Raw genomic sequence first — 57,671 nt, 5'->3', positions numbered from 1 at the left:
GCCGAGGCTCAGCCACGTGGTGCCGAACCCCTCGCCTTGCAGGGCAAAAATCAGCGTATCGGCAATCGCCGCTTCGTCTTCGACAATCAGGATATGAGGCATGGCGTCCGAGCCCGTGGTTGAGTGCGCGAACGGTGCCCCAAGCCTGGCGTTACGTCAATGAGACCACTTGGCTCAGCAGTCCGGCTTGTCGGCGGTGAAGCGCCGCGCCGGATTCACTGCCGCGCCGAATTCGCGCAAGGCCTTGGCACCGATCAGCAGCGGGTAGTTGAAGTTGCTGCGGTCGGTCAGGTTGACCTCAACGGTACGCTTGACGTTGCCCAGGCACAGCTCCAGATCGACCACCGGGCGTTTGGCGACTTCGGTGCTTTCGCCCTCGTCCTCTTCATCCGAACGGCTCTTGATCTTGCTGATGCGCGCCACCTTGTGTTCGTAGACCTTGTTGCTGGCGTCTTTGGTGCCGAGGCGGAAACGCACCCAATCGTCGCCATCACGAGTGAAGGTTTCGATGTCTTTGGCCGACAGCGAGGCGGTCAGCGCGCCGGTGTCCATTTTGGCCTTGAGCACTTCACCGCCGATTTCCGGCAGCGCGATGTATTCGTAGCGCCCGTACAGGGTCGGCTCGGCGGCCATGACCGGCAGGGCGACGAGGGCAAACAGTGCAAGGAGGGATTTCACGTAAGGGGCTTCCTTGAGAGGTTGGGCAACGGGATTTTAGACCGTTGCGCGCTTGATCGTTCCCACGCTCTGCGTGGGCATGCATCCAGTGACGCTCTGCGTCACAGGGACGCGGAGCGTCCCGGGCGGCGTTACCACGCAGAGCGTGGGAACGATCAGGTTAACGCGACTAAAGTGAAACATTCGTCACCACCGATTTGGCCTGCCGCGCGAAGCTGCTTATCATGACGCGCCCATCCGTTTGCAAAGAGTTGCTTATGCGCCGCCTGCTCACCGGCTGTTTCGTCACCCTGCTGCTGTTGCTCAACACCCTGATCCTGATCGGGCCGTTGCTGGTATTCGCCCTGCTCAAACTGATCGCCCCGGGCCGCTGGCGCGATTACGCCTCGGGGGCGGTGATGTGGATCGCCGAGACCTGGGCTGAAATCGACAAGCTGATTTTCCGCCTGTGCATTCCCACCCAATGGGACATTCGCGGCGGCGAGAATCTGCGCGGTGACACCTCGTATCTGGTGGTCAGCAATCACCAGTCGTGGGTCGACATTCCGGCGCTGATCCAGACCCTCAACCGGCGCACACCGTTCTTCAAATTCTTCCTCAAGAAAGAGCTGATCTGGGTGCCGTTTCTGGGGCTGGCGTGGTGGGCGCTGGATTACCCGTTCATGAAGCGCTACACCAAGGCGTTTCTGGCGAAGAACCCGGAGCTGGCGGGCAAGGATCTGGAAATCACCAAACAGGCCTGCGAGCTGTTCAAGCGCCAGCCGGTGACGGTGGTGAATTATCTGGAAGGCACGCGCTACACGGCGGCGAAAAGCACCGAACAGCAATCACCGTTCAACCACTTGCTCAAACCCAAGGCGGGCGGTGTGGCGTTTGTGTTGGCGGCGATGGGTGAACAGCTGGATGCCATCCTCGACGTGACGGTGGTTTATCCACAGGCACGGATTCCAGGATTCTGGGATTTGATCAGCGGCAACGTGCCGAGAGTCATCATCGACATCAAGACCCGCGAACTCGACCCGGCGCTGTGGCAGGGCGATTACGAAAATGATCCGGCGTTTCGCCACACCGTCCAGAGCTGGGTCAACCAGCTCTGGAACGAGAAGGATCAGCGCATCGCCGAACTGCGCGACGAGCGGCGCTGACTCAGCTACCGGCGCCGACGCCCCAGATGCTGCCCAGGCTGGTCAGCAACGAACCGCCAACGCCTTGGTCACCCAAGTACTTGAGCAGCACCGGCGCAAACTGGCCGACCATGCCGCTGTCCATGCCCAAAGCACCGAACGCGTTGTTCAGGTCATTGGTGTCCTTGACGTTACCCAATGCATTTTCCAGACCGGCGGATTTGCCGGACTGACCCAGCAACCCGCTCAACGCCGCCAGGTTGCCGCTACCACCCGACAGCTTGTCGATGCCCGGCACTTCTTTGGCCAACTGCGAATAATCGGTGCTGCTCAATTGGTTCTTGGCCAGCCCCAGCATCGCGCTGGTGCCACCGACCGCTTGCTGCGGCGTCACACCCAGACCGGTGACGGCTTGCAGCAGACCGGCCGTTTCCGAGGTCGGCGCGGCGGCGGTGGCAGCGTTGCCGCCCTGCATGCTCGAAGCCGCCTTGGTCACGTCGTCCAGGCTGAAACCGGCGAATACCGGGCTGGCCGCAAGGGTCATCAGTGAAGCCATGGCAATACCGCGTGAAATCTTCATTCAGACATCCTCTTGCGCTGTGAAAACCACCCGTTGCACGGGCAGCGAAACTGCCGGTTTGACCGGGTATCCGCCGGCATGTTCCGGCGCGGCGCATCCATTTTCATCCGGCCTGCGTATATAAAACGTGAAATCCCGGACACCCTCGTGATGAATGGCACAACCGCTGTCGCTGAACTAGCCTGTGAACAGTCCGAGCCCTGCCCTCGTCGCTCGACCTTTGCCTGGAGAGTCGTCATTCCCATCGCCGACACCGATCAGCTGCGACAGCTGTTGGCCCAGTGTTCACTGGGCGATCGTCGCGCCTTCGAAACGCTCTATCGCAGCGTCGGCCCGCGCCTGCACGGCGTCGCCCTGCGTTTCATGGGCCGCACCGATCTGGCCGAGGAAGTGCTGCAGGAAGCCTTCGTGCGCATCTGGAACAACGCCTCACGCTACGAAGCCCACCTGTCGGCACCGCTGACCTGGATGATCAACATCACCCGCAATCAAGCCATCGACCAGTTGCGCAAACACCGCGACCGGCCACTGACTGACCTCGAACAGGACGCCCTGCCGGACGAAAGTCCTTCAGCGCATGATCAGTTGAACAGCGCCCGCGAGGCTCAGACGTTGAACCGCTGTCTGGACACCCTTGAAAGCATGCAGCGCCAATCGATCACCGTGGCCTACTTTCAGGGATTGTCGTGCACGGAACTCGCCGAACACCTGGCGACGCCACTGGGAACGGTGAAATCGTGGGTCCGCCGTGGCCTGGAACGTCTGCGCCGGTGCCTTGAATCATGAACTACCAGACCCCTGCCCTGCGCCGCGCCCTCGCCGCCGATTACGCCATCGGCCTGATGTCTGCGCCTGCGCGGCGGCGCTTTGAACAGTTGCTGCTGGATGACGCAGCGTTGCGAACGGAAGTGGCGCAATGGCAGGAAACGCTGGTGAGCCTCACCGAATCGCTGCCGGAACATCCGCTGCCCGACCGCGTCTGGCAAGGCATCACCGCGCGAATCGAGCCGCAAGTGCTGCATGTGCCTGAGAAACGGCCGTTCTGGAACTGGCTGCGCGTTACCGCCGCGCTGTGTTCGCTCGTGGTGCTGGTCTTCCTCGGCTCGCTGTACAACCGCGACGACGCCCGCTACCACGCCACGCTGCTGACCGCCGATGCGCAACCGGCATTGAAGGTCGAGGCGCATGCGGATTACCTGCAGGTCGAGCCGCTGACGCTGGCGGCGGTTGATGCGGATCGCAGCCTGGAACTGTGGGCGATTCCGGCGGATGGCAAGCCGATCTCGCTTGGGGTCATTCCGGCGGGGGGCAAAGGCAAGGTTGAGCTGAGCGAGGCGCAGAAAGCCTTGATCGGTAAACCGATTGCGCTGGCAGTGAGCCTGGAACCGAAAGGTGGTTCGCCGACCGGGCAGCCGACGGGGCCGGTTCTGTATCAAGGGACGTTGGCGGCCTTGTAAAGCCCCTCACCCTAGCCCTCTCCCAGAGGGAGAGGGGACTGACCGTGGTGTTCTCTCGAGTTTCATCGACCTGAAGTACCGAGCCGAACTCGGGCCCGATAACAACGCAAATCTGCTCCCTTTCCCCTCTCCCTTAGGGAGAGGGCTGGGGTGAGGGTAGCTTTTGACCTGGCCTTGCAACAAAAAACGGCGACCCCAAGGTCGCCGTTTTGTATTGCGCTAAACCCTACGCCGCACTAAACAACTTATGCGGATCAATCACAAACTTCTTCGGCACGCCTGCATCGAACTCGCCATACCCTTCCGGCGCCTGATCGAGGCTGATCACCTGTACGCCCACGACTTCAGCAATGTTGATGCGATCCCACATGATCGCCTGCATCAGTTGGCGGTTGTACTTCATCACCGGGGTCTGGCCGGTGTGGAAGCTGTGCGACTTGGCCCAGCCCAGACCGAAGCGAATGCTCAGGCTGCCCATTTTCGCGGCGGCGTCCACGGCACCCGGATCTTCGGTGACGTACAGGCCCGGGATACCGATCTTGCCGGCGACGCGCACCACGCCCATCAGCGAGTTGAGTACGGTGGCCGGAGCTTCCGATTTGGCACCGTCATGGCCGTGACCGCGGGCTTCGAAACCGACGCAATCCACCGCGCAGTCGACTTCCGGTTCGCCGAGCAGCGCGGCGATTTGTTCGTGCAGCGGCGCGTCTTTCGACAGGTCGACGATTTCAAAACCCTGGGCCTTGGCGTGTGCAAGGCGGATGGTGTTGACGTCGCCGATGATCACCACCGCAGCACCCAGCAGACGCGCGGAGGCGGCAGCGGCCAGACCGACCGGGCCGGCGCCGGCGATGTAAACAGTGCTGCCCGGACCAACGCCTGCCGTGACGGCGCCGTGGTAACCGGTCGGGAGAATGTCGGAGAGGCAGGTCAGGTCGCGGATTTTCTCCATGGCCTTGTCGCGATCCGGCAGTTTCAGCAGGTTGAAGTCGGCGTATGGCACCAGCACGTATTCGGCCTGGCCACCGGTCCAGTCGCCCATGTCGACGTAACCGTAAGCGCCGCCGGCACGGGCCGGGTTGACGGTCAGGCAGACGCCGGTGTGTTGCTCTTTGCAGGAACGGCAGCGCCCGCACGCGACGTTGAACGGTACGGAAACCAGGTCACCGATTTTCAGGTTTTCGACGTCGGAGCCTTTTTCGATCACCTCGCCGGTGATCTCGTGGCCCAGCACCAGACCGGTCTGCGCCGTGGTACGGCCGCGAACCATGTGTTGGTCGGAGCCGCAGATGTTGGTGGAAACCACTTTGAGAATGACCCCGTGCTCGATCTTGCGACCGCGCGGGTCCTGCATTTTCGGATAGTCGATTTTCTGTACTTCGACCTTGCCAGCGCCGAGATACACCACACCACGATTGCCAGACATGCTTTCACCTCGCTGTTGTTTTTATGGAACCGCGTTGCCCAGGCAGGCAGCGCGTTAAGTGCTCGGGTTATTGCTTGTTGGTCTTGCGTTGTCAGTTATGGCCCTATCGCTGGCAAGCCAGCTCCCACAAGGTTCGGATTGGATTCAAATCCTGTGTACGACACAAATCCCTGTGGGAGCTGGCTTGCCAGCGAAAGCGATCTAAAGAACGACGGTTCTATTGGCGTTCAAAAACACCCGTCTCTCAATGTGATACCCAACCGCCCGCGCCAACGTCAGGCCTTCAATATCGCGCCCCTTGGCAATCAAATCCTCAGGGTAATGACTGTGATCCACCGCCTCGACGCCTTGGGCAATGATCGGCCCTTCGTCGAGGTCGTTGTTGATGTAATGCGCCGTCGCGCCAACCAGTTTCACGCCCTTGTTGTAGGCCTGGTGATACGGCTTGGCGCCCTTGAAGCCCGGCAGCAGCGAGTGATGAATGTTGATCGCCTTGCCATCGAGCTTGCGGCACAACTCCGGTGACAACACCTGCATATAGCGGGCGAGGATCACCAGTTCGGCGCCGGACTCTTCGATCACCTGCCACACCTGACGCTCCTGCGACGGTTTGTCGTTGGGGTCGAGGGGGAAATGGTAGTAGGGAATCTGGTGCCAGTCGGCCAGCGGTTTCAGATCCGGGTGGTTGGAGACCACCGCCGCCACGTCCATCGACAACTGACCGATGCGCTGGCGATAGAGCAAATCGTTGAGGCAGTGATCGGCCTTGGAAACCATGATCACCACTTTCGGCCGGTAGTTCGGCGCGGTCAGTTCGAAGATCATGCCGAAGGCCTGACCGCGTTCGGCTAAGCCTGCGCGGAAGGATTGTTCGTCGAAACCGTCGGGCTGGCGGAATTCCACGCGAATGAAAAAACGCCCGGAGAGGCGGTCATCGAACGAATGGTGCTCGGTGACGTAGCAGCCCTGCTCGAACAGAAAACGCGTGACCGCGTCCACCGTGCCGAGGACGCTGGGGCAGTCGGCGGTCAGAATCCATGTGTCTGGGGCGCGGCTCATGGTGCGGTGACTCCTGTTGATCGTTCCCACGCTCTGCGTGGGAATGCCGCCATGGACGCTCTGCGTCCGCTTTTGGGACGCGGAGCGTCCCGAGATACATTCCCACGCAGAGCGTGGGAACGATCATCCATCAAGCCTGAACGCTAAGGCCGTACTCGGCGGATGCATCCTGCAACCACAACCACCAATAATCCGAAAAACTGCGGCGAATCAGCAATTCCCAAGTGTCTTCAGCCGTATGCCGAATCATCAGCTGCGACTTGGCGAACACCGTGCCGACGGCTTTACCCACCGGAAAACTGTTCGGGTGCACGTCATAGCTGGTCGACTTCATCAGCACCTGACGCACGTTCGGCCCGCTCAGTTCGAGCACTTGCTGGCCGCCACTGACGTTGACGATCGCGATGTGCAGATCGCCCAGCGCTTCACGCAGTTTCTGTTCGGCGGCGAACTCTTCACCGCTCGGCACGATCAGCAGCCACTCGTCCGGGCCCATCCATTGCAGGCTGGTTTCGCCTTTGACGATAACGCTCAGAGCGCCGGGCAGTTCGATACCCAGGGCCTTGTGCACACCGGCGGCGAACGCAGCATCGTGGCCATCGCCACGAATGGTCAGGTGGCCGAGGAGTTTCTTTTCCCGCACGATCACGCCGGCATTCTTGCGGCCCTTGCCGACCAGGCTGGCGAGGTCGGCATGGTGCAGCGACGACTCGGCCTTGGCGCCGGTGGTTGGGCGTTGTTGGTAAACATTGGCTGTGGTCATAAAGCACCTTCCTGAATTCTTGATCGTTCCCACGCTCTGCGTGGGAATGCCGCCATGGACGCTCTGCGTCCGCTCTTGGGACGCGGAGCGTCCCGGGATGCATTCCCACGCAGAGCGTGGGAACGATCAGTGTCAAATGTTCTGGCGATCACCCTTCGGATCGAAGAACACCGAAGAAACAATCTCCGCCTCGATCACGCTGCCATCGGCCAGCGGTGCAAACACCCGCTCACCCATGCGCTTCAGACCGCCCTTGACCACACCCATGGCAAACGAATAACCGAGGGAGTTGTGCGCGTAGCTGGACGTCACGTGGCCGACCATGGTCATCGGGATCGCCTGCTTGGTGTTGAACACCAACTGCGCGCCTTCCGGCAGCCACACGTTCGGATCGATCGGCTTCAGACCGACCAATTGCTTACGTTGATCCTTCACGCAATCTTCACGGTTCATCCCACGCTGGCCGATCCACGAGAACGGTTTGGTGCGACCCACACACCAGCCCATGTTCAAGTCGTCCGGAGTCATCGAGCCGTCAGTGTCCTGGCCAACGATGATGAAACCCTTCTCGGCACGCAGGACGTGCATGGTTTCAGTGCCGTACGGGGTCAGGTTGTACTGCTTGCCGGCCTCGACGATTTTCTCCAACACGCCCATCGCGTAGTCGGCCTGGACGTTGACTTCGTACGACAGCTCACCGGTGAACGAGATGCGGAACACCCGCGCCGGCACACCGCCGACCAGACCTTCTTTCCAGGTCATGAACGGGAACGCTTCGTTGCTCAAATCAATGTCGGTCACGGCGCTGAGCAGCTTGCGGCTGTTCGGCCCGGACAGGGTCATGGTTGCCCAATGGTCGGTGACGGAGGTGAAGTAGACCTTCATGTCCGGCCATTCGGTCTGGTGGTACAGCTCCAGCCATTGCAGCACGCGCGCCGCGCCGCCGGTGGTGGTGGTCATGACAAAATGATTGTCGGCCAGGCACGCCGTGACACCGTCGTCGAAGACCATGCCGTCTTCTTTGCACATCAAACCGTAGCGGGCCTTGCCCACGTCGAGTTTGGTCCAGGCGTTGGTGTACACGCGGTTGAGAAACTCGCGGGCATCCGGGCCTTGAATGTCGATCTTGCCGAGGGTCGAGGCGTCGAGCAGGCCGACGCTGTCGCGCACGGCTTTGCATTCACGCTTCACGGCGGCATGCAGGTCTTCGCCGTTTTTCGGGAAGTACCATGGGCGTTTCCACTGACCGACGTCTTCAAACTCGGCGCCGTTCTTCACGTGCCAGGCATGCAGGGCGGTGTGACGCACCGGTTCGAAGATGTGCCCACAGTGACGACCGGCCACGGCGCCGAAAGTCACCGGCGTGTAGTTCGGGCGAAACATCGTGGTGCCCATCTGTGGGATGGTCACGTTCAGCGAGCGGGCCGCGATGGCCAGACCGTTGACGTTGCCGAGCTTGCCCTGATCGGTGCCGAAACCCAGCGCGGTATAGCGTTTGACGTGTTCGACCGACTCGAAACCTTCGCGGGTTGCCAGTTCGATCGCGGCAGCGGTCACGTCGTTTTGCAGGTCGACGAATTGCTTCGGCGCCCGTGCGGTGTTCTTTTCATGGGGCACCTGGAACAGCGCCAGCGTCGGCTCTTCTAGACGGCTCAGGGCTTTTGGCAGCACGCCTTCGACGGTCTGGAAACCGGCTTCAGCGGCAGCGCGCACGCCGCCTTCAAAACCATCGGCCAGCGAATCGCCGAGACCGTAAACACCGTTGATGCCACCGACGCAAACGCGCTTCTGCGGTGCTTCGCCCGGCACGAAACCGAGGATGTCTTCACGCCAGGTCGGCTTGCCACCGAGGTGCGAGGCCAAGTGAACGACCGGGCTGTAACCGCCGGAACTGGCGATCACGTCGCAGTCGAGCCATTCGCCCGGGCTGGTCACGGCGTGCGCTTTGACATCGATCGCGGCAACGCGGGCAGCGGTAACACGCTTGCTGCCACGGGCTTCGATCACGGCGCTGCCGGTGAGAATGCGGATGCCTTTGGCGCGCGCTTCTTCCACCATTGCACCGCGCGGATTGCTGCGGGCGTCAGCGATGGCCACTACTTGCAGACTGGCGTCGAGCCAATCCAAAGCCACGCGATAGGCGTGATCGTTGTTGGTCGACAAAACGAGCTTCTTGCCCGGTGCCACGCCGTAGCGACGCACGTAAGTCGACACCGCACCGGCGAGCATGTTGCCCGGCACGTCGTTGTTGCCGTAAACCAGCGGACGCTCGCAAGCACCGGTCGCCAGCACGACACGCTTGGCGCGGACACGGTGAATGCGCTGACGCACCTGACCGATTGGCGCGCGGTCACCGAGGTGATCGGTGAGGCGTTCGTGAATGGTCAGGAAGTTGTGGTCGTGGTAACCGTTGACCGTGGCGCGCGGCAACAGCAGCACGTCCGGGGTGTTCTTCAGTTCCGTGATGACGCTGGCGACCCAGTCCATCGCCGGTTTGCCGTCGAGGCTTTCACGGGAATCGAGCAGGCTGCCGCCGAACTCTTCCTGCTCATCGGCCAGAATCACGCGGGCACCGCTGCGCGCTGCGGCCAGGGCAGCGGCGAGACCGGCCGGGCCGGCGCCGACGATCAGCACGTCGCAGTGCTGGTTCATGTAGTCGTAGGTGTCCGGATCGACTTCGGTCGGCGAACGGCCGAGACCGGCAGCCTTGCGAATGTACTTCTCGTAAGTCATCCAGAACGATTGCGGGTACATGAAGGTTTTGTAGTAGAAACCCGGCGGCATCAGCTTGCCGCCGACCTTGCCGAGAATGCCCATCATGTCGTTGTTGACGCTCGGCCAACCGTTGGTGCTGGTCGCAACCAGACCTTGATACAGCGCCTGTTGCGTGGCGCGCACGTTGGGAATCTGCGTGGCTTCGGTAGCGCCGATCTGCAGCACCGCGTTCGGCTCTTCGGCACCGGCGGCGAAGATGCCGCGAGGACGCGAATACTTGAAGCTGCGGCCAATGATGTCGACGCCGTTGGCGATCAGTGCGGCGGCCAGCGAGTCACCCTCGAAGCCTTTGTAGCTCTGACCGTTGAAGGTGAAGCTCAGCACTTTGTTGCGGTCGATCCGTCCACCGTTGGACAGGCGATTGGTCTGGCTCATACCTTCTCTCCCAGCGCCGTCGTGGCTGTTTTCACCGAATCAGCCTTGTCGGTGAATTGCGGCTTGGTGCCGATCTTGTAGGTTTCGAGAATCTCGTAGGTCACGGTGTCGCGGGTGACGTTGAAGTACTGCCGGCAACCGGCAACGTGATCCCACAGTTCGTGGTGCAGACCGCGCGGGTTGTCGCGGAAGAACATGTAGTCGCCCCACTCCTCGTCGGTGCAGGCGCCAGGGTCGAGCGGACGCGGAATGTGCGCCTGACCGGATGCGTGGAATTCCTCTTCGGAGCGCAGTTCGCCGCAGTGAGGACAGAAGATATGCAACATGGGGATTTCTCCTGTTAGTGGGCAACCGCAGCAGCGCCGTGTTCATCGATCAACGCACCGTTGTGGAAACGGTCGATGGAGAAAGGTGCGGCCAACGGGTGCATTTCACCCTTGGCCAGACTCGCGGCAAACACGTTGCCCGAGCCAGGAGTCGCTTTGAAACCGCCGGTGCCCCAACCGCAGTTGAAGAACATGTTCGGCACCGGGGTTTTCGAAATGATCGGGCAGGCGTCCGGCGTGGTGTCGACGATGCCGCCCCACTGGCGGTTCATGCGTACGCGGGACAGCACCGGGAACATCTCGACGATGGCCTGAATGGTGTGTTCGATTACCGGGTACGAACCACGCTGGCCGTAGCCGTTGTAGCCGTCGATACCGGCGCCGATCACCAGGTCGCCCTTGTCGGACTGGCTGATGTAACCGTGCACGGCGTTGGACATGATCACGCTGTCGATAATCGGTTTGATCGGCTCGGACACCAGCGCTTGCAATGGATGGGATTCGATCGGCAGGCGGAAACCGGCGAGTTTGGCCATGTGCCCGGAGTTACCCGCAGTGACCACGCCGACGCGCTTGGCACCAATGAAACCCTTGTTGGTTTCAACACCGATGCACACGCCGTTTTCCTTACGGAAACCGATCACTTCGGTCTGCTGGATCAAGTCCACGCCCAAGGCGTCGGCGGCACGGGCGAAGCCCCAGGCCACGGCATCGTGACGGGCAACGCCGCCGCGACGCTGAACGGTTGCACCCATCACTGGGTAGCGGGTGTTTTTCGAGCAGTCGAGGTACGGAATCTCGTCAGCAACCTGCTTGGCGTTGAGCAGTTCGCCATCGACGCCGTTGAGGCGGTTGGCGCTGACCCGACGCTCGGAATCACGAATGTCCTGCAAGGTGTGGCACAGGTTGTAGACGCCACGCTGGGAGAACATCACGTTGTAGTTGAGATCCTGCGACAGGCCTTCCCACAACTTCATCGCGTGTTCGTAGAGGTGCGCCGACTCGTCCCACAGGTAGTTGGAGCGAACGATGGTGGTGTTGCGCGCGGTGTTACCGCCGCCCAGCCAGCCCTTCTCGACCACGGCGACGTTGGTGATGCCGTGTTCTTTGGCCAGATAGTAGGCAGTCGCCAGACCGTGCCCGCCGCCGCCGACGATGACCACGTCGTAGACTTTCTTCGGCGTTGGCGTGCGCCACATGCGCTGCCAGTTTTCGTGGTGGCTGAGGGAGTGTTTGAAGAGGCCGAAGCCCGAATAGCGTTGCATAGTCAGTTACTCCAGAACACTCAGCGATAAACCGGGAAGTCTGCGCACAGGGCCGACACTTGCTGGGCAACATTGGCCTCGACATCGGCATCACCGAGGTTGTCGAGGATGTCGCAGATCCAGCCAGCCAACACTTCGCACTGGGTCACCTTGAAACCGCGAGTAGTGACGGCCGGGGTGCCGATGCGCAGGCCCGAGGTCACGAACGGCGATTGCGGGTCGTTGGGCACGGCGTTCTTGTTGACGGTGATGTGCGCGCGGCCAAGGGCGGCGTCGGCGTCTTTGCCGGTCAGGCCCTGACGGATCAGGCTGACCAGGAACAAATGGTTGTCGGTGCCGCCGGACACTACATCGTAGCCACGTTTGATAAACACGCTGGCCATCGCCTGAGCGTTATCGATCACTTGTTGCTGATAGGCCTTGAAGCCTGGCTCCAGCGCTTCCTTGAAGCACACGGCTTTACCGGCGATGACGTGCATCAGCGGGCCGCCCTGAGCGCCGGGGAACACGGCGGCGTTGAGCTTCTTCTCGATCTCTTCGTTGGACTTGGCCAGGATCAAGCCGCCACGTGGACCGCGTAGGGTTTTGTGCGTGGTGGTGGTGACCACGTCGGCGTACGGCAGCGGGTTCGGGTACAGACCGGCAGCGACCAGACCGGCGACGTGGGCCATGTCGACGAACAGCAGCGCGCCGACCTTGTCAGCGATCTGACGGAAACGCGGGAAGTCGAGGGTCTTCGAGTAAGCGGAGAAACCGGCGACGATCATTTTCGGCTTGGATTCGACGGCCAGACGCTCGACTTCGTCGTAATCGATCAGCCCGGTGTCGGTGTTGATGCCGTACTGCACAGCGTTGTAGAGCTTGCCCGAGGACGACACTTTAGCGCCGTGGGTCAGGTGACCACCGTGGGCCAGGCTCATGCCGAGGATGGTGTCGCCCGGCTGGATCAGCGCCAGGTACACGGCGCTGTTGGCCGACGAACCGGAGTGCGGCTGGACGTTGGCGTAATCGGCGCCGAACAGTTGCTTGGCGCGTTCGATGGCCAGCGCTTCGACTTTATCGACGTGCTCGCAGCCACCGTAGTAGCGCTTGCCCGGATAGCCTTCGGCGTATTTGTTGGTCAGGCCGCTGCCTTGCGCTTCCATCACGCGTTTGCTGGTGTAGTTCTCCGACGCGATCAGCTCGATGTGATCTTCCTGACGTTGCTCCTCGGCATTCATCGCCGCCAGCAGTGCATCGTCGTAACCCTGGATCTGGTCTTGCTTGCTGAACATCGCGTCTCTCCCAGCGGCATCTGTGCGCCATTCGTCTCGGTAAGGCACTGGCAATGAAGGCAGTGCCCTTTGATGCCGATGGTATGACCGGCGCAGACAGCTCAAATGCCTGCGCGCGCCACGCAAAGGTGCGTTTACGACATGGCTGGAAATGCCCTGACAGACACAGTCCTTAATATGACGAAGAACCCTGTGGGAGCGAGCTTGCTCGCGAAGAGGCCGTGTCAGTCAACATCAATGCTGGCTGACACACCGCTTTCGCGAGCAAGCTCGCTCCCACAGGGTTATGTAAAGAGTTGGCGGACGGCGAGCAGCAGGAGGAAATGTGCGGGATAGAGCGCGTACGCCCAGCGCCGCATCGGCGGTGGCTGGAGATGTCGCACATGTCGCAACAGGAACATCCCCAGCATGGGCGCAAACAAGCATGTCGCAATACCGAGAAGGGCGACGCTGCTACCGAACCTCGCCGAGTCATACAGCACCTGCCATTGATTCGCTGCGAGACAAATCAAACCCGGCAGCAGGCTGAAGTACCACGGAAGGCGAAACACCAAGAGCATCGCCAACGGCAGCAGAACCCCGAAGAAGCCGAACATCAGTCGTTCCGGAAACATGGCGGCCAACACCAGCGCAGCAACACCGAGCAATCGCGACATGGCCGATGGATCCTGCCACCCGCGCGCCACCAGCAACCCAAGCGCCAGCGTCGGCATCACGTTCAACGTATCGGGATCAGGAATGTACAACCGATAGGGAAATTCGCTCACCGCACTGAACAGCAACAACCAGCCCAGATACCGCCACTCCATCCTCCGCGATCCATCGCGCGAAAGATTCGCCGCCATCGCCAGACAAAACCACGGAAACGCCAGCCGCCCCGGCACATACAACCAATCGGCGGAGAACCCGACATATCGCAGGTGATCGAGCAACATGCTCAGCAGCGCCAGCCACTTGAGCAGATCCAGCGCGCCGTCGCGTTTGCTCAGGTGCATAATCGTCCTACAAACTGGTAATTTCCTGAACGTGACATCCCGTGTGCTCCCCGGAAGATCTTCGGTAAAGTGCGCACCCTCATTGACCACGAGCCTTCACAAGAGTCTCGACCACGGAAGCCGGCCATGACCGACAAGAGCCAACAATTCGCCAGCGACAACTACTCCGGTATCTGCCCTGAAGCCTGGGCTGCAATGGAGCAGGCCAACCACGGCCACCAGCGCGCGTATGGCGACGATGAATGGACCGCACGCGCGTCCGATCATTTCCGCAAACTGTTTGAAACCGACTGCGAAGTGTTCTTCGCCTTCAACGGCACCGCCGCCAACTCGCTGGCCCTGTCGTCGCTGTGCCAGAGTTACCACAGCGTGATCTGCTCGGAAACCGCCCACGTCGAAACCGACGAATGCGGCGCCCCGGAATTTTTCTCCAACGGCTCGAAACTGCTCATCGCCGGCACTGAAAACGGCAAGATCACCCCGCAGTCGATCCGCGAAGTCGCCCTCAAGCGCCAGGATATCCACTACCCGAAACCGCGCGTGGTCACCCTGACTCAAGCCACTGAAGTCGGCAGCGTCTACACCCCGGAAGAAGTCCGCGCCATCAGCGCCACCTGCAAAGAGCTGGGCCTGCACCTGCACATGGACGGCGCGCGCTTCTCCAACGCCTGCGCCTTCCTCGGCTGCTCGCCAGCGGATCTGACCTGGAAGGCCGGGGTTGACGTGCTGTGCTTCGGCGGCACCAAGAACGGCATGGCCGTGGGTGAAGCGATCCTGTTCTTCAACCACAAACTGGCGGAAGACTTCGATTACCGCTGCAAACAGGCCGGGCAACTGGCGTCGAAAATGCGCTTCCTCTCGGCCCCGTGGGTCGGCATCCTCGAAACCGACGCCTGGCTCAAGTACGCCCGCCACGCCAACCACTGCGCGCAATTGCTGGCGGAACTGGTCAGCGACATTCCCGGTGTCGAACTGATGTTCCCGGTGCAGGCCAACGGCGTATTCCTGCAACTGTCGGAACCGGCCATCGCCGCCCTGACCGCGAAGAACTGGCGCTTCTACACCTTCATCGGCAAGGGCGGCGCCCGCTTCATGTGCTCCTGGGACACCGAAGAAGAACGCGTGCGCGAACTGGCCCGCGACATCCGCGAAGTCATGTCCGCCTGACCTGACTCCACACCCTCCTCCTGTCTGATCGTTCCCACGCTCTGCGTGGGAACGCCTCCCGGGACGCTCCGCGTTCCAGCCCCACAAGCTAAGCACCGCTATGACGCAGAGCGTCAGTGGCTGCATTCCCACGCGGAGCGTGGGAACGATCATTGCTCAGAATGACTTTTCCCACCGCAACAACAGACTTCTCTTCTAGCGCGATCATCTCGCCCGCCTCACCCTGATCGTTCCCACGCTCTGCGTGGTAACGCATCCCGGGACGCTCCGCGTTCCATTCCCGTCGCACCGCAAGATTCAAGGAAGAATCCCATGGGCCGCAGCCGCTACACCATTACCGAAACCGACAAACCGCATTTTCTGACCTGTACGATCATGGAATGGTTACCGCTGTTCATCCGCCCCTACATCGTCGACCATCTGCTCAACTGCTGGCGTTATCAACAGACCCACCATGACTTGAAGCTGTACGGCTACGTGATTCTGGAAAACCATCTTCACTTCGTCGCTCAGGCGCCCGACCTGAGTAAATGCCTCAGCCAGTTCAAATCTTTCACCGCGCGACAGATTATTGATGATCTGCAAAGCAAAGGTGCTGACAAAGCTCTGCAACGCCTGCGCTTTAGCAAACGCGCGCATAAGCAGGATCGGGTGTACCAGTTGTGGCAGGAAGGCTCCCACGCAGAGATGGTTTACAGCGAATCGGTCATGCGACAGAAACTTGAATACATTCACAACAACCCGGTCAAACGCGGGTATGTGGATTTGCCGGAACATTGGCGTTATTCGAGTGCCAGGAACTATGTGGGAATGCCGGGACTGATTGAGGTTCAATGCTGGTACTGATATGGGACGCAGAGCGTCCCGGGCTGCATTCCCACGCGGAGCATGGGAACGATCAACTGCTCGAGCCGTCCTGCCACTTCGCCCGCGAAGACTTGGTCTACATTGTCTGTCGAGCCCTCCGCTCATATAACAATAAGCAGGAGCATCGGCATGTCGTTACAAGGCAAAACCCTGTTCATCACCGGCGCCAGCCGTGGCATTGGCCGTGAGATAGCGCTGCGTGCCGCCAAGGACGGAGCCAACATCGTGATCGCCGCCAAGAGCGCCGAACCCCACGCCAGACTGCCCGGCACCATCCACAGCGTCGCCGCCGAAGTCGAGGCTGCGGGCGGCAAGGCTCTGGCGTTGCAGGTGGATGTGCGTGATGAAGACGCCGTACGCCAGGCACTAGCGCAGGCCAACGAGCACTTCGGCGGCATCGATGCGCTGGTGAACAACGCCGGGGCAATCAAGCTCACCGGTGTGCAGCACGTAGAACTCAAGCGCTTCGACCTGATGCACCAGATCAACACCCGCGCGGTGCTGCTGTGCAGCCAGGCCGCCCTGCCCTATCTGAAAAAAACCTCGGGTCACATTCTCAACCTGTCGCCCCCATTGAATCTGGCGAGCAAATGGTTTGCCCAGTTCAGCCCGTACACCGTGACCAAGTACGGCATGAGCATGCTGACGCTGGGGATGAGCGAGGAATTTGCCAGTTACGGGATCAGCGTCAATTCATTGTGGCCGCAGACGATGATTGCCACGGCGGCGATTGAATTTCAGTTAGGTAACCGGGAGTCGTTCAAGCAGGCGCGTCTGCCTTCGATCATGGCGGATGCGGCGCATGTGATTCTGGATAGCAGCGGACGGCAGATTACCGGGCGGTTGTTGATTGATGAGGAGGTTTTGCGTGAGAGCGGCGTTAGCGCGTTTGAGCATTACCGGTTTGAACCGGGGAGTGATGCGGCGCTGATGCCGGATTTGTTTATCGACTGAAAAGCCCCTCACCCTAGCCCTCTCCCGGAGGGAGAGGGGACTGATTGGGGGATGCTCAAGGAATACGCCAACCTGAATCTGCTTTGCCGAATCCATAATCGATAAGGTCGTTCAGGTCGATACAGAACGCCAGACACCTCGGTCGGCCCTCTCCCGGTGGGAGAGGGGACTGATTGGGGGATATTCGAGAATTACGCCGACGTGCAACTGCTTTGCCGAATCCATAGTCGACTCGATATCTCAAGTCGGTGTACCTCGTGAGAACAACTCGGTCAGTCCCCTCTCCCTCTGGGAGAGGGTTAGGGTGAGGGGCAGCTTGAGTCTGGCGCGACTTCAGAAATCGATTCGCACATCCCCCTTCGGCACACTGCAGCACGACAAGATAAACCCTTCCGCCTCATCGTCCTCGGTAATCCCGCCGTTGTGCTCCATCTCCACCTCGCCGCCCAGCTTCAACACCTTGCACGTCCCACAAATCCCCATGCCGCACGCCTTCGGAATCATCAACCCCAGCTTGGCCGCCGCCGCATGCACGGTCTCACCCGGGGCCACACGAATGCTCTTGCCGGACGAAGTGAATTCGACCTGATGCAGATCCGCCGCATCGATTTCCGGCGCGTCGGCGGCCTGTTCGGCCTGCTCGACCGCATCGGCACGGGCTTCCGGTGGCGTCGCACCGAACGACTCCTCGTGATAACGCGACATGTCGTAACCGGCCACTTCGAGCAGACGCTTGACCGCGTTCATGTATGGCGTTGGGCCGCAGCAGAACACTTCGCGCTCAAGGAAGTCCGGCACCATCAGTTCCAGCATCTTGTGGTTCAGGTAACCGCGATAACCGGCCCACGGTTCACCCAAGCCATGCTTCTCACAAATCAGGTGCAGGCTGAAGTTGTCGATCCGCGACGCCATGTGTTCCAGCTCGCGGTGATAAATGATGTCTTTCGGCGAGCGCGCGCTGTGGATAAAAGTCATGTCGACGTTGGCGTTGGTGTCGTAGAACCAGCGCGCCATCGACATGCACGGCGTGATCCCCACGCCGCCGCTGAGGTACAGCACTTTCGGGCTCGGGAAGTCGATGGCGTTGAACAACCCGACCGGCCCGTGCACCGCCAACTCTTGCCCTTCATGCAGCGTGTCGTGCAGCCAGTTGGAAACCTTGCCACCCGGCACCCGCTTGATCGTCACCGAAAAGCTGTACGGCACCGACGGCGAACTGGAGATCGTGTACGAGCGCATGATCGGCTGCCCGTCGATTTCCAGCTCCAGGGTCACGAATTGCCCAGGCTTGAAGAAGAACAGGATCGGCTGGTCGGCCATGAAACAGAAGGTGCGCACGTCCCAGGTTTCCTGGATGACTTTGACGCAACGGACAATGTGTCGGCCATTGGCCCAGGTCTGGGTGGTGACCGGATTCAGGAAGCTGTTGGACATGCTGTTCTCCACGGCCGACTGTCGGCCTCATGTCGGCGATTCTGCGTATAGCGCGAACCGCCCGTTTACCTATCCGCGACATCGGCATACTTATCGCGACCAGCCCCCAACCACCGGGGGTTGCGCGTCGGGAACAGATTGCACCATGTCGCCCATGGATAAGGTTCGCGGCAGCGCCGGCCCCACACTCGCCCCAACACCAAGACAGATTCTTTACACCTTGCGTAGCAACCCTTAGCAGCACACCTGATCAGCCACTTTTCGCCGGCCACGCAGATGGCCATGAGGATCACATCGATGGACGTCACCGCAAAAATCAGCCTGGGCGATCCGCTGGAACCCGCACGCAAGGCCACCGCACAAATGCTGCAAGAGCGCGAGCGGACGTTTTCGCTGCCACAACCGTTTTACAGCGATGAACGACTCTTCGATATCGACATGCAGGAGATCTTTCAGAAAGAGTGGTTGATCGCCGGCATGACCTGCGAGATCCCGGCCAAGGGCAACTACCTGACCCTGCAGATCGGCAAGAACCCGATCATCGTCATTCGTGGCGCCGAGGGCGTGGTCCATGCCTTCCACAACGTCTGCCGTCACCGTGGCTCGCGTCTGTGCACCAGTGAAAAAGGCAAGGTCGCCAAACTGGTCTGCCACTACCACCAGTGGACCTATGAGCTGGACGGTCGCCTGCTGTTCGCTGGCACCGAGATGGGCGCCGACTTCGACATGAAGCAATACGGCCTGAAACCGGTGAACGTGAAGACTGCCGGCGGTTACATCTTCATCAGCCTGGCCGAGAACCCGCCGGCCATTGATGACTTCCTGTCGACGCTGAACCATTACATGGAACCGTACGACATGGAGAACACCAAGGTGGCGATTCAAACCACCTTGTTCGAAAAGGCCAACTGGAAACTGGTGCTGGAAAACAACCGCGAGTGCTACCACTGCAACGCGTCGCACCCGGAACTGCTGAAAACCCTGCTGGAATGGGACGACGTCACCGACCCCCGCGCCGATCAGGCGTTCAAGGATCACGTCGCCGCCTCCGCCGCTGCCTGGGAAGCCGAGAAGATTCCTTACGCCCACGCCAGCTTCGGTCTGCGCAACCGCATCGTGCGTATGCCGCTGCTCAAGGGCACCGTGTCGATGACCCTCGACGGCAAACAGGGCTGCGCGAAACTGATGGGCCGCATCAAAAACCCGGATCTGGGTTCGATGCGCATCCTGCACCTGCCGCACTCGTGGAACCACTGCATGGGCGATCACATCATCGTCTTCACCGTGTGGCCGATCAGTGCGCAGGAAACCATGGTCACCACCAAGTGGATCGTGCACAAGGATGCAGTTGAAGGCGTGGATTACGACGTCGAACGCATGCGTCAGGTGTGGGACGCGACCAACGATCAGGACCGGCGCCTGGCTGAGGAAAACCAGCGCGGGATCAACTCAACGGCGTATCAACCTGGGCCTTACTCGAAGACTTATGAGTTTGGTGTGGTCAACTTCGTGGATTGGTACAGCGAGCGCTTGCTGAACAACCTTGGGGCCGAACCGGCGCCGTACCTCAAAGGCGTGCCTGTCCAAGGCTAAAAGCAAAAGCTTTGATCGTTCCCACGCTCTGCGTGGGAATGCCTCAACGGACGCTCCGCGTTCGGCCTTTGGGACGCAGAGCGTCCCGGGCTGCATTCCCACGCGGAGCGTGGGAACGATCAGTCAGTACGATGACCACCTCACCGATCCATCCTCCCCAATAAACTCCTCAAAAATCTCCTCCCCCACCAACCGGATCTTCGCGTACCCGTTCAACACCCGCAGCGGATACGCCGGGTCGTTGGCATCCTGGGTCTCCGACCACAACACCCGTGAATGCCCGTTCAGCTCACTGGAATTGCCATACGGAATCGCCCCGTGCCCGGCGCAACGCGCATGCAATCCGCCCTGCTGCGCATAAACAATGCCGTTGTGCAGATGCCCCCAATACCAATAATCCGGCTCACGCCCCAGCGCATCGCACACCGGTTGATACAGCGCGGTCTTGTTGTGCCCGGAAATATCGAAGCCCTGATGATGGCTGAGCACCATGAGCTTTTTGCGTTTTGGCAGGCCTTTCATCCACGCGATCTGCGGCTCGTTCAAAGTGCCGTCCATGTACAAATTCATCGCATCAGACGCGTACGCAGAATCCAGCCCGACCACCAGCCAGTCATCGTTGATCAACGCAAAGTAACTGGTGCCCTGCTGCCCCGGAAAACGCTTGGCCAGCTCCTTGAAATAACCGTGAGCGCCGCTGTACATCTCGTGGTTGGAATTGAGGGTGAACGAGCCATGCGTACCCATCGGCCAACCGGCCATGTCGACGTCTTCCTGAGAATGACTGCCGGCGTAATACACATCGCCCAGGTGAATGGTGAAATCGGCCTGGGCCAGTTGCATCTGATTGGCCACCGACACCGCCGGCGCATGGCTGTCGAACGGCCCGGTGCCCCAGTCGCCGGCAATCGCCAGGGTCACGTCGCGATCCATTTGCACCACGGCCGGATCAGTGCCAAACGTGGCGTGATGGCGCAGGTTTTCGATCCACTTCAGCAGCGCCTCGCTCCAGAGCAAATCGAGCAGTTCCCACTTGCGACACCCGAGCAGGGTGCCGTCCTTCAGCACCCGGGTCGCCAGTTGATCGGGCGATTGCGGTAGCGGCGTGGCGTTGCCGATGCGCAGGATCGACAGACCGTGGGACAGCTCCCAGGGTACGCTCGGTTCGTCGTCCGGCAACTCGCCGTTTTTCAGCACGTACTGCGCCTGATCATGCCCGCGCTGGAGCAACTTGATGATCGCCTGAAACTCCTGCGGCTCCAGCTCGCTGATGAGTTTCATCCAGGCCATTTCCATGCGCGTGAACAAGCCGTGAATGCGCACTTTGACCTTGTCGTACTCGTGTTCCCAATGACTGACCAGTGACATGGCGTAATCCTCTCTCCGTAAGGTTCACAGGGTTTTCATGAATTCGATCAGCGCGCGTTTGTCGTCGTCCGACAAGGTCGTGCCGTAAAGGTGTCCCGTGTTGTGGTTGCCCTCCAGCCGCGTGTCGTAGATGAAGTCGGCCGAGGCTTTGGCCTGGGCGCCGCGGGTGACGAAGCCGACGTTGACCGGGTCGTAAATGTCCGAGCCGGTGATGAAGGTCTGCGGACGTTTTTCCGCTGGTTGCAGCAAGTCCCACAGGGTCGGCACCGAGCCGTTGTGCAGGTACGGCGCACGCAGCCAGACACCGTCGGTGGGCGTGTTGCTGTAGCTCTGGGTCTTGCGGTAGGCACCGAAATCGAACGGCGGTTTTTTGAAGATGTGGAACGCGGCGACCAGCCCCGTGGTGAACGAATCGAGCCGGTGCGGATCGGTGCCGAGCTGGTCGATGTTGGTCGTGACCTGCCCGGTATCGGCGCGGCCGAAGTCATGACAAGCGGCGCAGTTGGCCTCCCAGATCGGTTTGCCCTGCGCGACTTTCGCCTGATCCAGCGCCCACGGCCACGCCGGCGCCTTGTGCCCGAGCAGCCAGTTGGTCACACGATTGAAGCTCGGCGGCAACACCGATTCCGGCGTCGCACCCACCGCCATGGCGGCGGCGTAGTTGCGTTCGTGAATCTTGTTGTTATTGCCATCCCAGTGAAGGTACATCGATTCCCGGGGCTTCTGGTTCCACACCTGCGGCAGGTCGACGGTGCCGATGGTCGAGTCATCCGGGAAGCCGAACACGACCATTTTCGTCGGGTTGAAGGTGTCGGTGCGGCCCGGGCCCTGTTGCGGACGCAGCTTCTGCCAGGCGTAAGCCTGCTTCTGCTTGAGCAGGGCGTTTTTCGCCATCGGCATGATCAGGTAGCGGTTGTAGAGCTTCTCGAAGAAGCCCAACTGGAACTTGCTGTTGATCGCCGTCATCACCGCATCGGTGGTGAATTTCGGGTCGCTGGCACAATCGTAGGCGAACCACTGGAAGGCTTGCAGTTGCAGGGTGTTGGCCGGCGCGCTCGGGACATTGACGGCGACGTCGCTGGCATTGGCTCGGTAAGAACCGGTGTGACACAAAGCGCAATTCGGCTCGACCGTCGGGTAGCCGATCTGCCGCTTGGCCATGCCGATCGGCAGGTCCTTGCCGTTTTCAAAAAGGAAACCGAAAACCTCCCAGCCGCCGGGTTTGGGCATTTTCTCCGGACACATTTGCGGCAGTACGGCGAACAGGTAATACGGGATCCGCGCTTCGATGCCGAGCCCGATGGCGGCGTACTTGTAGTGGTCTTCGTCGGAGGCGTATTGCTGCTCCGGCACCACCCGCAGCATCTGATACCAGGTTTCGTAACCGATAAAACCGAGCACCGCGACCACCACCAGCGTGCCGACCTTGAAGGCGTGACTCTGCCATTGCCGCTGCCACGCCGCGCGCCACTCGCGCCAGCCATCGCAGAGCAGCGCCCACGGCCGATTTTCCGGCGTGGTGCCGAGGTAGAGCAGAATGCCGAGGATCAGAAAGAAACTCAGATCACCCATCAACATCGGCACGAACACCGAGCCCTGGATGCTGGTGTTGATCAGGTAGATCCAGAAGATCACCGCGATCAGCCGCGTCAGCACACAGAGCCAGGAATGCACCACGTAACGCGGCGCGTTGAAGCCCGACGGCATGTAAAACACGCTGATGCCGACCAGCAGCATGCCGGCGTTTTCCAGCCATGGGTCGGAGAGTTGCGGCGGCAGCCCGACCACCGATGTCAGCAACCCCGGCGCAAACAGCGCGGGGATGGCGAACACCATGTTCATCGCAATGCCGATCCAGATGAAGCGTTGAAACCAGCGGATGTAGCTGTCCATATCAGTTCCCCAGATCGTTCCCACGCTCCGCGTGGGAATGCCGCCATGGACGCTCTGCGTCCGCTCTTGGGACGCAGAGCGTCCCGGGATGCGTTCCCACGCGGAGCGTGGGAACGATCAACGATCGGCGGTTACCCGAGGGCCGTTTTCTCCAGGTGTTCAAGGATGATCGGATAGACATCGACCACTGCGTTCTTGCCGAACATGCAGTCGATGTGGCCATAGCCCGGCACCACCTGGCGGCTGTAACGCTCTGGCCCGTGCATGTCGCACAAACGCTGGTAGGTCTTGAGGGTGCTTTCCGGCAGGTAACACTGGTTGTCGGCACCGCTGATAAAACAGATCGGCATGGTCAGCCGGTCAAAGTGCGGCATGTACACATCGTTGCCTTTGAAATCCACCAGATGCCCTTTGCGCACGATCAGCGCCAGGTGCTCAAACGTCTCGATGTTCGACTCGCCGAACAACTCGTGCAGGTTGTCGTGCAGGGTTTCGTTGAGGGTGTCGTGGCGATACAGCGACGCGTACATGAAGGTAATGCGGTGGCACACCGGGTTGGTGCAATAGCCCTGCGCCTCGATCCGCGCGTAGCCGTTGAGGGCCTTGTCGTAGAGTTTGTTGAACCAGTTCTCCTTGCTGTCGGCATAAGCGGTCATCGACTTGATGCCGATCGCATCGAGCATCCCCGGCAAATGCAGACCGGCCTTCAATCCGGTGGCGGTAGCAACCACTGTGTCCGCAGCAATCTGCGAGCAGACCACCGAACGCACGCCCTGCAAACCGGCGAGCAGCGACATGAAGAATGTCGTCGCACCGTAGCAATGCACTACGCATTGCACGTCTTTGGCGTTGGTCTCCTGCTGAATCTGCGCGATGGCAGCCTTGAAGTCGTACTGGGCGATCTGGTCGCCGTTCCATTCCTTCTTGCTCGCCGGCAGCAGAATGCTCACGCGGAAATCCAGCAGCCAGACGTCGTAATCGTGCTTGCACAGGTATTCCAGCAGGTTGGTCTGGATGGTGTCGGTGGAAAAGATATTCGAACCCACGCCCAAGCCATGCACCAGCATCACCGGGCCTTTGCTGCCGGCCTGATAACGCGTCAGGCGCAACTCGACACCGTCCTCGGTGGGGAAGAAATGCACCGCTGGCGTCGGCGCATCCAGCGGCCGTTTCAGGCGTGGCGGTGCATCCGGGTTGAAGTAAATATCCCCGGCAAACACCCCGCCGTAACTTTCCCAGAGGATCCCGGCGAAGAACTTGCCGAACCGCACCAGCCCTTCGATGCGCTCACGCTCATTGCGCGCATTGAGCACTTTCATAGTGGTCATCTGCTTGGCGAAATCGGTCGGATGGATGTGCAACACCCCGGAACCGATCACTTCGCCGGTCTTGTCCGCCCCGCGATACAGCGTCACGTACAGCGTGCTGGTGTCGTGCCAGATATTCAGCACGCCGTTGTCTTCCGGTACGGTTTTGAAGGCGCTGAAGAAATAGTCGTTGCCGTCCTCGGCGGTCAGCTTCATGTCGTACTTCATGTGACGTGTATCGACCTGTTGCTCGAATTGCTCGAACAGGTTGAACACGCCGTTGCTCGCGGTCAGCGGCTGCGGTGACAGCGCTGGGGCGATGACAGTGCCGACAATCGTGGCCGCGTGCTCGGGTTCCTTGATCATGCGGTTGAGGTCGTTGGCGGTAATGGTCAGGGTGAAGTCGATCGGTGAGTTATCCGCTTCGCCGCGCTTGGCCGCCGCTTCGTAGACTTTCAGATCAGTGCTTTGCGCAGCAGTGAAGGCGCGAGAGAAATAACCTTTCATGGTTTCGGTGAACTGCACGCCAAGGGTTGGCGGCGCCACCGCTTTGCGCGGCGCCGAAGGCAGCGTGTAATCGATCTGCCAGCCACGGTCGGCGGCGAGCAGGCCCATGTTGCGTTCACTCACGGCGGAAATGGTCAGCAGCGGATTGACCGCCAGCGACGTCGGAATCACCGCGCCGTCCGTCACGTATAGATTGGCGTAAACATCGCTGCCGCTGGCGCCGCTAAACACCTGGCCCTTGTGATTGACCACGCCTTGCGCCGCATCTTCGCCCATCACGCAACCGCCCAACGGGTGCACCGAAACGATGCTGTGCTTGAGCAGCTTGGTCCAGATCGGATTCTCCACCCAGACCCCGCCGAGCGCTTTGGTGCTCTGCTGTAAACGCTGGTTGCCGAGTTTGAAGTTCTCCTGCTCGCCAACGCCCGGCCAGTCGATGCGCAACTGATCCTTGCTGTCGAGGACCATCCGCCCCTGACCGCTGTCGTGGCTCATGATCAGGTAGGTCTGCATGTTGTGCAGCGCGCCGTAATACGGGCCGCGCAGGAAGCTTTCCGCTTCACGCTCCTTGTATTTCACCTTGGCGCTGAAGCTTTCATCGGTGGCCACGCCGATCATCTCGGCGAAACCGGCCATGCTCGGCACCATCGGCCGACCGAGCGCGCCGGGGATCGAGCCTTCCTCGATGACCATGCGGCTGCGCCAGTCGCCTTCGGTACGCATGTCGATGACCGAGGTGATGCACGGGCCGACCGGGTGCAGTTCCTTGGCCGGGTGCGCGCCGAAACCGATGCCGTTGATAACCTGTTCGCAGTTGTGGCCGAAGCCGAGGATGTCGCCGTTGCCGCTCATGTTCTCGCCGAGCTGGCCGGACATCACCACGCCTTTGTCACGCGTGCGCAGGAGGATTTCCGTGGAGCCGAGGGTGCCGGCGGAAACCACGACGATATCGGCCTTCACGAACAACGTCGGTGCGCTGAACATCTCACGCCCGCTGTCGAGGTACTGGAAATGCACGATCCAGCCATCACCGTCGCGCTCCAGATGCCGCACTTCGGCCTGACAGAAAATCTCCGCGCCATGGTTCCAGGCGTCCGGCAGATAGTTCATCAGCGTGGTGTTCTTGGCCTTGTTATTACAGCCCGACACGCAGTCGCCGCACTGGTTGCACGGCAGTTGCTCGACACCGACGTGGTTGAGGTTGTTCGGCAGTTTGTCGAAGGTCACGTTGATCGGCGGTTTGTAGAAGTGCGCGCCTTGCTGGAGGTAATCCGCCGATTTCTTGTTGGCGTCGAGTTTCGGCAGATTCGGCGAAGTGCTCGGATAAGGATTGGGTTTGAGCATCTCGCGAGCGCGGGCATAACCGTCCTTGAGCAGCGTGTCGCGGTGTTCACGCACCGCTTGCGGCCAGCGCGGGTCGTCGAACACGCCCGGCTCCGGCTCAAGGGCCACGTTGGCATTGATCAGCGACGTGCCGCCGAGGCCGCAACCGACCACGACGTTCTGCTGGGCATTGACGTGCAAGTCGAACAAACCCGTGCGCGAGCCGATATGGCCATCCGGGTCATGCACCTGCAGCTCTTCGGTGGCGGCGATCATGGTGTTGGGGTATTCGCCGGGCTGGATTTCCCGACCGCGTTCGAGCAGGCACACACGCTTGCCGGCACGGGACAGGCGCGACGCAGCAATGCCGCCGCCGTAGCCTGAACCGATAACGATCACATCGTAGTGTTCCTTGATCTCGCTGATGGGCGTTGCGATCCGTGTCATGAGGTGCATCCTCTAATCAGGCAGATGGGGGCAACTCTGCGGTTGCCTGCAATCAATGGGCGAACGGGCACCTGGCCACCGGATCAAGTCCGGCGACAGCACAGCGGTCTGGCAGGTTGGGCGCGCTACAGGCGAGCGTGCTGATTGGCGGCGCGACGCAGGGTGCGCTTGCGTGGAACGGGCGGGGGGCGGTGCGACGGGCTATCCATCATGCGTTCTCCCAGAACCTGATGTGGATAAGTGACGGCTGTCCTTGTGCCATTGCAGTGAAGACAGCGCTGGAATCGAAGTCAAGGCAACGTCTTAGAACTGTATGAAATGTGATCAATTGCCGTTTGGACTATGCGAGCCGGGGCTTGCAGGGTTTGGCAAACAAGTTATCCACATAGCCACCCACAGCAAATGGGGGTAACTGTGGATGACCCGGAAAATAACTGGCTGATTTGTGAAGAAAAAGCGTGACTTATCCAGAAGGGCGATCTGGGTGACGCATTGGTTGTTTTTTGATCACATCCTTTAAAGCCACGGTTTTAATGGCCTGCAGCGGATGGCGAACACGTTATCCACAGAAGCGCCAACAGAGTTCGGGGGTAACTTTGGCCTTGCTGTGGAAAAGCATTGGAGGCTGTGTGAAATCGGAGTTTGTGCGGGAATTTCGTCTGCAAACTCTTGAATTGACTGCTTTTTGATCAAACCTTTGAAAGCCACGGTTTGTATGGGCTTCAGCGGATAGCGAACATCTTATCCACAGAAGCGCCAACAGAGATTGGGGGCAACTTGCTGAGTTATCCTGCCGAAAAAGCCCTGAAAATCCGTGACTTAGGCTGGTTGTTTTTTGATCGGATGGCTGTAGGGCTTGATTGGCGTGGGGTGCAGGGATGGGCGAACACGTTATCCACAGATCCGCCAACAGGGATTGTGGGTAAACCGCCCCCCTCATCGGAACGCCGCCCGCCCAGCCCTCTCCCTCCGGGAGAGGGAGCCGACCGAGGCATATTGGAAAAGTGCAGCGACCTGCGACTTATGCGGTGTCCTTAGCTTGACCAAACCTGAGTTCGCGCAGATCTTTCCGGTCGATGAAACGCTTGAGCGCGCCACCGTAGGTCCCCTCTCCCTCCGGGAGAGGGAGCCGACCGAGGCGTATTGGAAAAGTGCAGCGACCTGCGACTTATGCGGTGTCCTTAGCTTGACCAAACCTGAGTTCGCGCAGATCTTTCAGGTCGATGGAACGCTTGAGCGCGCCACCTTAGGTCCCCTCTCCCTCCGGGAGAGGGCTAGGGTGAGGGGCTTTTCAGCGGACAACGCCTTCTTCAATCAGCAACTTGAGGATCGCTTCAGCACCAGCCTGTGCGGTAACACCCTTAAGCACCTGCCCCCCGCCGCCACTGGCCTTGGCCGTTGCGGCCTTCATCCGATCCGCCCCACTCTTGGCCTTGATCACCTTCAAGCGTTTCGGCCGAGGCTTGGCCGCTTGCAAAGTGGCAACCGCGAGCAACTCATCGTCCACCACTTCAACATCGTCAGCTTGCAAAACACCCCGCCGCGCCGGCCCATAAGCACTCTGCCGAGGCTTCGGCGCAGCGTTATCCACAGTCGCCAGAAACGGCAGCTTCACCTTCAACCGCCGACGCTGACCACGCGGCAACGCTTGCAGCACCAACGCCGAGCCGTCATTGATCGACTCGACCTGCGCCAGCCCCACCACCAGCGGCCAGCCCAGACCTTCCGCCAACAAGAACGGCAGCATCCCCGAACCTTCACCGGTTTCTGCCTGGCTGCCGGTCAACACCACCTGGGCACCGGCATCACGCAGATACAGGGTCAGCGCCGGCAGCGCATCGGCACCAGCCGGTTGCTCCAGTACGTGCATCTGCTCAAGACCCATGCCCAGATAGGCGCGCAACGCCGGTTCCGCAACGTCGCCGGCATGCAACACTTGCAGGTTACCCCCAGCCAGTTGCAGACCCAGTTCCACGGCGCGCGCGTCCTGATCAGCGCGGCGCGGTCGCCCGGAAGTCGGGTGAGCGCCGATTGAAACCAGACTGATAACTTTCGTGTTCATAGCGTTTCCTTAAGCCGCATCGCGCTTGGCTTCGTTGCGGTAAGCCGCGACTGCTTCGATCAACGCTTGCAGAATCTCTGCGCTCTCGCCGATCACCGACAAATCGGCGCGCTTGATCATGTCGCATCCCGGATCGAGATTGATCGCCACCACCTTGTCACAAGCGCCGATGCCTTGCAGATGCTGGATTGCGCCAGAGATACCCACAGCCACATAGACCCGCGCGGTGACCCAGGTGCCGGACGCGCCGACCTGGCGATCACGGGCCATGAAGCCATCGTCCACCGCCACCCGCGATGCACCTTCGGTAGCGCCGAGTGCCGCCGCCGTTTCGTGGAACAGTGCCCAGTCCTTGACGCCGTTGCCGCCGGAGAAAATGAACTCCGCTTCGGCCATCGGAATCGCTGCCGGGTCGACTGCCACAGCGCCGAGATCTTCGATCCGCGACAGGCTGCGCGCGACACTTGTGGATAACTCCACCGGCAACGCTTCATGACGCGTTTCGCTGACCGGCTCGGCACACTCGGCCGCTGCCAGAATCAACCGTGCGACGGGACGGGCAAGGTCTTGCAGCCCAGCGCCAGCGCGGCCGATGCACTCCTGATCCTTGACCTGCCAGACCCGCGTGGCCGGGCGCTCGCCCAGTGCAGCGGCAAAGCGCCGACCGAGTTCACCGCCACCGCTGCGGCTGTCTGGCAGCAGCCAGTGGCGCGGATTGAACTGGTTATCCACAGCGCGCAAACCCTGCACCCGCTGTTCCGGTGCATAACCGCTGAACTGTTCACCTTCGAGTACCAGCAAGCGATCGACGCCTGCGGTGGCGAAAGCGTTTTCCTTGTGCTCGCCAAAGACCACCGCCAACACCGCGCCGTCCTGGCCGGCGAGTTGATGGGCAAGGCCGAGCAAGTCGCGGTCGTGGCTGCTCAAGCGGCCACCGACCATGTCCGGGACCACGCTGATATAGAACGCCGGAGCCGGCACTTGATGCAGCGGCAGTTGCACTTCAACCGCGGCCGAACGTTTGACCGCCCCGCCCTGTTGCGCGCCACTGCGATCGATCCGTTTGATGCCGTTGGGACCGATAAAACCGATCCCGTGCAGATTCTTGCGAATGACGCCGTTGGGGCCCATCCAGCTGTGCTGCGCCGGTTGCATCGCCGCGTGCAGCGGGTGCAGGCGGTTACGCGCAATCCATTCGGCGCGCGGGTCGCGGCGGATAATGTCGCTCATCAGTGGGCCTCCGCTTGTTCACGTTTGGCCGGGGTCGCAGGTTTGCTTGGCGCGGCGTCTTCGAGCAGCGCGTCGGCGACCAGTTCGGCGATGTCCTTGATCATTGGGCGCGGTTCGACCACGCCTTCGAGCATCGCCGTGCACTGTGGACAACCCACCGCCACCAGTTCGGCGCCGGTTTCGCGGATGTCTTCCATGCGCATGTCGGGAATCCGCTGCTTACCCGGAATGTCGGTAATTGGCGCGCCACCACCGCCGCCGCAGCAGCGCGAACGGAAGCCGGAACGTTGCATCTCTTTGACCTCGATGCCGAGGGCGCGCAGCACTTCGCGCGGCGCTTCGTACTCGCCGTTGTAGCGGCCGAGGTAGCACGGATCGTGATAAGTCACGCTGTTGCCTTTGTGCTGACCGAGGTTCAGCGCGCCGGCCTGAATGATTTCTGCCATGTAGGTGCTGTGGTGCTGCACCAGGTAGTTGCCGTCGAACGCGCCGTACTCGTTTTTCAGCACATGGAAACTGTGCGGATCGCAGGTGACGATGCGGTTGAAGCTGTATTTGCCCAGGGTCTGAATGTTGCGTTTGGCGAGCAACTGGAAGGTTGCTTCGTCGCCCAAGCGGCGCGCCACGTCACCGCTGTCACGCTCTTCAAGACCGAGTACGGCGAAGTCGATTTTCGCCGCTTTCAGCACTTTGACGAAGGCGCGCAGGGTGCGTTGGTTGCGCATGTCGAAGGCGCCGTCGCCGACCCAAAACAGCACGTCGGTGGATTTCTTTTCGCTGAGCAGATTGAGGTTCAGATCCGCTGCCCAGTTCATCCGCCCGCCCGGGGCGAAACCGCCAGGGTTGTCGGTGGCAATGAGGTTTTCGAGGACTTCGGCGCCCTTGTTCGGGGTTGCGCCTTTTTCCAGGGTGAGGTGGCGACGCATGTCGACGATGGCATCGACGTGCTCGATCATCATCGGGCATTCCTCGACGCAGGCGCGGCAGGTGGTGCACGACCACAGGGTTTCGGCGTCGACCAAGCCGTTGACGATCGGTTGATGTGGATTGCCGCTGTGCTCGCCAATTGGTTTGCCGGGATACGGACTGCCTGCGAACTTGGCATCGGTGCCGCCAGCGAGGCCAACGACCATGTCCTGAATCAGTTTTTTCGGGTTCAGCGGCTGGCCGGCGGCAAAGGCCGGGCACGCGGCTTCGCACTTGCCGCACTGCACGCAGGCGTCGAAACCGAGCAACTGGTTCCAAGTGAAATCCTTGGGTTTTTCCACACCCAGTGGCGCGCTCGGATCGTTCAAATCGAGCGGTTTCAAACCGGTGGAACGGCCGCCGCCAAAACGCTCGGCGCGACGGTGCCAGGCCAGGTGCAAGGCACCGGCAAAGGCGTGTTTCATCGGCCCGCCCCAGGTCATGCCGAAGAACAGTTCCGACACGCCCCACAGCACACCCATCCCGAGGATGGCCGCGAGCACCCAGCCGCCGAAGTTCTCCGGCAGAATCCCGGCCACCGGTAAGGTCAGCAGGAAGAACGACGCCGAGAACGCCAGCAGGCTTTTCGGCAGGCGCATCCACGGGCCTTTCGACAACCTCGCCGGCGGGTTGCGCCGACGCAGGTAAACGAAGATCGCGCCGACGAACATCACCGCCGTCATCAGCAGCAAGGCGTAACCGAGGATGCGGTTATGCAGGCCGAAACCATGTACCAGCAGCGCCAGCACAATCGACGCCACCGCACCGCCGGCCGTGGCCACGTGGGTGTTGGCGATGTATTTGTCCCGCGCCACGACATGGTGCAAGTCGACCATGTAGCGCTTGGGCATGGCGAACAGGCCGCCGATCAGATCGACCTTCGAGGCCCGGCCCCGACGCCACATGGCCACCCGCCGCAACGCGCCGAGGACACCAAGGCCAAGGGCTGCGAACAACAGGATTGGAAGAAGGGTGTTCAACATGGTGAAGCTCCCACCAGTACAACCTAGAGAAACACGGCGTTCAATGATCGTTCCCACGCTCTGCGTGGGAATGCATCCCGGGACGCTCCGCGTCCCAAAGCGGACGCGGAGCGTCCATTGCGGCATTCCCACGCGGAGCGTGGGAACGATCGTTCGCGAGGCTTAGAAGTCTTTACACAGTCTGAGCGCGTCATAGATCGCGGCGTGGGTATTGCGCTGCGCCACACAGTCGCCGATGCGGAACAGCAAGTAGCCGTCGCCCGCCTCGCTCAGCGAAGGTTGCGGCTGGATCGCGAACAACGCTTCGACGTCGATCTGGCCCTTGTTGCGCGAACCCTCTTTGAGCGCGTAGTAGATTTCCTCATCCGGGCGCACGCCGTTTTCGACCACCACCTGATCGACCACCCGCTCCTCTTTGGCGCCGGTGTATTCGTTCTCCAGCACCGCGACCAGTTTGTCGCCTTCGCGGTAGACCTTCTCGAGCATCATGTCGCCGGTCATGATCACTTCTTTCGGGTACATGCTGCGGTAATAGGTCGGGAACGACGTACCGCCGATGGCCACGCCCGGTTTGATGTCGTCGGTGACGATCTCGACCTGACTGCCCTTGTCGGCGAGGAAGTCGGCCACCGACATCCCGGTGAACTCGCAAATGGTGTCGTAGACCAGCACGTTCTTGCCCGGCGCTACCTTGCCGTCGAGCACGTCCCAGCTGCTGACCACCAGCCCTTCGGCGGCGCCCCAGTGTTCGTTCTGTTCCAGATACGGATGCCCGCCGACCGCCAGCACCACTACATCCGGACGCAAGTCCATGATGGTGTCGGCATCGGCCGCCGTGCCCAGGCGCAGATCGACTTTCAGCCGCGCCAGTTCCAGCTGGAACCAGCGGGTGATGCCGGCGATCTGGTCACGCTGCGGCGCTTTCGAGGCGGTGGTGATCTGCCCGCCGATGAATTCTTTCTTCTCGAACAGGGTCACATCGTGGCCACGCTCGGCGGCCACGCGGGCCGCTTCCATGCCGGCAGGGCCGGCACCAACGATCACCACCTTGCGTTTCGGCCCGGTGGATTTCTCGATGATGTGCGGCACGCCCATGTATTCACGGGATGTCGCGGCGTTCTGGATGCACAACACGTCGAGGCCTTGATACTGGCGGTCGATGCAGTAGTTGGCGCCGACGCACTGCTTGATCTGGTCGATCTGGCCCATCTTGATCTTGGCGATCAGGTGCGGGTCAGCGATATGCGCACGGGTCATGCCGACCATGTCGACGTAACCGCCCTCAAGAATCCGTGTGGCCTGGTTCGGGTCCTTGATGTTCTGTGCGTGCAGCACCGGCACCTTGACCACTTCCTTGATCCCGGCGGCCAAATGCAGGAACGGCTCCGGTGGATAACTCATGTTCGGAATCACGTTGGCCAGGGTGTTGTGGGTGTCACAACCCGAGCCGACGACGCCGATGAAATCGAGCATGCCGGTGTCGTCGTAGTACTTGGCGATCTGCTTCATGTCTTCGTGGGACAAGCCGTCCGGGTGGAACTCGTCACCGCACAGACGCATGCCAACGCAGAAGTCATCACCGACCTCGGCGCGCACGGCTTTGAGCACTTCCAGACCGAACTTCATCCGGCCTTCGAAAGTGCCGCCCCATTCGTCGGTACGCTTGTTGACGCGCGGGCTCCAGAACTGGTCGATCATGTGCTGGTGCACCGCCGACAGTTCAACGCCGTCGAGCCCACCGGCCTTGGCCCGGCGCGCGGCCTGGGCGTAGTTGCCGATCACCCGCCAGATTTCTTCCGGCTCGATGGTTTTGCACGTGGCGCGGTGTACCGGTTCACGGATGCCCGACGGCGACATCAGGGTCGGCCAGTTGAAGCCGTCCCAGCGCGAGCGCCGGCCCATGTGGGTAATCTGAATCATGATCTTGGCGCCATGCTTGTGCATGGCGTCGGCCAGGTTCTGGAAGTGCGGAATGATCCGGTCGGTCGACAGGTTCACCGAGCTCCACCATTCCTGCGGGCTGTCGATGGCGACCACAGAGGAGCCGCCGCAAATCGCCAGGCCGATACCGCCCTTGGCTTTCTCTTCGTAGTATTTGACGTAGCGGTCGGTGGTCATGCCGCCGTCCGTCGCGTAGACCTCGGCGTGCGCGGTGCTGAGCACGCGGTTGCGGATGGTCAGTTTGCCGATCTGGATCGGCTGGAACATTGCTTCGAAAGCCATGGCGGGTTCCTCGACTTACAACGGCTTGACGGTGAACAGGCCGTCGTCGTGGCCTTCTTCGGAGCCACCGTAGACTTGCTCGGCAACCGTGCGAATCTTGCTGCCGCGCGCCTCAAGAATCTGATCCATGGCCCCGGCAAACCAACCGGTGAACATGTAGTCGACCTTGCGTCCGACCTTGCCGTAGACGTAGACGAACGCCGAGTGTTCGAGCTTGACGCTGGCGGTGCCTTTGTCGAGATCGATGTCCTGGATCTTGAACAGGCCCCAGCCGCGCTGCGACAGGCGCTTCATGTAATGCTCGAATACCGCGACGCCTTCCAGGCCGTGGCATTCAGCTTCTTTTTCGCACCAGTGCCAGGCGGATTTGTAGCCGGCCTTGTAGAGGATCTCGGCGTAGGCGTCAGCGCCCAAAACCTCTTCGATACCCATGTGGTTGTTGACGAAGAAGTGACGCGGCACGTAGAGCATCGGCAGGGCGTCGGAGGTCCAGACACCGGTCTCGCTGTCGACTTCGATTGGCAATTGCGGGGCGATCTTGGTCATGGAAACTTAACTCCAGAAAATTTTAGATTCAGTGTTGGCCGCGGCCCTCACCCCAGCCCTCTCCCAGAGGGAGAGGGAGCAGATCGGCGGCGGTCTTGAGAAAGCGTTACTCGCCCCAGACGTCTTTCAAGACGTTGACCCAGTTCTCGCCCATGATCTTGCGTACAACGCGCTCGGAATGGCCGCGCTTGAGCAGGGTTTCGGTCAGGTTCGGGAACTCGCCGACGGTGCGGATGCCCAGCGGGTTGATGATCTTGCCGAAGCTGGTCAGACGGCGGGCGTAGCCCTTGTCGTGGGTCAGGTATTCGAAGAAGTCCTGACCGTGCCCCTGGGTGAAGTCGGTGCCGATACCGATGGCATCTTCGCCGACGATGTTCATGGTGTATTCGATCGCTTCGGCGTAGTCGTCGATGGTCGAATCGATGCCCTTGGCGAGGAACGGCGCGAACATGGTCACACCGACAAAACCGCCGTGGTCGGCGATGAACTTCAGCTCTTCATCGGATTTGTTGCGCGGGTGCTCTTTGAGACCCGACGGCAGGCAGTGGGAATAGCAGACCGGTTTTTTCGATTCGAGGATGACTTCTTCGGAAGTCTTGGAACCGACGTGGGACAGGTCGCACATGACGCCAACACGGTTCATCTCGGCGACGATTTCGCGACCGAAACCCGACAGGCCGCCGTCGCGTTCGTAGCAACCGGTGCCGACCAGATTCTGGGTGTTGTAGCACATCTGCACGATGCCGACGCCGAGTTGCTTGAACACCTCGACATAGCCGATCTGGTCTTCAAAGGCGTGAGCATTCTGGAAGCCGAAGAGGATGCCGGTCTTGCCCTGCTCCTTGGCGCGACGGATGTCGGCGGTGGTGCGTACCGGCATCACCAGGTCGCTGTTTTCGCGGATCAGCTTCTGGCTGGCAGCGATGTTGTTCACGGTCGCCTGAAAGCCTTCCCACACCGACACAGTGCAGTTGGCTGCCGTCAGACCGCCCTTGCGCATGTCTTCGAACAGCTCGCGGTTCCATTTGGCAATGATCAGACCGTCGATAACGATGCTGTCGGCGTGTAATTCGGCTGGGCTCATCAGGCGTCCCCTTATTGGCGATTCATGCGCCGAATCGTCTGCCGGCGCTTTGGGGCCAGCATATGCCTCGGTGCCGGGGCGACCGGGTGCAAAAACGACAGGGGAATTGCCGAAAGCGTCAATCCGCGACAAAGGGTCGCCAAGCGCCCCGATCAGCTACCTGTTCAAGCCCGCAAGCTTGAGCCAGAATCTCCGGCATCTTGGTACACCACTGGATTAGAGCGGCGACAACAATGAAATCGATCTTCCTGGCTTTGGCTTTGCTTGCGACCGGCGTACACGCCGCCGAAGAATCCGACAACAACCCCTGCGACGCCGTCGAAAACGACGTCCAGACCCTGGAATGCTCGACCTACAGCCGCACCACCGCCGAAGACCTGCTCAAGGACAACTACGCCAGCCTCAACGAACGCATGCAGACCGCGTATGGCAAGAACCCGACGCAACTGGCGGACATCACCGCCAAGATCAAGACGGCTCAGCAGCAGTGGTTGAAGACGCGGGACGCGGATTGCGCTGTCGAAGCGTTCCCGGCGCCTGAAGGGAGCAAGGCGTTCAAGATTGCGCAGAATGATTGCGTGGCGCGGATGAGTGATGAACGGTCGGAATTTTTGGAGTCGATTGGGCAGGAGTGATCCTGACCACTCGTAACATGCCGTCAATTCTTGTTGATTGGCATTGGGAGAAATATAAGCAAAGATTCTAAAATCTTATAAAAGACTTATATTTCTCCTAATATGAAGTTACCCACAGATATCCAAATCATCAACGACGCCGAGGGCAACCCCGCCTTCGTCGTCATTCCCTACGCGCAGTACGTTGCGCAAAAAATGCAGCCCGACCTGATTCCCCATGAGGTCGTCAGCCGGATGGTCGATGGGGCAACACCGATCCGTGCCTGGCGCGAACACCTCAACCTGACTCAGGAGGAAGTCGCCAAACGCATGGGCATTTCGCAACCGGCGTTTGCCCAGCAGGAAACAGTCGCCAAGCCACGCAAGGCCACTCGCGAGAAAATTGCGTCGGCGTTCGGCATCACCGCCAATCAGCTTGAGCTGTAAGCTGCCCTCTTCACTTCAAGGAATTCCCCATGAACATCTGCGGCATCGAAATCAAAGGCAGCGAAGCGATCATCGCCGTGGCCGCTCTCGACGGTTCGAACCTGAGCCACGTTCCCCTCGCCACCAAGAAGATTGCCCTCGAAGACGATGACGAAGCGGCAAACGTTAAGCTCTTTGCGGCGCAGGTGGCGTCGTTTGTGCGGGAGAATTCGGTTGACCGTATCGCGATCAAGAAGCGCAGCAAGAAGGGTGAGTTTGCCGGTGGGCCGACGACGTTCAAGATTGAAGGGATTTTGCAGTTGCTCGATGGCTGTGAGGTGACGTTGTTGTCGCCGCAAACGATCAATGCGCAGGCGAAGAAGCATAATTTCGAGCTGCCGGGGACGTTGAACAAGTATCAGCATGAGGCTTATAAGGCGGCGTGTTCGGCGCTGGTGAAGAAGTAACCTGTTCGCGCAAGCACAGTAAATCCATGTGGGAGCGAGCTTGCTCGCGAAGAGGGGGTGTCAGTCGACAGTTTTGTTGAATGATCTACCGCGTTCGCGAGCAAGCTCGCTCCCACAGGTTTATTTGCTGGTCTCAAGATAAGGCCTGGGCGGTACGCCGGTCTTCGCGGGGGCAGCGGGCGAAGCGGGCGCGGTAGCTGCGGGTGAAGTAGGACGGTGATTCAAAGCCGCAGGCGATGCTGACTTCGAGCACGCTCATGTCGGTCTGACGCAGCAGCTGTCGGGCCTTTTCCAGCCTTAGCCGCAGATAGAAATTGCTCGGCGTGTCGTTCAGGTGCAGCCGGAACAAGCGCTCCAATTGCCGTCGCGTGACTTTGATCGATTCTGCCAATTGCAAAGTGGTCAGCGGCGGTTCGCTGTGCTGCTCCATCTCGCCAATCACCTGCACCAGCTTCTTGTTATTGATGCCGTAGCGCGTGGCGACTTCCATGCGCTGGTGGTCTTTGCGCGGACGAATGCGCCCCAGCACAAACTGCTCGCTGACCTGAATCGCCAGTTGCGGGCCGTGGGCCTGGGCGATCAGATCGAGCATTAAATCGATGGACGCGGTGCCGCCCGCCGAGGTGATCCGTCGACGGTCGATCTCGAACAGTTCCTGGGTCACGCTGAGCTGTGGATAAGATTCCTTGAAGGCGTCGATGGCTTCCCAGTGCAAGGTCAGGCGATGACCGTCGAGCAGGCCCGCTTCAGCGAGGACGAAGCTGCCGGTGTCGATGGCGCCCAGTGTGACGCCTTCGTTATCCAGTCGGCGCAGCCAATGCTCCAGCGTTGGCGTGGCGAATTTCAGCGGCTCAAACCCGGCCACCACCAACAACGTCGCGCCTTTCTTCAACGGCTCCAGCGCCGCATCAGCGTTGACCGACATGCCATTGCTCGCCAGCACCGCCCCGCCATCAGCGCTCAACACATGCCAGCGGTACAACTCACCACGAAAGCGGTTGGCCACGCGCAGCGGTTCGATCGCGGAGATAAAGCCGATGGCGGAGAACCCCGGCATCAGCAGAAAGTAGAAATCCTGGGACATGGGCGCACTCGATTCGCGGGTAACGAGAGGGAGGGGAGCGTGGCTCGTTGATACGCCGATTGTCGTCGGTGTTCAAGCGCACAGGTCGCTACAGTGCAAATGCCAGTCGCCGCAGTGCGCTTTCATGGGCGCACAGCTGCGTAACTTTGCATCACCGGCACGACAGATGTCGGAACTCACAATAACGACCTGCCGAGGAACCCGACATGAAACGACTGATCAGCAGCTGTGTTCTTGCACTCAGCGGTACCGCTTTCTTGAGCGCCGGCGTCATGGCGGCCGACCCGGCAGCGTGCCAGAACGTGCGCATGGGCGTGGTCAACTGGACCGACGTGATCGCCACCAGTGCCATGACCCAGGTCCTGCTCGACGGCCTCGGCTACAACACCAAACAAACCAGCGCCTCCCAGCAAATCATCTTCGCCGGGATCCGCGATCAGCGCCTGGACTTGTTCCTCGGTTACTGGAACCCGCTGATGACCCAGACCATCACCCCGTTCGTCGACGCCAATCAGGTCAAGGTTCTCGAAGCACCAAGCTTGAAAGACGCCCGTGCGACCCTCGCGGTGCCGACTTATCTGGCCGACAAGGGCCTGAAAACCTTCGCCGACATCGCCAAGTTCGAAAAAGAGCTGGGCGGCAAGATTTACGGCATCGAGCCTGGCTCGGGCGCCAACACGCAGATCAAGGCAATGATCGCCAAGAACCAGTTTGGCCTCGGCAAGTTCCAGTTGGTCGAGTCCAGTGAAGCCGGCATGCTCGCCGCCGTCGACCGCGCCGTGCGCCGCAAAGAGGCCGTGGTGTTCTTCGGCTGGGCGCCGCACCCGATGAACGTCAACGTCAAGATGACCTATCTGACCGGCAGCGACGACGCCCTCGGCCCGAACGAAGGCATGGCCACCGTGTGGACCGTCACCGCGCCGAAATACGCCGAGCAGTGCCCGAACGTTGGCCGTCTGCTGAGCAACCTGACGTTCACCGCCGAAGACGAGAGCCGGATGATGCAGCCGCTGCTCGATCACAAAGACGCTTTCGAATCGGCCAAGCAATGGCTCAAGGATCACCCAGAAGACAAGCAGCGCTGGCTCGAAGGTGTGACCACGTTCGATGGCAAACCGGCGGCTGAAAACCTCCAGCTGACCAGCAAATAACCCTCTCATTTAAAAGCCCCTCACCCTAGCCCTCTCCCAAGGGGAGAGGGAACCGGACGAAGCTCGCAGCCCCGAAAAGGGCTGCGGACAGAGCCATCACGCCTGAAGGAAACCGCACCATGAACCACGACGTCATCATCACCTGCGCACTCACCGGTGCTGGCGACACGACCGCCAAGAGCCCGCACGTGCCGGTCACCCCGAAACAGATCGCTGCTGCCGCCGTAGAAGCGGCCAAGGCCGGCGCCACCGTCGTGCACTGCCATGTACGCGATCCGCAGACCGGCAAGTTCAGCCGTGACGTGGCGCTGTACCGCGAAGTGATGGAGCGCATCCGCGAGGCCGACGTCGACATCATCGTCAACCTCACCGCCGGCATGGGCGGCGACCTCGAAATCGGCGCTGGCGAGAACCCGATGGAGTTTGGCCCGAATACCGATCTGGTCGGCCCGTTGACTCGTCTGGCTCACGTTGAAGCACTGCTGCCGGAAATCTGCACCCTCGATTGCGGCACGCTGAACTTCGGTGATGGCGACACTATTTACGTCTCGACGCCTGCGCAACTGCGTGCGGGTGCCAAGCGCATCACCGAACTGGGCGTGAAGGCCGAGCTGGAGATTTTTGATACCGGGCACCTGTGGTTCGCCAAGCAGATAATCAAGGAAGGCTTGCTGGATAACCCGTTGTTCCAGTTGTGCCTGGGCATCCCGTGGGGCGCGCCGGCAGATACCACCACCATGAAAGCCATGGTCGATAACTTGCCCGCCGACGCGGTGTGGGCCGGGTTTGGCATCGGCCGGATGCAAATGCCGATGGCCGCGCAAGCGGTGCTGCTCGGCGGCAACGTGCGGGTCGGGCTGGAAGACAACCTGTGGCTGGACAAAGGCGTGCTGGCGACCAACGGCCAACTGGTCGAACGCGCCAGCGAAATCCTCAGCCGCCTCGGCGCGCGGGTGCTGACTCCGGCTGAGGGCCGCAAGAAAATGGGCCTGACCCAGCGCGGTTAACGAACTCACCTCAAAACCCTGTGGGAGCGAGCTTGCTCGCGAATGCGATGGCTCTGCTGATGAAGAGGCTGCGGATGTACCGCCCCCTTCGCGAGCAAGCTCGCTCCCACAGTTGATCGCCGAACTATTCAGGAAATCACCATGAGCTTTATTACCGAAATCAAAACCTTCGCCGCGCTGGGCAGCGGTGTCATCGGCAGTGGCTGGGTCGCACGCGCCCTCGCCCACGGCCTGGATGTGATCGCCTGGGACCCGGCACCGGGCGCGGAAGCGGCACTGCGCAAACGCGTCGCTAATGCCTGGGGTGCGCTGGAGAAAAGCGGCCTGGCGCCCGGCGCTTCGCAAGATCGTCTGCGCTTTGTCGCGACCATCGAAGAATGCGTACGCGATGCCGACTTCATTCAGGAAAGCGCCCCGGAACGTCTCGAGTTGAAGCTCGATCTACACAGCAAAATCAGCGCCGCGGCCAAGCCCAATGCGTTGATCGGTTCGAGTACCTCGGGCCTGCTGCCAAGTGAGTTCTACGAGAGCTCAACGCACCCTGAACGCTGCGTGGTCGGCCACCCGTTCAACCCGGTTTATCTGCTGCCGCTGGTCGAAGTCGTGGGTGGCAAGAACACCGCGCCCGAAGCCGTTCAGGCGGCGATGAAAGTCTACGAATCCCTCGGCATGCGTCCGCTGCACGTGCGCAAAGAAGTGCCCGGTTTCATCGCCGACCGCTTGCTTGAAGCGCTGTGGCGTGAGGCGCTGCACCTGGTCAACGATGGTGTCGCGACCACTGGCGAGATCGACGATGCGATCCGCTTTGGCGCCGGCCTGCGCTGGTCGTTCATGGGTACGTTCCTGACTTATACCTTGGCCGGGGGTGATGCCGGCATGCGCCACTTCATGTCGCAATTCGGCCCGGCGTTGCAGTTGCCGTGGACGTATCTGCCAGCGCCGGAGCTGACTGACAAGTTGATTGATGATGTGGTTGATGGCACCAGTGATCAGCTCGGCCGGCACAGCATTTCGGCGCTGGAGCGCTATCGTGATGATTGCTTGCTGGCGGTGCTTGAGGCGGTGAAGACCACCAAGGAAAAGCATGGGATGGCGTTCAGCGATTGATCGGGTTGGCATGACATCGCGGCCCTCACCCTAGCCCTCTCCCAGAGGTAGAGGGGACTGATCGAGTTGATTGTTCGAGTTACGCCGACTTGCACCACCGAGCCGAATTCAAGTTTTGAAAGGCCCCCGATCGGCTCCCTTTCCCTCTCTGCCCCCTGAGGGAGAGGGGACTGACCGTGTTGACTGTTCGAGTTACGCCGACTTGCATCACCCAGCCGAACCAAGTTTTGGATAGCGTAAAGATCGGCTCCCTTTCCCCCTCTCCCCCCTGGGGGAGAGGGCTGAGGTGAGGGGGTAGCTCTTGATCTTAACGACCCGCCCACTGCCGGAACCCAATCATGCCCACTCTCACCACCTACCAAACCCGAATCATCCCCGACTGGGTCGATTACAACGGCCACCTGCGCGACGCCTTCTACCTGCTGATCTTCAGCTACGCCACCGACGCCCTGATGGACCGCCTCGGCATGGACAGCAACAACCGCGAAGCCAGCGGCCACTCGCTGTTCACCCTCGAACTGCACCTCAACTATCTGCACGAAGTGAAGCTCGACACCGAAGTCGAAGTGCACACACAAATCATCGGCCACGACAGCAAACGCCTGCACCTCTATCACAGCCTGCACAAGGTCGGTGATGAGCAGGAACTGGCCGGCAACGAACAGATGCTGCTGCACGTCGACCTCGCCGGCCCGCGTTCGGCACCGTTCAGCGCGAACACCTTGAGCCGTCTGCAAAGCATCGTCGCCGAACAACAAGATCTGCCCGCCCCCGCTTACGTCGGCCGCGTGATCGCGCTGCCACCGGCAAGGTAAATCCATCGATCGCAAGGAGCCGCCATGAACACCGCTGCCACTGTTGCCGATTTCCGTACTTATCCGTTGATCAGCGCGCTAAGTGGCGTGCAGAGCCTGGCGGATCGCGTTGCCATTGAATGGGCTGACGGTCGCATCAGCCCGTTTCACGCTGTCTGGTTGCGGGATAACTGCCCGTGTCAGCAGTGCGTCTACAACGTCACCCGCGAGCAGGTGTTCGAGATTGTCGATGCGGCTGATGATCTGAAACCCGCGGCCGCGCATATCGACACCGATGGCTGCCTGCGCATCGATTGGCAGGACGGCCACTTCAGCCGCTTCGATCCGGGCTGGTTGCGCGCGCATGCCTACGATGATGAATCCCGCGCCGAACGTCTGGCCGCCAAGCCCAAGCCCTTTCTTTGGCGTAGCGATCTGCAACTCCCGGTGTTCGAATACGCGGCGCTGATGAACGACAACGCCGCGTTACTGCAATGGCTGCTCGCCGTGCGCGACATCGGCCTGACGCAAGTGCGCGGCGTACCCACTGAGCCCGGTTCGCTGAAGCTCATCGCGCAACGTATTTCCTTCATTCGTGAAAGCAACTTCGGCGTGCTGTTCAACGTGCAGTCCAAGGCCGATGCCGACAGCAATGCCTACACCGCTTTCAACTTGCCGTTGCACACCGATCTGCCGACCCGCGAGCTGCAACCGGGGCTGCAGTTTCTGCATTGTCTGGTGAATGACGCTGAAGGTGGCGAGAGCATTTTTGTCGATGGTTTTGCGACTGCCGATGCGTTGCGCAGCGAAGATCCGGCGGCGTTTCAGGCGTTGTGTGAAATCCCCGTGGAGTTTCGCAACAAGGATCGTCACAGCGACTATCGCTGCCTGGCGCCGATCATTGCTTTGGATGCTTTGGGCAGGGTCGCCGAGATTCGCATGGCGAACTTTTTGCGCGGGGCGTTTGAGACGTCGGTGGAACAGATGCCGGTGTTGTATCGGGCGTATCGGCGGTTTATCGCGATGACGCGCGAGCCACGATTCCGGCTGATACAGCGGCTCAATCCGGGAGAGCTGTGGTGCTTTGATAACCGCCGCACGTTGCATGCGCGCAATGCGTTTGATCCGGCGACCGGAGCGCGACATTTTCAGGGCTGCTACATCGATCGGGATGAGTTGTTGTCGCGGATTCTGGTGTTGCAGCGCTAGACCGCGTCATCGTTCTTCGCGAGCAAGCTCGCTCCCACATTGGAATGCATTTCAACTGTGGGAGCGAGCTTGCTCGCGAAAGCGTCAGTCCAAACAACGCGCTACTCACTGATTCACAGCCCAAAAAAAGCCCCGATGCAAGCCGTGACAGGATCGGGGCAGAGGGTACTGTTGAGGAGCTGCCAAGCGAGGGTGACCAAACCTTCGTGTTGCAAGCTGAGTTCAGTGTGCCCACTCCCTTGAGCGGCAAGTTAGCCGAAAACGACCTGTTCATAGTCGTCGCGGCCACTGCGACAAATCGCCCTTGCCGTGCCCCGGCATGGCTACCAGAATCGAGCCACGACCTCCGTTACCGAAGAAGGATGCGCGTCATGATGTATGCCGATTTGATCGATCAGGAAGATTTGTTGGGCCAGCTCAAGGCGTTGGGTTTCGAAGTGCCGTCGGGCGCTACCGCAGAGCAAGCCTGCGAATACGCCGTACGGGGTCTGGACGATGTTCGGGCGAACACGTTGCGTACGATGGTCAAGCAGATGTACACCAGCAGCGCGACTATTTTGCCGGCAGTGCGTGAGGCTTTTGATAAACAGTTATTGCCGGCACTGGCGCAGTATCAGCAGACCCGCAGCGCCTGACAGGCCGCCATCGCTGGCAAGCCAGCTCCCACAGATTTTCGGTGTGATCAGGATATCTGTATCACCACAGAACCTGTGGGAGCTGGCTTGCCAGCGATAGGGGCGACTCGGTCTACAGCCTTACGCTGGCAAACGTCGACTCATTGCGCGCCTGACTCAGCGCCGACATCGGCCCCGACAGCGGCGACATTACGATTGCCTGCGGCAGCGGCAGCATCGCCACCTGCTGGGTGGTGTTGGAGCCTACGCGCTCGTCACGCGGCGGAATGCCGAAGTATTCGCGGTAGCACTTGGAGAAGTGCGGCGTGGAGACGAAACCACACACCGACGCCACTTCGATGATCGACATCGGCGTTTGCTTGAGCAACTGCCGGGCGCGGATCAGGCGCAGCTTCAAGTAATAACGCGACGGCGAGCAGTGCAGGTATTTCTGGAACAACCGCTCCAGTTGTCGGCGCGACACGGCGACGTACACCGCCAGTTCGTCGAGGTCGATCGGCTCTTCGAGGTTGGCTTCCATCAGCGCAACGATTTCCTGCAATTTCGGCTGGTTGGTGCCGAGCATGTGCTTGAGCGGCACGCGCTGGTGATCCTGTTCGTTGCGGATGCGTTCGTAGACGAACATTTCAGAGATCGCGGCGGACAGTTCACGGCCGTGATCGCGGCTGATCAGGTGCAGCATCATGTCCAGTGGCGCGGTGCCGCCGGAGCTGGTGAAACGGTTACGGTCGAGGGTGAACAGACGAGTGCTCATGGCCACGCGCGGGAAAGCTTCCTGCATCGCCGCCAGACATTCCCAGTGCACGCTGCAATCGAAGCCGTCGAGCAACCCGGCGCAAGCCAGTGCCCAACTGCCGGTGCACACGGCGCCGAGGCGCTTGGACTGACGCGCCTGGCTTTGCAGCCAGGAGACGTGTTCACGGGTCACGGTGCGTTGAATGCCGATACCGCCGCAGACGATCACGGTGTCCAGTGGCGGGGCTTTGTGCATGGAGGCGTCTGGAGTGATTTGCAGACCGTCACTGGCCCACACCTGGCCGCCATCGACGGTGAGGGTGCTCCAGCGATACAGCTCGCGACCGGACAATTGGTTGGCCATGCGTAGAGGTTCTACTGCGGAGGCCAGAGAAATCAGCGTGAAATTGTCCAGCAGCAGAAAGCCGATGGATTGAGGCGCACGGTTCTGGGGTTGGGCCCCGGAGTTGAACGACGTCATCGCGGTATCTCCTCACACAAAGCGGGTGATGGCCTCAGGCGGAGGCTCTTGTTATTGCCAGCGTTCTCGCGTGGGAGACGGGCTTTGTTATGACAGAGCAATTGCCATGCCTAAAATTGGATGGCCGTTCAATAACTCCTGAAAACGACGTCGCGACGTGTCTATACGAGACGTCCGACGAAAGGTATTTCGAAGTGCCATTAGCGTTGGTGAGCGCCCTGCTCCGAACCCTTTGAGCAAATCGGTAGCACTTGTGGGAACTGGCCTGCGCGCAGTTTGTGAGGAGTGTCACCGCAAGCACGGGTGACGGACGGTAGAAGGGCTGAGCGCGTGTAACAGGTGGGAAAGACTCTTATCTGTTTGCGACGCGCTAAAAGGTGGCGTGATTGATCGTGCGTGTTCACTTGATGAGCAATTTTGACTGGTCTGGCCTCATCGCTGGCAAGTCGAATCGTCGCACCGCAGCTCCCCCAGGGATTTTCAGTGTGATCAAGATATCGGTATCACCAAAAAACCTGTGGGAGCTGGCTTGCCAGCGATTGAGACGACTCGGTCTCAGCACTCAACCGCGCTGACCGCCAAGCCGCCGCGCGAGGTCTCTTTATATTTGTCATGCATATCGGCACCGGTGTCGCGCATGGTGCGGATCACCCGATCCAGCGAGATAAAGTGCTGACCATCGCCGCGCAACGCCATCTGCGCCGCGTTGATTGCCTTCACCGCCGCAATCGCATTGCGCTCGATGCACGGCACTTGCACCAGACCACCGACCGGATCGCAGGTCAGCCCGAGGTTATGTTCCAGGCCAATCTCCGCCGCGTTGCACAACTGCTCCGGCGTAGCGCCGAGAATCTCCGCCAGCCCCGCCGCCGCCATCGCGCACGCTGAACCGACCTCACCCTGACAGCCGACTTCAGCGCCAGAGATCGAAGCATTCTTCTTGCACAGAATCCCCACCGCCGCCGCACCGAGGAAGTAGTCGACCACGTTGGCGTCCGTCACCGCTTCGCTGAACTTCATAAAGTAGTGCAACACCGCCGGAATGATCCCCGCCGCACCATTGGTCGGTGCCGTGACCATACGCCCGCCCGCCGCGTTCTCTTCATTCACCGCCAGGGCAAACAGGTTGACCCACTCCATGGCGCTGAGCGTCGAGCCGATCACATTGGGCTTGCCCAACTCCTGCAGGCTGCGATGCAACTTCGCCGCACGTCGACGTACATTCAAACCGCCGGGCAGGATGCCTTCGTGCTTGAGGCCCTGCTCAACGCAATCCTGCATTGCTCGCCACAGCTTCATCAGCCCGGCGCGAATCTCTTCTTCACTGCGCCAGACCTTTTCGTTGGCCAGCATCAGTTCGGCGACGCGCAGGTTGTTCTTTTTACAAAGCTCCAGCAGCTCGACCGCGCTGGAAAAATCGTACGGCAGCTCCGTGCGATCCAGATCGACCACGCCACTGGAGGCCTGCTTTTGATCGACGACAAAACCGCCACCCACCGAATAGTAGGTGTCGCGATGCAGTTCGCCGTGATCGCCGTCGGCAACAATCGTCATCGCATTGGGATGGAACGGCAGGTTTTCATCGATCAGGCGCATGTCCCGTGCCCAGACAAACGGCACCGACAAACGACCATCCAATAGCAGGGTGTGGGTTTCACGCAGGGCTTGAATGCGCGGGCCGATCTGCGAGGGGTCGATTGCGTCCGGCCACTCGCCCATCAAACCCATGATCACCGCGTTGTCGCTGCCGTGACCGATACCCGTGGCCGACAGCGATCCGAACAATTGCACTTCTATACGACGCACCTGCTCCAACTGGTGCTTGTCCCGCAGCGACTCGACAAACAACGCCGCCGCGCGCATCGGCCCGACGGTGTGGGAACTGGAGGGGCCGATGCCGATTTTGAACAGGTCGAAAACGCTGATAGCCATTGCTGCAGAGCTCCTGAGGATGCCGGTCCGGGACACAAAAGCGCCCGCTGGCGGAGCTGCTACGCTCAAGCTGCGATCCGCCGGAATGCCCGCATCATCAGGCTTTTGTCGGAACGCACGGCGTCTGACACCGACGCACTCATGTCCACCAGCGCCGCGCCGTTTTTGCCCCGGTTTTTCGCCGTTTTTATGCGGTTCAGATGGCCATGGGGGGCTGAAAAAAGCTGTAAACGACGTCACCGACACTAGATACGACCATCCCTGTACTGGATACGACCCCCCCTGTAGGCGTCAGATTTTCACTGGTACATGATCGTTGTGACTCGATTGCAAGGCGCCGTGGTAGAGCTGTCTCCAGAACGCCATCCAACCGCAACCTATAAGTGCGGTGGTCCACAGTCGGAACACTGCCAAAAAAAACACCAAGGAGTCCATCCATGAAAGGTTCCCCGTCGTTGTTGTTGGCCGCCATGCTGAGTCTGCCGTTACTGGCGCAAGCTGCAGAACCGGCACAGTGCAGTACCGTTAATTTCTCCGATGTCGGCTGGACCGACATCACCGCCACCACCGCGACCACCTCCGTCGTCCTCAACGCCCTCGGCTACAAGACCAAGACCACCATGATCTCCGTACCCGTGACCTACAAGTCGCTGGCCGACGGCAAGAACATGGACGTGTTCCTCGGCAACTGGATGCCGACCATGGAAAACGACATCAAGGCCTACCGCGATGCCGGCACCGTGGAAACCGTGCGCACCAACCTCAAGGGCGCCAAGTACACCCTCGCCGTGCCGCAAGCCCTGTATGACAAAGGTCTGCATGACTTCGCCGACATCGCCAAATTCAAGAAAGAACTCGACGGCAAGATCTACGGCATCGAGCCTGGCAACGACGGCAACCGTCTGATCCAGAGCATGATCGACAAGGACGCCTTCGGCCTGAAAACCGCCGGTTTCAAAGTCGTCGAATCATCGGAAGCGGGCATGCTCTCGCAGGTCGACCGCGCGCAGAAGCGCGACACCGCCGTGGTCTTCCTCGGCTGGGCGCCGCACCCGATGAACAAGCGCTTCAAGATTCAATACCTGACCGGTGGCGATGATTTCTTCGGCCCCGACTTCGGTGCGGCGACCGTGGCGACCAACACCCGCAAGGGTTACGCCGAGGAATGCAGCAACGTCGGTCAGTTGCTGAAGAACCTGGAGTTCAACGTCGACATGGAAAGCGAACTGATGGGCAACATCCTCGACGACAAGATGAAGCCTGACGCGGCCGCCAAGGCCTGGCTGAAAAAGAATCCACAAGTGCTCGATACCTGGCTCGCTGGCGTGACCACCATTGACGGTAAACCTGGCCTGGAGGCCGTGAAAGCCAAGCTCGCGCAGTAATCGCTTATGCCGGGTGGGCTCGCCCACCCGGGCTGTTTATTTCCTCGCATGCGGACGTTCACTACCATGCTGATTGATCAGAAAATACCTCTAGGCCAGTACATCGCGGGCTTCGTTGAATGGTTGACGCAACACGGCGCCAACACTTTCGACGCAATCGCCGTGACACTGGAAACGATGATCCACGGCGTGACGTTTGCGCTCACCTGGTTCAACCCTTTTGTCTTGATCGGCCTCATCGCCCTGCTCGCGCATTTCATTCAGCGCAAATGGGGATTGACCGTTTTCGTCATCGCTTCCTTTCTGCTGATCCTCAATCTGGGGTACTGGCAGGAAACCATGGAAACCCTCGCCCAGGTCATGTTCGCGACCCTGGTCTGCGTGGTCATCGGCGTGCCGTTGGGCATCGTCGCCGCGCACAAGCCGATGTTCTACACGTTAATGCGTCCGGTACTCGATCTGATGCAGACCGTACCGACCTTCGTTTACCTCATTCCTACCCTGACCCTCTTCGGGCTGGGTGTGGTGCCGGGCCTGATCTCCACGGTGGTGTTCGCCATCGCTGCGCCGATCCGCCTGACCTACCTGGGCATCCGCGATGTCCCGCAAGAACTGATGGACGCCGGCAAGGCCTTCGGCTGCTCGCGTCGCCAATTACTCTCACGGATCGAACTGCCTCACGCCATGCCGAGCATCGCGGCCGGCATCACCCAGTGCATCATGCTGTCGCTGTCGATGGTGGTGATCGCGGCACTGGTAGGCGCCGACGGACTCGGCAAACCGGTGGTCAACGCACTGAACACTGCTGATATCGCCCTGGGCTTCGAAGCGGGCCTGGCGATCGTACTGCTGGCGATCATGCTCGACCGTATCTGCAAACAACCCGACGCCAAAGTAGGGGGTGACGCATGAGCATAATTCGCTTCGAAGACGTCGACGTAATCTTCTCCAAGGATCCGCGCGAGGCGCTCAAGCTGCTGGATCAGGGCATGACTCGCAACGAGATCCTGAAGAAGACCGGACAGATCGTCGGCGTGGAAAAAGCCACGCTGGACATCAACAAAGGCGAGATCTGCGTGCTGATGGGCCTGTCCGGTTCCGGCAAGTCGAGCCTGCTGCGCTGCATCAACGGCCTCAACACAGTAAGTCGCGGCAAACTGTTCGTCGAGCATGAAAACCGTCAGATCGACATCGCCTCCTGCACCCCGGCCGAGCTGAAAATGATGCGCACCAAACGCATCGCCATGGTCTTTCAGAAGTTCGCCCTGATGCCGTGGCTGACGGTGCGCGAGAACATCAGTTTCGGTCTGGAAATGCAGGGTCGCCCGGAGAAGGAACGCAAGAAGCTCGTCGACGAGAAACTGGAACTGGTCGGCCTGACCCAATGGCGCAACAAGAAGCCTGATGAACTCTCCGGCGGCATGCAGCAGCGTGTCGGTCTGGCGCGGGCGCTGGCGATGGATGCCGACATTCTATTGATGGACGAACCGTTCTCGGCGCTCGACCCGCTGATCCGTCAAGGCCTGCAGGATGAACTGCTGGAACTGCAACGCAAGCTGAACAAGACCATCGTGTTCGTGAGCCATGACCTCGACGAGGCGCTCAAATTGGGTAGCCGCATCGCGATCATGAAGGACGGCCGGATCATCCAGTACAGCGTGCCGGAAGAGATCGTGCTGAACCCGGCGGACGACTATGTGCGCACCTTCGTCGCACACACCAATCCGCTCAACGTGCTCTGCGGTCGCAGCCTGATGCGCACATTGGACAAGTGCAAACGCATCAATGGTTCGGTGTGTCTGGATCCGGGCGGCGATTCGTGGCTGGACCTGGCCGAGGGCAACACCATCAAGGGTGCACGGCAGAATGGTTCGGTGCTGAACCTGCAAAACTGGGCACCGGGGCAAGCGGTGGAGAGCCTGGAGCGCAAGCCGACGCTGGTGGACTCGAACATCGGTATGCGTGATGCGCTGCAGATTCGTTATCAGACCGGCAACAAGCTGGTACTGCACGATGACAATCATGTGGTGGGGATTCTTGGGGACAGCGAGCTGTATCACGCGCTGCTCGGAAAGAACCTGGGATAAAGAGAGCAGACACAAAAACGCCGCGAGAGGATCGCGGCGTTTTTGTTTGCGTGGTGATCGTTCCCACGCTCTGCGTGGGAATGCCGCCCGGGACGCTCTGCGTCCCATCGGTGCCAAGCTTGAAATCGGCAGCGTGGCTGGAACGCGGAGCGTCCCTTGAGGCATTCCCACGCAGAGCGTGGGAACGATCCCGAATCACAACTCAGCTATAGACCCGGCCAAGGAGCTGCCGATGGCTTTCAAACTGATCGAGCACATCCCGCGTGATCTGATCCTGCGTGAAGCCCATCAGGTCGTAATCCTGGCTGCCGTTGTGCAAATACACTTCAGCGCGGTAGTAACGCTGGCGCGCTTCATCGGACTGCGCCGATTCGGTCGGGGTCGCCAGATAGCCGTCCAGGCTCACTTCGTAAACGAAAGGGTTGCCCTCTTCCATCTCGACGCGCACGCCCATGCAGCGCTTGGATTTACCCAGCAGCGTCTGCACTTCCAGACCCTGCGCACGCATTTGCGCGGTGGCATCTTCCAGCGCCGGGCTGACCTGCTTGTCCATGAAACGCTGCACCACCGATTGGCTCGGCTGCAGATCCAGTTGCGTCAGACGCTCACTGAAACCACGACGACCGCGCTCCGCCAGTTGCGCTTGCTCCTGTTCGATCTGCACGTCCTGGCGCATCGCCTTGTGCAAGCCGAACATGAAGAACACCAGCACCACCGAGAACGGCAGACCGGCCAGCACCACCATGGTTTGCATGGCTTCGAAGTTACCGGCAAACAGCAGACCGATGGTCACCAGGGTGATCACCACCGACCAGAAGATCCGCAACCAGTGCGGCGCATCTTCATCGACGTTACCGCCCTTGCAGGACAGATTCGCCATCATCACCGCACCGGAGTCTGCGGGGGTCAGAAACAGCACGAAGCCGACAAAGATCGACACGCCGATGACGACTTTCGACGCCGGGTAGTGCTCGAGCAATTGATAGATCGCCATCGACGGCTGTTCCAGCGCCGTCTTGCCGAGTTCCACCGCGCCATGGTTCATCACCAGGTCCAGTGCCGAGTTACCGAAGATCGACAGCCAGGCCAAGGTGAAGCCCAGTGGAATCAGCAGCACGCCAGCCACCAGTTCACGCACGGTACGACCACGGGAAATACGCGCGATGAACATACCTACGAATGGCGCCCAGGAAATCCACCATGCCCAGTAGAACAGGGTCCACAGGCCCATCCAGCGCTCAGACTTGGCGTTGTCGCCTTCGTACACATAAAGGTCGAAGGTTTTCAGCACGATGCCATTGAGGTAGTCACCGATGTTCTGCACGAAGCCGTTGAGCAAGTGCAACGTCGGGCCGAACAGCAGCACGAAAATCAGCAGACCACTGAACAGCACAATGTTCAGGTTGGACAGACGACGGATGCCGTTTTCCACACCGGACACGGCGGCGATGGTCGCCACGGTGCTCATCACGATGATCACGATCAGCAGGTTGGTGTTGCTGTGTTCCATGCCGAACAGGTTTTCCAGGCCCGACGACACTTGCAGCGAACCGATCCCCAGGTTCGTCACCAGCCCCAGCAGCGTCACGAACATGCCGAAGCCGTCCACCGCGTGACCGGCCGCGCCCTTGACCCAACGCTCACCCACCAGCGGATACAGCGCCGAACGCAGCGCCAGCGGCTGGTTATGACGGTAGGCAAAGTACGCCACGGCCAGACCGACCAGTGCGTAGATCGCCCAGCCGTGCAGGCCCCAGTGCAGGAACGTCAGCTGTACTGCCTGACGCGCGGCCATGTTGCTGGCCGATACGCCTTCCGGCGGATTGAAGTAGTGATCCAGTGGCTCGGACGCGCCGAAGTACAGCAGCGAAATACCGATACCCGACGAGAACAGCATCCCCGCCCAGGCGCCGTAACTGAAATCCGGGGTGTCGTCCTTGCTGCCCAGTTTGAGTTTGCCGTACGAGGAAAACGCCAGGCCCACGACAAATACCAGGTAGGCGGCGATCACCACCATGTAGTACCAGCCGAAGCTGCGCGACAACCAGGCCTGAGCGATACCCAACAGTCTGCCGGCCTCTTGCGGGGCGATAATCAGAATGGCGGTCAACAACAGAATCAGCGCGGTAGAGGTGTAAAACACCCAACCGTTGACCGTCACCTTCTCGGGCGGGGTCTTTATAAGCGAGGCAGAACTCATGGCACAAATGCTCCAGGCAGTGCGAGAGAAGAACACAAGGCAACACGGAACCCGACCAATCGGTTAGTTGGCAGCCGACCGGCGGGTGATATAAAGACATCCCGAAAAAAGCCCGAACCTGCCGAAATGGCGCTGCGAATCGCTTTCGTGGCCGAAGGTGGACGGACGGTCATCCGAAACCTGGCCCTGAGCGTCTTGCCCTTTCAACACGTCCATCGAATCGCGAACCGCGCCATGCCCCACACAGGTTTCGAGCATTTTTGGATGTCGGTTTTATCGCCACTTACACGTAGGAAAAATCTGTAGGCAGCGACGATTTGTCGCAGATCTTATTCTTTGTTGATTGAACGTTCAATCAAAACAAAATAGACTGGCCCTCAATCCGATAGGCGTGATTCGCCGCTCGGAAGGCCTAAGGAGATGTGCAAGATGCCCAAGGTCGGTATGCAACCCATCCGCCGCCAACAACTGATCGAAGCCACTTTGCAGGCGGTCGATCAGGTCGGAATGGGGGACGCCAGCATTGCGCTGATCGCCCGTTTGGCCGGTGTCTCGAATGGCATCATCAGTCATTACTTTCAGGACAAGAACGGCCTGATTGCCGCCACGATGCGGTATCTGATGACCGCCCTCAGCGAGAGCGTCACCGCGCGCCGTCAGGCGCTGGCAGATGACAGCCCACGGGCGCATCTGCAGGTGATCATCGAAGGCAACTTCGACGCCAGCCAGGTCAATGGCCCGGCAATGAAAACCTGGCTGGCCTTCTGGGCCACCAGCATGCACCAGCCGTCTTTGCACAGGTTGCAGCGGATCAACGATCACCGTCTGTATTCCAACCTGTGCTGCGAGTTCCGCCGTGTGTTGCCGCTCGAAGATGCGCGCAGCGCAGCGCGGGGGCTGGCAGCGTTGATTGACGGCTTGTGGTTGCGCGGCGCGTTGTCGGGAGACGCTTTCGACACGGCGCAGGCGCAACAGATCGCTTACGAATACATGGATTTCCAATTGGCCAAGAAGGTGAGCTAGAGCACACAGAAAACGCTCGGCCCCTGAACGCCACCGCAGCCTCACCGCGGTGGTCAACGCCAACCACCAATGCACTTGCGAGGACACTATGGCCCGTTTCGAACTGCAAAAACTTTACATCGATGGCGCGTACTCTGACGCTGGCAGCGATGCCACCTTCGAAGCCATCAACCCGGCGAACGGTGAAGTCCTCGCCCAAGTGCAACGTGCGACCAAGGAAGACGTCGAGCGCGCCGTGGTCAGCGCTGAAAAGGGCCAGAAAATCTGGGCCGCGATGACCGCCATGGAGCGTTCGCGCATCCTGCGTCGCGCCGTCGACATCCTGCGCGAGCGCAACGATGAACTGGCCGCGCTGGAAACCCTGGACACCGGCAAATCCTTCTCCGAAACCAAGTACGTCGACATCGTCACCGGCGCTGACGTGCTGGAATACTACGCAGGCCTGGTGCCAGCGATCGAAGGCGAGCAGATCCCGCTGCGTGACACTTCGTTCGTCTACACCCGTCGCGAGCCACTGGGCGTGGTTGCCGGTATCGGCGCGTGGAACTACCCGATCCAGATCGCCCTGTGGAAATCCGCACCAGCCCTGGCGGCCGGTAACGCGATGATCTTCAAGCCAAGCGAAGTGACCTCGCTGACCACCCTGAAACTGGCCGAAATCTACACCGAAGCCGGCGTTCCAAACGGTGTGTTCAACGTACTGACCGGCAGCGGCCGTGAAGTCGGCACGTGGCTGACCGAGCACCCGCGCATCGAAAAAATCTCCTTCACCGGCGGCACCGACACCGGCAAGAAGGTCATGGCCAGCGCTTCGGCTTCGTCGCTGAAAGACGTGACCATGGAACTGGGCGGCAAATCCCCGCTGATCATCTTTGATGACGCCGACCTCGATCGCGCTGCCGACACCGCGATGATGGCCAACTTCTACAGCTCCGGCCAGGTCTGCACCAACGGCACTCGCGTGTTCGTACCGGCGCACCTGAAAGCCGCTTTCGAAGCCAAGATCGTTGAGCGCGTTGCACGCATCCGCGTCGGCAACCCGGAAGACGAAAACACCAACTTCGGCCCACTGGTCAGCTTCGCGCACATGGAAAGCGTGCTGGGCTACATCGCCAAAGGCAAAGAAGAAGGTGCCCGCGTCCTGTGCGGCGGCGACCGTCTGACCGACGGCGAATTCGCCAAAGGCGCCTTCGTGGCACCAACCGTGTTCACCGATTGCACCGACGACATGACCATCGTCCGCGAAGAAATCTTTGGCCCGGTGATGGCGATCCTCTCCTACGAAACCGAAGAAGAAGTGATCCGCCGCGCCAACGACACCGACTTCGGCCTGGCCGCCGGTATCGTCACCAAAGACCTGAACCGCGCGCACCGCGTGATTCATCAACTGGAAGCCGGTATCTGCTGGATCAACGCCTGGGGCGAGTCCGACGCAAAAATGCCGGTTGGCGGTTACAAGCAGTCGGGTGTCGGCCGTGAGAACGGCATCAGCTCGCTGAACAACTTCACCCGCATCAAATCGGTACAGGTCGAGCTGGGCGATTACGTCTCGGTGTTCTAACCCGAGATTTGCATTGCCCGCGAAGGCCTCTTCGCTGGCAAGCCAGCTCCCACAGGTTTGGGGTCGTCCATCAAATCTGTGGCAGCCCCCAGTCCTTGTGGGAGCTGCGGTTCGACGGCTCGACTTGCCAGCGATTCGAGTGCAAAGCACTCGCCAAGGTCCGACCTGACCACTATTAAAGAGGGTGCATTCAATGTCCCAAGAATTCGATTACATCATCATCGGTGCCGGCTCGGCCGGTAACACCCTGGCGACCCGTCTGACTGAAGACGCCGTTGTCACCGTTCTGCTGCTCGAAGCAGGCGGCCCGGACTACCGTTTCGACTTCCGCACGCAAATGCCGGCAGCACTGGCATTCCCGCTGCAAGGTCGTCGCTACAACTGGGCTTACGAAACCGACGCCGAGCCACACATGGACGGTCGCCGGATGGAATGCGGTCGCGGCAAAGGCCTCGGCGGTTCTTCGCTGATCAACGGCATGTGCTACATCCGCGGCAACGCAATGGACTATGACGGCTGGGCGAAACTGCCAGGCCTGGAAAACTGGTCGTACCTCGACTGCCTGCCGTACTTCCGCAAAGCCGAAACCCGCGACATCGGCCCAAACGATTACCACGGTGGCGAAGGCCCGGTCAGCGTGACCACGCCGAAGGCTGGCAACAACCCGCTGTTCCACGCCATGGTTGAAGCTGGCGTACAGGCCGGTTACCCGCGCACCGAAGACCTGAACGGTTACCAACAGGAAGGCTTCGGCCCGATGGACCGCACCGTCACGCCAAACGGCCGTCGTGCTTCCACCGCCCGTGGCTACCTCGACGTCGCCAAGAAGCGCTCGACCTTGACCATCGTCACCCACGCCCTGACCGACAAGATCCTGTTTGAAGGCAAGCGTGCGGTCGGCGTGCGTTACCTGGTCGGCGACGCCGAAGAGCGCGTTGAAGTCAAAGCGCGCAAAGAAGTGTTGCTGTGCTCCGGCGCCATCGCTTCGCCGCAGATTCTGCAGCGCTCCGGTGTCGGCCCTGCCGAACTGCTGAAGTCGCTCGACATCCCGGTCGTTCACGACCTGCCGGGCGTCGGTGAAAACCTGCAGGATCACCTTGAGCTGTACCTGCAATACGCCTGCACTCAGCCAGTTTCGCTGTACCCGTCGCTGCTCTGGTACAACCAGCCAGCCATCGGTGCCGAGTGGCTGTTCAACGGCACCGGCATCGGCGCCAGCAACCAGTTCGAAGCCGGCGGTTTCATCCGTTCGCGTCCGGAATTCGAATGGCCGAACATTCAGTACCACTTCCTGCCGGTGGCGATTAACTACAACGGCAGCAACGGTGTGAAAGAGCACGGTTTCCAGGCGCACATGGGTTCCATGCGCTCGCCAAGCCGTGGTCGCATCCAGGCCAAGTCGAAAGACCCGCGCCAGCACCCGAGCATCCTGTTCAATTACATGGCCACCGAGCAAGACTGGCAGGAATTCCGCGACGGCATCCGCCTGACCCGTGAAATCATGCAGCAGCCTGCGTTGGACGCTTTCCGTGGCCGCGAAATCAGCCCGGGCATCGAAGTGCAAACCGATGAGCAACTGGACAAGTTCATCCGCGAGCACGCCGAAACCGCGTTCCACCCGTCCTGCTCGTGCAAGATGGGCACCGACGAAATGGCTGTGGTGGATGGCGAAGGTCGCGTGCACGGCATGCAGAGCCTGCGTGTGGTCGATGCCTCGATCAT

Annotated in this window: 47 protein-coding genes (2 of these 47 only partly in view); 22 read left to right on the top strand and 25 right to left on the bottom strand. The window is 60.4% G+C overall.

Annotated elements, in window-relative coordinates; all coding sequences use genetic code 11:
- Positions 1–102: the start of a two-component system response regulator CreB gene (gene creB / locus WA225_RS27045; protein WP_064119220.1), read on the bottom strand. The gene continues 579 nt to the left of window position 1, outside the view; the window shows 102 of its 681 coding nt (coding positions 1–102); the start codon lies at positions 100–102; the stop codon falls past the left edge of the window.
- A 72-nt stretch (positions 103–174) separates the two neighbouring features.
- Positions 175–678, bottom strand: coding sequence for an ATP-dependent zinc protease (locus WA225_RS27040; protein WP_008078089.1), 504 nt, complete (start codon positions 676–678; stop codon positions 175–177).
- Positions 679–935: 257 nt separating this feature from the next.
- Here WA225_RS27040 and WA225_RS27035 point away from each other — a divergent pair, with 257 nt between their 5' ends.
- Positions 936–1,823: an acyltransferase gene (locus WA225_RS27035; protein WP_422610311.1), complete on the top strand. Its 888-nt coding sequence runs from the start codon at positions 936–938 to the stop codon at positions 1,821–1,823.
- A gap of 1 nt (position 1,824) precedes the next feature.
- On the opposite strand, the gene WA225_RS27030 is transcribed toward WA225_RS27035, so the two are convergent.
- Complete coding sequence (locus WA225_RS27030; RefSeq protein ID WP_422610310.1) at positions 1,825–2,382, bottom strand: DUF2780 domain-containing protein; 558 nt, start codon at positions 2,380–2,382, stop codon at positions 1,825–1,827.
- Between the two features lie 150 nt (positions 2,383–2,532).
- On the opposite strand from WA225_RS27030, the gene WA225_RS27025 reads away from it, so the two are divergent.
- A complete protein-coding gene (locus WA225_RS27025; RefSeq protein ID WP_422610309.1) occupies positions 2,533–3,168 on the top strand; it encodes an RNA polymerase sigma factor in 636 nt (211 codons plus the stop codon).
- The gene (locus WA225_RS27020) at positions 3,165–3,839 is read left to right on the top strand and encodes an anti-sigma factor (RefSeq protein WP_422610308.1); all 675 of its coding nucleotides are present in this window, start codon (positions 3,165–3,167) and stop codon (positions 3,837–3,839) included. Before WA225_RS27025 ends, WA225_RS27020 begins: the two co-directional genes overlap by 4 nt.
- A gap of 226 nt (positions 3,840–4,065) precedes the next feature.
- Here the strand turns inward: WA225_RS27020 and fdhA are convergent, their stop codons facing one another.
- The 8 genes from fdhA to WA225_RS26980 form a co-directional block, all read right to left on the bottom strand.
- On the bottom strand, positions 4,066–5,265 hold the full coding sequence (gene fdhA, locus WA225_RS27015; RefSeq protein ID WP_008086916.1) for a formaldehyde dehydrogenase, glutathione-independent: 1,200 nt from the start codon (positions 5,263–5,265) through the stop codon (positions 4,066–4,068).
- A 201-nt stretch (positions 5,266–5,466) separates the two neighbouring features.
- On the bottom strand, positions 5,467–6,324 hold the full coding sequence (purU, locus tag WA225_RS27010; protein ID WP_008086918.1) for a formyltetrahydrofolate deformylase: 858 nt from the start codon (positions 6,322–6,324) through the stop codon (positions 5,467–5,469).
- A 130-nt stretch (positions 6,325–6,454) separates the two neighbouring features.
- Positions 6,455–7,087: a sarcosine oxidase subunit gamma gene (locus tag WA225_RS27005; RefSeq protein ID WP_064388160.1), complete on the bottom strand. Its 633-nt coding sequence runs from the start codon at positions 7,085–7,087 to the stop codon at positions 6,455–6,457.
- 132 nt (positions 7,088–7,219) lie between these two features.
- Positions 7,220–10,237 carry a sarcosine oxidase subunit alpha gene (locus tag WA225_RS27000; RefSeq protein WP_422610307.1) on the bottom strand — a complete coding sequence of 1,006 codons (3,018 nt, stop codon included), beginning with the start codon at positions 10,235–10,237 and terminating at the stop codon, positions 7,220–7,222.
- Positions 10,234–10,563 (bottom strand): sarcosine oxidase subunit delta, encoded by a 330-nt coding sequence (locus WA225_RS26995; protein WP_422610306.1) that lies wholly within the window; start codon positions 10,561–10,563, stop codon positions 10,234–10,236. Before WA225_RS26995 ends, WA225_RS27000 begins: the two co-directional genes overlap by 4 nt.
- A 14-nt stretch (positions 10,564–10,577) precedes the next feature.
- Positions 10,578–11,828, bottom strand: a complete 1,251-nt coding sequence (locus WA225_RS26990) for a sarcosine oxidase subunit beta (protein WP_003206307.1) — start codon at positions 11,826–11,828, stop codon at positions 10,578–10,580.
- 20 nt (positions 11,829–11,848) lie between these two features.
- Positions 11,849–13,102, bottom strand: a complete 1,254-nt coding sequence (locus tag WA225_RS26985) for a serine hydroxymethyltransferase (RefSeq protein ID WP_008086924.1) — start codon at positions 13,100–13,102, stop codon at positions 11,849–11,851.
- Positions 13,103–13,386: 284 nt separating this feature from the next.
- On the bottom strand, positions 13,387–14,097 hold the full coding sequence (locus tag WA225_RS26980) for a TraX family protein (RefSeq protein ID WP_422610305.1): 711 nt from the start codon (positions 14,095–14,097) through the stop codon (positions 13,387–13,389).
- A 126-nt stretch (positions 14,098–14,223) separates the two neighbouring features.
- Here WA225_RS26980 and WA225_RS26975 point away from each other — a divergent pair, with 126 nt between their 5' ends.
- From WA225_RS26975 to WA225_RS26965, 3 genes are all read left to right on the top strand, one after another.
- Positions 14,224–15,264, top strand: a complete 1,041-nt coding sequence (locus WA225_RS26975) for a low specificity L-threonine aldolase (RefSeq protein ID WP_064119210.1) — start codon at positions 14,224–14,226, stop codon at positions 15,262–15,264.
- 312 nt (positions 15,265–15,576) lie between these two features.
- Complete coding sequence (locus WA225_RS26970; RefSeq protein WP_422610304.1) at positions 15,577–16,110, top strand: REP-associated tyrosine transposase; 534 nt, start codon at positions 15,577–15,579, stop codon at positions 16,108–16,110.
- A gap of 150 nt (positions 16,111–16,260) precedes the next feature.
- Positions 16,261–17,085 carry an SDR family oxidoreductase gene (locus tag WA225_RS26965; protein ID WP_422610303.1) on the top strand — a complete coding sequence of 275 codons (825 nt, stop codon included), beginning with the start codon at positions 16,261–16,263 and terminating at the stop codon, positions 17,083–17,085.
- A gap of 333 nt (positions 17,086–17,418) precedes the next feature.
- On the opposite strand, the gene gbcB is transcribed toward WA225_RS26965, so the two are convergent.
- Positions 17,419–18,519, bottom strand: coding sequence for a glycine-betaine demethylase subunit GbcB (gene gbcB / locus WA225_RS26960; RefSeq protein ID WP_134176120.1), 1,101 nt, complete (start codon positions 18,517–18,519; stop codon positions 17,419–17,421).
- 297 nt (positions 18,520–18,816) lie between these two features.
- Between gbcB and gbcA the strand changes: the two genes are divergently transcribed.
- Positions 18,817–20,112, top strand: coding sequence for a glycine-betaine demethylase subunit GbcA (gene gbcA, locus WA225_RS26955; protein ID WP_016986282.1), 1,296 nt, complete (start codon positions 18,817–18,819; stop codon positions 20,110–20,112).
- Positions 20,113–20,235: 123 nt separating this feature from the next.
- Here the strand turns inward: gbcA and WA225_RS26950 are convergent, their stop codons facing one another.
- The 9 genes from WA225_RS26950 to WA225_RS26910 all read right to left on the bottom strand — a co-directional run bounded on the left by WA225_RS26950 (position 20,236) and on the right by WA225_RS26910 (position 36,051).
- Positions 20,236–21,480, bottom strand: coding sequence for a metallophosphoesterase family protein (locus WA225_RS26950; RefSeq protein WP_422610302.1), 1,245 nt, complete (start codon positions 21,478–21,480; stop codon positions 20,236–20,238).
- Positions 21,481–21,504: 24 nt separating this feature from the next.
- The gene (locus tag WA225_RS26945; protein WP_422610301.1) at positions 21,505–23,373 is read right to left on the bottom strand and encodes a hypothetical protein; all 1,869 of its coding nucleotides are present in this window, start codon (positions 23,371–23,373) and stop codon (positions 21,505–21,507) included.
- 131 nt (positions 23,374–23,504) lie between these two features.
- Complete coding sequence (locus WA225_RS26940) at positions 23,505–26,957, bottom strand: alpha/beta fold hydrolase (protein WP_422610300.1); 3,453 nt, start codon at positions 26,955–26,957, stop codon at positions 23,505–23,507.
- A gap of 1,291 nt (positions 26,958–28,248) precedes the next feature.
- Positions 28,249–29,019 (bottom strand): electron transfer flavoprotein subunit beta, encoded by a 771-nt coding sequence (locus WA225_RS26935; protein WP_422610299.1) that lies wholly within the window; start codon positions 29,017–29,019, stop codon positions 28,249–28,251.
- 9 nt (positions 29,020–29,028) lie between these two features.
- Positions 29,029–30,249 (bottom strand): electron transfer flavoprotein subunit alpha/FixB family protein, encoded by a 1,221-nt coding sequence (locus WA225_RS26930; RefSeq protein ID WP_122596522.1) that lies wholly within the window; start codon positions 30,247–30,249, stop codon positions 29,029–29,031.
- Entirely contained in the window at positions 30,249–32,198 is a 1,950-nt protein-coding gene (gene dgcB / locus WA225_RS26925; RefSeq protein ID WP_422610298.1) for a dimethylglycine demethylation protein DgcB, read from the bottom strand. Before dgcB ends, WA225_RS26930 begins: the two co-directional genes overlap by 1 nt.
- A 162-nt stretch (positions 32,199–32,360) precedes the next feature.
- Entirely contained in the window at positions 32,361–34,421 is a 2,061-nt protein-coding gene (gene dgcA / locus WA225_RS26920; protein WP_016983627.1) for a dimethylglycine demethylation protein DgcA, read from the bottom strand.
- Positions 34,422–34,436: 15 nt separating this feature from the next.
- Positions 34,437–34,967, bottom strand: a complete 531-nt coding sequence (locus tag WA225_RS26915; RefSeq protein WP_422610297.1) for a DUF5943 domain-containing protein — start codon at positions 34,965–34,967, stop codon at positions 34,437–34,439.
- Positions 34,968–35,073: 106 nt separating this feature from the next.
- Positions 35,074–36,051 carry a dipeptidase gene (locus WA225_RS26910; protein WP_027610650.1) on the bottom strand — a complete coding sequence of 326 codons (978 nt, stop codon included), beginning with the start codon at positions 36,049–36,051 and terminating at the stop codon, positions 35,074–35,076.
- 233 nt (positions 36,052–36,284) lie between these two features.
- Here WA225_RS26910 and WA225_RS26905 point away from each other — a divergent pair, with 233 nt between their 5' ends.
- The 3 genes from WA225_RS26905 to WA225_RS26895 all read left to right on the top strand — a co-directional run bounded on the left by WA225_RS26905 (position 36,285) and on the right by WA225_RS26895 (position 37,558).
- The gene (locus WA225_RS26905; RefSeq protein WP_422610296.1) at positions 36,285–36,686 is read left to right on the top strand and encodes a lysozyme inhibitor LprI family protein; all 402 of its coding nucleotides are present in this window, start codon (positions 36,285–36,287) and stop codon (positions 36,684–36,686) included.
- A gap of 102 nt (positions 36,687–36,788) precedes the next feature.
- Positions 36,789–37,112, top strand: a complete 324-nt coding sequence (locus tag WA225_RS26900; RefSeq protein ID WP_422610295.1) for a helix-turn-helix domain-containing protein — start codon at positions 36,789–36,791, stop codon at positions 37,110–37,112.
- A gap of 29 nt (positions 37,113–37,141) precedes the next feature.
- Positions 37,142–37,558, top strand: coding sequence for a DUF3010 family protein (locus tag WA225_RS26895; protein ID WP_422610294.1), 417 nt, complete (start codon positions 37,142–37,144; stop codon positions 37,556–37,558).
- A 133-nt stretch (positions 37,559–37,691) separates the two neighbouring features.
- On the opposite strand, the gene WA225_RS26890 is transcribed toward WA225_RS26895, so the two are convergent.
- On the bottom strand, positions 37,692–38,642 hold the full coding sequence (locus WA225_RS26890; RefSeq protein ID WP_422610293.1) for a GlxA family transcriptional regulator: 951 nt from the start codon (positions 38,640–38,642) through the stop codon (positions 37,692–37,694).
- Between the two features lie 206 nt (positions 38,643–38,848).
- Here WA225_RS26890 and WA225_RS26885 point away from each other — a divergent pair, with 206 nt between their 5' ends.
- The 6 genes from WA225_RS26885 to WA225_RS26860 all read left to right on the top strand — a co-directional run bounded on the left by WA225_RS26885 (position 38,849) and on the right by WA225_RS26860 (position 44,545).
- Positions 38,849–39,793 carry a choline ABC transporter substrate-binding protein gene (locus WA225_RS26885; RefSeq protein ID WP_422610292.1) on the top strand — a complete coding sequence of 315 codons (945 nt, stop codon included), beginning with the start codon at positions 38,849–38,851 and terminating at the stop codon, positions 39,791–39,793.
- Positions 39,794–39,912: 119 nt separating this feature from the next.
- A complete protein-coding gene (locus WA225_RS26880) occupies positions 39,913–40,800 on the top strand; it encodes a 3-keto-5-aminohexanoate cleavage protein (protein WP_422610291.1) in 888 nt (295 codons plus the stop codon).
- Positions 40,801–40,941: 141 nt separating this feature from the next.
- Complete coding sequence (locus WA225_RS26875; RefSeq protein WP_422610290.1) at positions 40,942–41,907, top strand: L-carnitine dehydrogenase; 966 nt, start codon at positions 40,942–40,944, stop codon at positions 41,905–41,907.
- A 338-nt stretch (positions 41,908–42,245) separates the two neighbouring features.
- The gene (locus WA225_RS26870) at positions 42,246–42,722 is read left to right on the top strand and encodes a thioesterase family protein (protein WP_422610289.1); all 477 of its coding nucleotides are present in this window, start codon (positions 42,246–42,248) and stop codon (positions 42,720–42,722) included.
- Between the two features lie 24 nt (positions 42,723–42,746).
- Positions 42,747–43,910: a gamma-butyrobetaine dioxygenase gene (locus tag WA225_RS26865; RefSeq protein ID WP_422610288.1), complete on the top strand. Its 1,164-nt coding sequence runs from the start codon at positions 42,747–42,749 to the stop codon at positions 43,908–43,910.
- 371 nt (positions 43,911–44,281) lie between these two features.
- Complete coding sequence (locus WA225_RS26860; RefSeq protein ID WP_003228989.1) at positions 44,282–44,545, top strand: hypothetical protein; 264 nt, start codon at positions 44,282–44,284, stop codon at positions 44,543–44,545.
- Positions 44,546–44,657: 112 nt separating this feature from the next.
- Here WA225_RS26860 and WA225_RS26855 read toward each other — a convergent pair whose 3' ends face one another.
- The gene (locus WA225_RS26855) at positions 44,658–45,761 is read right to left on the bottom strand and encodes a GlxA family transcriptional regulator (protein WP_007949927.1); all 1,104 of its coding nucleotides are present in this window, start codon (positions 45,759–45,761) and stop codon (positions 44,658–44,660) included.
- Between the two features lie 555 nt (positions 45,762–46,316).
- Positions 46,317–47,693 (bottom strand): L-serine ammonia-lyase, encoded by a 1,377-nt coding sequence (locus WA225_RS26850; RefSeq protein ID WP_257356472.1) that lies wholly within the window; start codon positions 47,691–47,693, stop codon positions 46,317–46,319.
- A gap of 437 nt (positions 47,694–48,130) precedes the next feature.
- Here WA225_RS26850 and WA225_RS26845 point away from each other — a divergent pair, with 437 nt between their 5' ends.
- The 3 genes from WA225_RS26845 (at position 48,131) to choV (ending at position 51,165) form a co-directional block, all read left to right on the top strand.
- Positions 48,131–49,078 carry a choline ABC transporter substrate-binding protein gene (locus WA225_RS26845; protein WP_201236498.1) on the top strand — a complete coding sequence of 316 codons (948 nt, stop codon included), beginning with the start codon at positions 48,131–48,133 and terminating at the stop codon, positions 49,076–49,078.
- A 66-nt stretch (positions 49,079–49,144) separates the two neighbouring features.
- A complete protein-coding gene (choW, locus tag WA225_RS26840; RefSeq protein ID WP_166223508.1) occupies positions 49,145–49,990 on the top strand; it encodes a choline ABC transporter permease subunit in 846 nt (281 codons plus the stop codon).
- Entirely contained in the window at positions 49,987–51,165 is a 1,179-nt protein-coding gene (gene choV / locus WA225_RS26835) for a choline ABC transporter ATP-binding protein (RefSeq protein ID WP_422610287.1), read from the top strand. The genes choW and choV overlap by 4 nt, the downstream gene beginning before the upstream one ends.
- Positions 51,166–51,367: 202 nt before the next feature.
- On the opposite strand, the gene betT is transcribed toward choV, so the two are convergent.
- Complete coding sequence (gene betT, locus WA225_RS26830; protein WP_095121428.1) at positions 51,368–53,365, bottom strand: choline BCCT transporter BetT; 1,998 nt, start codon at positions 53,363–53,365, stop codon at positions 51,368–51,370.
- A 429-nt stretch (positions 53,366–53,794) separates the two neighbouring features.
- On the opposite strand from betT, the gene betI reads away from it, so the two are divergent.
- The 3 genes from betI to betA form a co-directional block, all read left to right on the top strand.
- Positions 53,795–54,388, top strand: a complete 594-nt coding sequence (gene betI / locus WA225_RS26825) for a transcriptional regulator BetI (RefSeq protein WP_038363121.1) — start codon at positions 53,795–53,797, stop codon at positions 54,386–54,388.
- Positions 54,389–54,476: 88 nt separating this feature from the next.
- Entirely contained in the window at positions 54,477–55,949 is a 1,473-nt protein-coding gene (gene betB, locus WA225_RS26820; protein WP_422610286.1) for a betaine-aldehyde dehydrogenase, read from the top strand.
- 193 nt (positions 55,950–56,142) lie between these two features.
- On the top strand, positions 56,143–57,671 hold the 5' portion of the coding sequence (betA, locus tag WA225_RS26815; protein ID WP_422610285.1) for a choline dehydrogenase. The gene runs 175 nt beyond the window's last position; the window shows 1,529 of its 1,704 coding nt (coding positions 1–1,529); its start codon is at positions 56,143–56,145; the stop codon falls past the right edge of the window.

Origin of the sequence: Pseudomonas sp. (assembly GCF_049300855.1) — a bacterium.
Lineage (GTDB): Bacteria > Pseudomonadota > Gammaproteobacteria > Pseudomonadales > Pseudomonadaceae > Aquipseudomonas.
The sequence above is the reverse complement of the archived record's forward strand: the minus strand, read 5'-3'. Positions and strand labels throughout refer to the sequence as shown.

Coding starts and splice junctions, on each gene's coding strand:
- WA225_RS27035 (WP_422610311.1), top strand. CDS start 936: ATGCGCCGCCTGCTCACCGGCTGTTTCGTCACCCTGCTGCTGTTGCTC.
- WA225_RS27030 (WP_422610310.1), bottom strand. CDS start 2,382: ATGAAGATTTCACGCGGTATTGCCATGGCTTCACTGATGACCCTTGCG.
- WA225_RS27025 (WP_422610309.1), top strand. CDS start 2,533: ATGAATGGCACAACCGCTGTCGCTGAACTAGCCTGTGAACAGTCCGAG.
- WA225_RS27020 (WP_422610308.1), top strand. CDS start 3,165: ATGAACTACCAGACCCCTGCCCTGCGCCGCGCCCTCGCCGCCGATTAC.
- fdhA (WP_008086916.1), bottom strand. CDS start 5,265: ATGTCTGGCAATCGTGGTGTGGTGTATCTCGGCGCTGGCAAGGTCGAA.
- purU (WP_008086918.1), bottom strand. CDS start 6,324: ATGAGCCGCGCCCCAGACACATGGATTCTGACCGCCGACTGCCCCAGC.
- WA225_RS27005 (WP_064388160.1), bottom strand. CDS start 7,087: ATGACCACAGCCAATGTTTACCAACAACGCCCAACCACCGGCGCCAAG.
- WA225_RS27000 (WP_422610307.1), bottom strand. CDS start 10,237: ATGAGCCAGACCAATCGCCTGTCCAACGGTGGACGGATCGACCGCAAC.
- WA225_RS26995 (WP_422610306.1), bottom strand. CDS start 10,563: ATGTTGCATATCTTCTGTCCTCACTGCGGCGAACTGCGCTCCGAAGAG.
- WA225_RS26990 (WP_003206307.1), bottom strand. CDS start 11,828: ATGCAACGCTATTCGGGCTTCGGCCTCTTCAAACACTCCCTCAGCCAC.
- WA225_RS26985 (WP_008086924.1), bottom strand. CDS start 13,102: ATGTTCAGCAAGCAAGACCAGATCCAGGGTTACGACGATGCACTGCTG.
- WA225_RS26980 (WP_422610305.1), bottom strand. CDS start 14,097: ATGCACCTGAGCAAACGCGACGGCGCGCTGGATCTGCTCAAGTGGCTG.
- WA225_RS26975 (WP_064119210.1), top strand. CDS start 14,224: ATGACCGACAAGAGCCAACAATTCGCCAGCGACAACTACTCCGGTATC.
- WA225_RS26970 (WP_422610304.1), top strand. CDS start 15,577: ATGGGCCGCAGCCGCTACACCATTACCGAAACCGACAAACCGCATTTT.
- WA225_RS26965 (WP_422610303.1), top strand. CDS start 16,261: ATGTCGTTACAAGGCAAAACCCTGTTCATCACCGGCGCCAGCCGTGGC.
- gbcB (WP_134176120.1), bottom strand. CDS start 18,519: ATGTCCAACAGCTTCCTGAATCCGGTCACCACCCAGACCTGGGCCAAT.
- gbcA (WP_016986282.1), top strand. CDS start 18,817: ATGGACGTCACCGCAAAAATCAGCCTGGGCGATCCGCTGGAACCCGCA.
- WA225_RS26950 (WP_422610302.1), bottom strand. CDS start 21,480: ATGTCACTGGTCAGTCATTGGGAACACGAGTACGACAAGGTCAAAGTG.
- WA225_RS26945 (WP_422610301.1), bottom strand. CDS start 23,373: ATGGACAGCTACATCCGCTGGTTTCAACGCTTCATCTGGATCGGCATT.
- WA225_RS26940 (WP_422610300.1), bottom strand. CDS start 26,957: ATGACACGGATCGCAACGCCCATCAGCGAGATCAAGGAACACTACGAT.
- WA225_RS26935 (WP_422610299.1), bottom strand. CDS start 29,019: ATGAACACGAAAGTTATCAGTCTGGTTTCAATCGGCGCTCACCCGACT.
- WA225_RS26930 (WP_122596522.1), bottom strand. CDS start 30,249: ATGAGCGACATTATCCGCCGCGACCCGCGCGCCGAATGGATTGCGCGT.
- dgcB (WP_422610298.1), bottom strand. CDS start 32,198: ATGTTGAACACCCTTCTTCCAATCCTGTTGTTCGCAGCCCTTGGCCTT.
- dgcA (WP_016983627.1), bottom strand. CDS start 34,421: ATGGCTTTCGAAGCAATGTTCCAGCCGATCCAGATCGGCAAACTGACC.
- WA225_RS26915 (WP_422610297.1), bottom strand. CDS start 34,967: ATGACCAAGATCGCCCCGCAATTGCCAATCGAAGTCGACAGCGAGACC.
- WA225_RS26910 (WP_027610650.1), bottom strand. CDS start 36,051: ATGAGCCCAGCCGAATTACACGCCGACAGCATCGTTATCGACGGTCTG.
- WA225_RS26905 (WP_422610296.1), top strand. CDS start 36,285: ATGAAATCGATCTTCCTGGCTTTGGCTTTGCTTGCGACCGGCGTACAC.
- WA225_RS26900 (WP_422610295.1), top strand. CDS start 36,789: ATGAAGTTACCCACAGATATCCAAATCATCAACGACGCCGAGGGCAAC.
- WA225_RS26895 (WP_422610294.1), top strand. CDS start 37,142: ATGAACATCTGCGGCATCGAAATCAAAGGCAGCGAAGCGATCATCGCC.
- WA225_RS26890 (WP_422610293.1), bottom strand. CDS start 38,642: ATGTCCCAGGATTTCTACTTTCTGCTGATGCCGGGGTTCTCCGCCATC.
- WA225_RS26885 (WP_422610292.1), top strand. CDS start 38,849: ATGAAACGACTGATCAGCAGCTGTGTTCTTGCACTCAGCGGTACCGCT.
- WA225_RS26880 (WP_422610291.1), top strand. CDS start 39,913: ATGAACCACGACGTCATCATCACCTGCGCACTCACCGGTGCTGGCGAC.
- WA225_RS26875 (WP_422610290.1), top strand. CDS start 40,942: ATGAGCTTTATTACCGAAATCAAAACCTTCGCCGCGCTGGGCAGCGGT.
- WA225_RS26870 (WP_422610289.1), top strand. CDS start 42,246: ATGCCCACTCTCACCACCTACCAAACCCGAATCATCCCCGACTGGGTC.
- WA225_RS26865 (WP_422610288.1), top strand. CDS start 42,747: ATGAACACCGCTGCCACTGTTGCCGATTTCCGTACTTATCCGTTGATC.
- WA225_RS26860 (WP_003228989.1), top strand. CDS start 44,282: ATGATGTATGCCGATTTGATCGATCAGGAAGATTTGTTGGGCCAGCTC.
- WA225_RS26855 (WP_007949927.1), bottom strand. CDS start 45,761: ATGACGTCGTTCAACTCCGGGGCCCAACCCCAGAACCGTGCGCCTCAA.
- WA225_RS26850 (WP_257356472.1), bottom strand. CDS start 47,693: ATGGCTATCAGCGTTTTCGACCTGTTCAAAATCGGCATCGGCCCCTCC.
- WA225_RS26845 (WP_201236498.1), top strand. CDS start 48,131: ATGAAAGGTTCCCCGTCGTTGTTGTTGGCCGCCATGCTGAGTCTGCCG.
- choW (WP_166223508.1), top strand. CDS start 49,145: ATGCTGATTGATCAGAAAATACCTCTAGGCCAGTACATCGCGGGCTTC.
- choV (WP_422610287.1), top strand. CDS start 49,987: ATGAGCATAATTCGCTTCGAAGACGTCGACGTAATCTTCTCCAAGGAT.
- betT (WP_095121428.1), bottom strand. CDS start 53,365: ATGAGTTCTGCCTCGCTTATAAAGACCCCGCCCGAGAAGGTGACGGTC.
- betI (WP_038363121.1), top strand. CDS start 53,795: ATGCCCAAGGTCGGTATGCAACCCATCCGCCGCCAACAACTGATCGAA.
- betB (WP_422610286.1), top strand. CDS start 54,477: ATGGCCCGTTTCGAACTGCAAAAACTTTACATCGATGGCGCGTACTCT.